Raw genomic sequence first — 53,758 nt, 5'->3', positions numbered from 1 at the left:
AGCAACATGGCCAGGTGACACCAGTCGGTGTAAGCCTTTTGCCATAGCCTGGGGAACATGGCGATCGCCGCCTCGACTAATGCTGACCCCGCCGAAGATCCGCCATGGCCCTCTCGACCTCCTTCGCTATCGTGCAACAGCAGATGCGCCGCGCCGCCGGCCTGGTCTGGAGTACCTCACCCGCGCTGATGATCAGCCTGATCCTGGCGACCCTGGTCGCCGGCCTGCTGCCGGCGCTGGCCGCCTGGCTGGGGCAGCGCATCGTCGATGCCGTGGTGGCGGCCATGCGGCTGCATGCCGACCAGGGCCAGGCACCGCTATGGCCGGTGCTGAAGTTCGTGCTGGCCGAAGCCGGGGTACTGGCGGCCCTGGCGGGCGCCCAGCGGCTGCTGTCGGTGCAGCAATCGCTGCTGCGGGTACGCCTTGGGCAGACCGTGAATCTATTGATCCTGGAAAAGGCCCAGACCCTGTCGCTGGCGCAATTCGAGGACGCCGAGTTCTACGACAAGCTGGTGCGAGCCCGGCGCGAGGCTTCGATACGACCGCTGGCCCTGGTGACCAAGTCCCTCACCTTGCTGCAGAACCTCATCTCCCTGGTCAGCTTCGCCGTGCTGCTGGTGCATTTCTCGCCCTGGGCGCTGCTGTTGCTGGTGGTGGGCGCCCTGCCGGTGTTCCTCGCCGAGGCGCGCTTTTCCGGCGATGCCTTTCGGCTGTTCAGCCGGCGTGCGCCCGAGACCCGCCGCCAGACCTATCTGGAAACGCTGCTTTCCCACGAGGCCTACATCAAGGAGGTCAAGCTGTTCGGCCTGGCGCCGCTGCTGCTGGAGCGCTATCGCACCACCTTCGCCAAGCTCTATGCCGAGGACCGCCGCCTGACCCTGAGACGTGACGGCTGGGGTTTCGTCTTTGGCCTGCTGGGCACCCTCGCCTTCTATGCCGCCTATGCCTGGGTGGTGCTCGATACTGTGCGCGGCCGCCTGAGCCTGGGCCAGATGACCCTCTACCTCACCCTGTTCCGCCAGGGTCAGGCCGCGGTCAGCGCCAGCCTGACCGCCCTGGGCGGCCTCTACGAGGACAGTCTCTACCTGAGCAATCTCTATGACTACCTGGGCCAGCCGACCAGCGCCGAGGGCGGCAGCCTCACGGCGGGCAGCCAGCCTGGCGACGGCCTGAGATTCGAAGGGGTCGGCTTCACCTATCCGGGTGCGACCGCGCCGACGCTCAAGGACATAAGCTTTCACCTGGCGCCGGGCCAGAGCCTGGCCCTGGTGGGCGCCAACGGTTCGGGCAAGACCACCCTGATCAAGCTGCTGACCCGCCTGCACAGCCCGACGCGTGGCCGTATCCTGCTCGATGGCAGCGATCTGCAGGAGTGGCAGCCGGCGGCGCTGCACAGGCGCATCGGCGTCATCTTCCAGGACTTCATCCGCTACCAGCTCACCGCCGGCGAGAACCTGGGGGTCGGCGATACCGCGGCCTTCCACGACGAGACGCGCTGGCGCAAGGCAGCCGAGCAGGGCCTGGCCGACGAGGTCATCGCTGGTTTGCGCGAAGGCTACGAGACGCAACTGGGGCGCTGGTTCCTGGGCGGTCAGGAGCTGTCCGGCGGGCAGTGGCAAAAGATCGCCCTGTCGCGCGCCTACATGCGCGAAGACGCCGACATCCTGGTGCTGGACGAACCCACCGCCGCCCTGGACGCCGCGGCCGAGGCGGTGATCTTCGAGCGCTTTCGGGCCCAGGCGCAACAACGCATGACCCTGCTGATCTCCCATCGCTTCTCCAGCGTGCGCAACGCCGATCAGATCCTGGTGCTGGAAGACGGAGAGATCCGCGAGCGTGGCGATCATGAGGAATTGCTGGCCAGCGGCGGCCGCTATGCTCAGCTGTTCGATCTGCAGGCCCGGGGTTATCGCTGATCGCCGGTGGCGAACTTCGCGCAGGGCGCTCTGCCCAACCTTAACAACCACTCGCGGAGGCCGCATGAACGATCAGATCAAGGAAAACCCCGACGACCTGGACATCGATCCGGACATCGCGCCCGACCCCGAAGAGCCCGTAGGCGATAATCCGGATGACAAGCCGGTTGAGGAACGCCTGCCGCAGAAGAATCCGCGCAATCCGGAGTACAGCTGATGAAAGCCATCCTGCCGCTGCCCGAGGATGAAGATCCGGAAGGGCTGCATCCTGCGGAGCTGCCCGCGGACGAAGACGATGCGCCGCCGGTGGATCCGCTGTGACGGGTCAGGCGTAGGGTTTGCCCTCACCCCAGCCCTCTCCCGGAGGGAGAGGGGGAAATAGCGGCCCGTAGGTTGGGTTGAGTGCAGCGAAGCCCAACGTTTTTCAGGTCGGCACAGGTTTGTTGGGCTTCGACGATGGAGCTGTCTCAGCCCAACCTACGGGTATTCCGCATCATGAAAAGGTCCGCCATGGCGGACCTTTTCTTTGGCCTTATTTCGTGCCGGGTTGCGGTTGGTAGAGTTCGAGCAGCTTGAGCGTGACGCCGTTGGTCCAGCCGAAGCCGTCCTGCAGCTCGTACTCGCCGCCGCCGCCGCCCTGGCCACCGGTGAGGTCGTATTTTTCCACCAGCTTCTGCTCCCGGGCGTAGAGATTCTGCACCTGGGTCAGGAAGCGGGTGCCGATGTCCGCCGCCAGCTTGTCCTGCTGATAGCGGCGCAGGCCATCCACGGCCACCCACTGCAGCGGTGCCCAGCCATTGGGCTCATCCCATTGCTGGCCGGTCTTGACCGTGGTGGTGGCGATGCCGCCCGGACGCAGCAGCTGGTTGGCCACGGTCGCGGCGGTCTGGTCGGCGCTGCTCTGGCTGGCCGCACCCACGAACAATGGGAACAACGTCGCCGCGGTGACCTTGTCGGTGCGGCGCTTGGCCTGCCAGTCGAAGTCGGTGTAGTAGCCGGCGGGATTCCACAGGTAGCGATCGATGGCCTGCTGGCGGGTCTTGGCCTTCTGGCTGTAGGCCTGGACGCAACTGGCCTCGCCGGTCTTCTCGCAGGCCTTGGCGATGGTCTGTTCCAGGTGATAGAGCAGGCTGTTCAGATCCACCGGGGCGATGGCGGTGGTGCGGATGGTCGCCAGGGTCTTGCCATCGCCGAGCCAGCGCGAGGAAAAGTCCCAGCCACTCTCGGCACCCGCGCGCAGGTCTCGATAGACCTCGCCGGCCGGTCGACCCTTGGCCTGGGCGGCGGTGGCCAGATCTTCCATATAGGACTCCTGGCGCGGGGTATCGCGGGCGTCCCAGTAGCGATTTAGCAGGGTGCCGTCGGCCAGCTTGACCACATGGGCGTTGGCCTGGCCTGCCTGCAGCCCTTCGGCGCCGGCCATCCAGTAGGCGTATTCCTTCTGCAGCTGCGGGAGATAGCGACGATAGGCGGAATCGCCTTCCAGGCTGGCCTGCAGGTCGACCATGTAGGCGAAGAACGGCGGCTGCGAGCGACTCAGGTAGTAGCTGCGATTGCCGTTGGGGATGTGGCCGTAGACGTCGATCTCATGGGCGAAGTTGTCCACCATGTCGCGGACCAGGTCGGTGCGCCCATCCTTGGCCAGGCCCAGCATGGTGAAGTAGGAATCCCAGTAGTACACCTCACGGAAGCGACCGCCCGGTACCACATAGGGCTTGGGCAGCGGCAACAGGCTGCTGTAGGCCGGGACCTGTTCGTAATGGCGGGTCAGTACCGGCCAGAGGTCCTTGACGTGGGTGGGCAGGTCGGCGCCCGCCTTGGGCGGCTCGGCCTTGATCGGAGCGGATTCTTCGAAGTTGGCGCTGACGAAGGCCTTGAGATCGAAGCCCGGCTTGTCGCGCTGAGCCAGGTAGTCCTGGCGGATGTCGGCCGGATTGCGCTTGGGCAGGGCATCGACGAAATGCTTCTGGTCGGTGAACAGCTTGCCCTGCTGCACCGCGGCGAACAGCTCGGGATAGGCCTGGTCCGGCGGCACGGCGCGGGCGTTGCTGGCGTCACGCCAACTCCAGGTCGGGGTTTCCGGCTTGCTGCCCTCATGGGCGCAGGCGGCGAGAAAGGCGATGGACAGGGACAGGACGAGCATCCGCGCGGGTGGCGCAGGTGGCAGGCGTTTCATGAAGCGCTCCTTTTCTTGTCGACACGACAGCAGCCGCAACAGACGTTGCGACACGAAAGGATCGACCCTGAAGCGCCGCGACAGTTCGCCGCGACGGGCTCAGCTACCCGGGCGCAGACGCCTCACGCTGCGCGCCAGTTCCTCCAGGCCGAAGGGCTTGCCGATGAGTTCGACGCCCTCCTCGGCCAGCTCCGGCAAGGACGCGGGATCGGCCTGGCCGGACAGATAGAGCACCGGCAGTCCGGGGCTGGTGGCCCTGGCCTGCTCGGCCAGTTGCCGGCCATCCAGCCCGGAGAGGCCGAGACTGGTCACCAGCAGATCGATGCGCAGGGTGCCCGAGGCGATGAGGGCAACCGCGGTGGCGCTGTCGGCCACCGCCAGCGGGGTGTAGCCCAGTTCCGCCAGCACCTCGCCGATGATGACGCGAACCTCGCGCTCTTCCTCGACGATCAGCGCGCAGTCACCGGAGACTTCCGGCAGCACCGGGCCTTCGGCTTCGCTGGGGGTGGGCTGCACCTCGGGCTGGGCCAGCAACCGCGGCAGATAGAGACTGATGCAGGTGCCCTCGCCCACCACCGAGTGGATTTCCACCTGGCCGCCGGATTGGCGGACGAAACCATAGATCATCGACAGGCCGAGACCGGTGCCACGACCGCTGGGCTTGGTGGTGAAGAAGGGCTCGCAGGCACGCTTGAGGGTATCGGCGTCCATGCCGGTGCCGGTATCGCAGACCTGGATACGGACGAAATCACCGGCCACCGTCTCGATCGGCAAGCCGATGCTGAGGGGGCCGCTGACGTTTTCTACCCGGATGCTCAGGTTGCCGCCTTCGGGCATGGCGTCGCGGGCGTTGATGGCCAGGTTGAGGATGGCGTTTTCCAACTGGTGCGGATCGCAATGCAGCAGCCAGAGGTCGGCGTCCAGCTGGACGTCCTTGCGGATCTTCTTGCCCAGGCTGTGGCGCAGCAACTCGTGCATGCCCTGCACCAGCTGACCGGCATCCACCGGGCGCGGTTCGAGCACCTGACGGCGGGCGAAGGCCAGCAGGCGCTGGGTCAGGGCAGCAGCGTTCTCGGCCGAGCGGGTAGCGGTGTCCAGATAGCGCTCCAGCTCCTGGATGCGTCCCTGCTGCACCCGCCGACGCATCAGGTCGAGCGAGCCGACGATGCCGGTCAGCAGGTTGTTGAAGTCGTGGGCGATGCCGCCGGTGAGTTGGCCGATGGCTTCCATCTTCTGCGCCTGGCGCAGTTCCTCTTCCAGGGCCACCAGCTCCTGGCTGCGCACCTCGATGCGCTCTTCCAGGTTGCGGTTGAGTTCGTCTAGGGCCTCGCGGGCCCGCACGGTTTCGCTGACGTCGCGAGAGATGGAGAGGAATTTCAGGGGGGTGCCGTCATCGCCCAGGATCGGCGTGACCACCACGTCCCACCAGCGCCGGGTGCCCTTGGCGGTGGGCGCGAGCCCGGTGAAGCGGCCGATGCCGCCGTGGCGCGCCGCCTCGATCGCGGCCAGCACCTCGTGACGCTGCCCCTCGGGCCAGAGTTCGGCCCAGAGGCGCCCCTGGAAGGGAATGAAGTCATCGATCTCCATGACCATCAGGCCGCCCGGATTCATGTATTCCAGGCGCCCTTCCAGATCAATCAGCTTGATGCAGTCGACGCTGCAGACCATGACGCTGCGCTTGAAGGCCTCGCCCTGCCAGAGTTCCGCCTCATGGCGGCGCTGCGCGGTGACGTCCAGCAGTACGCCGCCGGCCTCGCGCCGCTGGAACTGCAGGCAGCGCAACTGGCCATCGGCACCCTGGTGCCAGGCCTCCCAGACCTGCCCTGGCGCGGGCAGCAGTCCCTCGGGCGGCGTACTGCGACTCTGTAGGCCGCTCAGCACCTCGGCGGGTGGAAGGCCCCGGGCCAGCGCCTCGGCGTCCCGTTCCAGCATGGCCGCACAGGCGGCATCCGCGCGCCATTCGGCGCGGCTGGGATCGTATTCGAACAGGCCGACGGCAAGGAATTGGGACATGGTGGGTAGGTGGCCGGTAGGAAAAGGAGATGTCATAACGCCATCAAAGACGGCGAACCTGTCTACGTTAACAGTTTCATCGTTTCGCTTCGCGCTGCGCTTCGACCACTGCGCCGGAAAAATTACTCACTCGGTCGCGTTTTTCTCCACGGCATAGCGCCGCTCCAGACCGCTATGGCCCAGACCGACGCCCTTGCGCACCTTGAGCTGCACCGGGATGCGTTCCTTGAGCGCCTCCACATGGCTGATGATGCCGATGGTCTTGCCGCTGGCATTGAGCTGATCGAGGGCATCCAGGGCGACCTCCAGGGTTTCGCCATCGAGGGTGCCAAAGCCCTCGTCGAGAAACAGCGAATCGATGCCGGTGCGCTGACTGACCAGATCCGACAGGGCCAGCGCCAGAGCCAGACTCACCAGGAAGCTCTCGCCACCGGAGAGGGTGCGGATGTCGCGCAGAGCATCGGCCTGCCAGGTGTCGAGGATCTGCAGTTCCAGTTCCGCCGCCTGGCGCCGGATCAGCCGATAGCGGCCATGCAGACGCATGAGCTGACCATTGGCCAGGTGCACCAGGTGATCCAGGGTCAGGCCCTGGGCGAACTTGCGGAATTTGGCGCCGTCGGCCGAGCCGATCAGGCCATTGAGGTGCTGCCAGAGATCGTGATCGCGCTCCTGGGCGGCGATCTCGCCGAGCAGGGCCTGCAGGCCGTCCCGGCGCCGTTCGTCTTCGCGCAGGGCGGCGTTGACCTCGCCCTGGCGCTGGCCCAGCGCACGCAATTCGGCGTTGGCGGCGGCCAGTTCGGCATCCAGCTCGGCGGCGCTGCGCTCGGTCTGCGGCGCGGCGTTTAAGGTTGCCAGGCGTTCCTGCGCCGCACCGGCCAGGGCGCGAGCCTCGGTCAGGGCGGTCTCCAGGCGGCTGCGCTCCGCGGTCAGGGCGGCGTGCTCGCCGTCGTCCAGTTGCGCGGCGCGCCAGGCGTCGGCATCGGCGAAGGCACTGGCGGCCAGGGCGGCCTGCCAGCGCTCGTCGGCCTCGCGGGCCTGGCGTGTTTCACCCGCCAGCCGCTCGTGCAGCGCCTGGTGGGTCCCCTGCAGCGCCGCGCCCTGCTCGCGGCAGTCCTCCCAGGTCGTGGTGGCCTCAACGAGGACGGCGGCGGCGTCTTGCGGCGCTACCGTGGCAGGCGCGACCTCGCCAGCGCGCTGGCGCCAGGTCACCACCAGCGGGGCAAGCGTGGCCAGGCGCTGGGCGCTGTCCTTCAAGCGCTGCTGCAACGCCTGCGCCCGTTGGCAATCGGCCTGCCAGACTCGCCATTCCTGGTCGCGCTGGGCCAGCCATTCTGCCGCGCGACGGGGTACCTCATGGCCCCAGCCGGCCAGCTCCTCGCCCAGTCGACGCTCGGCACTGGTCTGTTGCGCCTGGGCTTCGCGCTGCTCGTCGGCCCCCTCGGCCAGCGCCTGGCGAGCCCGCTCCCAGGCCGCCTCGGCCAGGGCCAGGCGCTGTTCGGCATCGGCCTGCTGGCGCGCCAGGCGCAAGGCCTCCTGGCGACTTTCCTCGCGCTGCTGGCGCAGACCATCCAGGGTGGCGAGCACCTGCTGGATGCGCGCCAGTTCCTGATCCTGACGCCGGCGTAATTCGGCCACCGCGCCGGGCGCCTCGGGATCGGCGCCCAGGGCCGTGCAACGCTGGCGCCAGAGTTCGCCCAACTGCTCCAGTTGTTGACTGGCCTCGGTCTGCTGCTCGTTGGCCTGATCGAGTTGCGCCTTGAGCGCGGCCAGGGCCTCGCTGAGCTCCTTGCCCTCCTGGGTCAGGCGCTCCAGCTCGGCCTTGGCGTCCTGCAGGGCGGTCTGGGTGGCGGAGACGTCCAGAGCGGCATAGTCGGCCACCGCGGGATGCTCGCGAGAGCCGCACAGCGGACAGGGTTCGTCGGGCTGCAATGCAGCGCGCTGGGCCTCCAGACTGCGGATGACCCGCTCCTGTTCGAGCAGCTTCTCGCGCTCGCGCACCTGCTGGGCCACTTCGCGATAGCGTCCGCGCAGGGCATCCAGGCGCACCTGATGATCGCCATGCTGGCGCTGGCGCTCGCCCTGGCTGCGGGCCAGGCGCTCCAGCTGGGTCTGCAGCTGGCGCCGACGCTCGACCAGCTGATCCAGCTGGTCCACCTCATTGACCCGGCCCAGCGCAGCCTGCCAGAGGGCGCGCCAGGCCTTTTCGTCGCGCCCGTCCAGCGCCGCCTGCCAGCGTTCGGTCTGGGCGTGCTCCGCCGCCTGGGCCTGGGTGGCTTGCTCGCGGGCGCGGGTCAGCGCCCCCTGCTGGGCCTCGCGCTCCTCGGCCAGCAACTGCAGCTGGCGGGTCTGCTCCTCCTGACGCCGCGTCAGGCGCGCCAGGGCCTCGGCTCTTTCGTCGCGTAGCGCCAGTTGGCTGCGCCAATCGCCCAGGCGTTCGCCGAGTTCGGCATGGCGGCTACGCTCGGCCAGGCTCTCGGTCAGGTGGTGCTGCTCCTCGAGCGTACGCGCCTGCTCCGCTTCGGCCTGGCGCAGCTGTTCGCCACTGGCGCCCAGGGCCTGGGCCAGGGCAACGTCACGGCGACTGGCCAGAATCTGGATGCGTTGATCGAGCTGTTCCAGCTCTTCCCGGCTGCGCTGTTCGCGGGTTTGGGCCTCGCGCCAGGCCTGTTCGATGGGCAGCAATCGCGCCGCCGGTTCGGCCGCCGCCAATCGCTGGCGCTGCGGCTCGGCGGCCTCCCAGGCCTGCTGCGCCGCGGCCAGGCGCGCCTCGGCCTGCTGCTCGCCCGCCACCGCCTGCTCCAGGGCGGTCAGCCACTGGCGTTGGGTCTGCCAGGTCTTGAGGTCGGCGCCCAGCTGCTCTTCGCGCTGCGCCAGACCGAGACCCTCGGCGGCCAGTGCCTGACGGCGTTCATCGTCCAGTACCTCGACCCCCGCGACGCGCTGGCGCAGGCCGTCCAGCACGCCCTTGGCCTCCCGCGCCCGCTCGTATACCCGCTGGGAGATCTGGCCGTACACAGCGGTCCCGGTCAGCTCTTCCAGGAGTTCGGCGCGCTGGCTGGCACTGGCCTCCAGGAAGGCGGCGAAGCCCCCCTGGGCCAGCAGCATGGAGCGGGTGAAGCGCTCGAAGTCGAGGCCGGTGAGCTCTTCGGTGAGCCTGAGCTTGTCACCGGTCTTTTCGGCGAGGATGGTCCCATCGAGCCGGGCCAGTTCAACCTTGGGTGGCTGCAGGGCGCCATCGGCCCGATCCCGCGCGCGCCTCTGACTCCAGAAGGCCCGGTAGCGCTCGCCACGCACGGCGAATTCCACCTCGGCGAGGCAGTCGCCGGTGTGGCGGGTCATGAGTTCGTTGCTCTCCCCGCCCACCTTGCTCATGCGTGGGGTGCGGTGATAGAGCGCCAGGCAGATGGCGTCCAGCAGGGTGGTCTTGCCCGCCCCGGTCGGTCCGGTGATGGCGAACAGGCCACTGCTGGCGAAGGGTTCGGCGGTGAAGTCGATCTTCCACTCACCCTTGAGGGAATTGAGGTTCTTCAGACGCAGGGTGAGGATCTTCATCGGGCTTTTCCAGGACGACTCGGCGAACCGCCGATTCTGGCATTGTTGGGCGCGCGCGCCCATGCCAACCGACCATTCGACCTATGGTCATGCCCGCTGCTGAACTTGCCTCCCGCTCCGTTCTCAACAGAAAGGTACCGCCTTGCAACAACGTTTCCCGGGAGGATCCGTCGTGCGCTCACCTCTGTCTCCCTTCGATTTTCTTGGCATGCCGCTGCTGATCGGCCTGGGCATCCTGGCACTGGTCAGTTGCGGTGGTGATGACAAGACCGCTGCGCTCTGGCAGCCGCTGACAACCTGGCTGGTCTAGCGGATAAAAAGCCCGACGATCCTGGGATCGCCGGGCGGCCCCTCAAGGCATGAACACCGCCCTCATGCAGTTCTTGTCCTCGGACTTGAACAGCTCGTAGCCATAGGGCGATTCCTCCAGACTCATCGGGTGGGTGAGCAGGTAGGACGGATCCAGCTCGCCTTTCTGGATGTGCTCGAACAGCCGCTCCACATAGCGCTGCCCCGGCTGCTGACCCGACCTCAGGGTCAAGGCCTTGTTGACGATGGCGCCCATGGGAAACTTGTCGATCAAGCCGCCATAGACCCCGATCACCGACACCGTACCGCCCTTGCGACAGGCGCGGATGGCCTGGCGTAGCGCCGACCCACGCTCGGTGTGCAGGCGCAGCATCTGCTTGGTCTTGTCGTAGGCGTAATCCAACTGGGTGCCATGGGCCTCCATGCCGACGCAATCGATGCAGCGATCCGGGCCGCGCCCGCCAGTCAGTTCCAGCAAGGCTTCATGGATGTTGGTGGTCTCGTAGTCGAGGACGATGGCACCGGCCTTCTCGGCCGCCAGCTGCAGGCGATCACTGAAGCGGTCGATGGCGATGACCCGCTCGGCGCCCAGCAGGTAGGCGCTGCGAATGGCCATCTGGCCAACGCCACCACAACCCCAGACCGCCACGGTATCACCGGGCTGGATGTCGGCGATGTCGGCGGCGTAGTAGCCGGTGGGCACGGCGTCGGACACGAACACCGCCTGGGCATCGCTGACGCCGTCGGGCACCTTGAACAGGTTGACGTCGGCATAGGGCACCCGCACGTAGGTCGCGTGGCTGCCGGCATAGCCGCCGAAAGCGTGGCTGTAGCCAAAGATGCCGGAACAGGGCTGCCCGTAGGCCAGTTCGGTCATTTCAGGCTTGGGATTGCTGTTGTCGCAGCAGTTATAATCCTCGCGCTGGCAGTGCTCGCAGTCCCCACAGCCGATGATGGAGACGGTCACCACCCGATCGCCCACGGCCAGGCCCTGGTTGCGCAGGCTGCTGCCCAGCTCGACGATCTCGCCGAGGAATTCGTGGCCGATGATGTCGCCGGGTTTCATCGCCGGGACATAGCCACCCAGCAGGTGCAGGTCCGAGCCACACACCGAGGACATGATGATGCGCACGATGGCATCGCGCGGATTGAGGATCTCCGGATCCGGGACGGTTTCCACCTGCAGACGGTTGGGGGCTTGCCAGGTCAGGGCACGCATCAGTTCGCCCTCCCCGGAGTACCAAGGCCCGCGTCGATGTCAGCCGAGGGCTCATCGGCCGGGCGAGTCACCGGCGGATGGGGCGGCGCCAGCGGGCGACCGCTGCGCGAGACCTCGGGGGTGGCGATCTCGCCGGTCTCCATTTGCTGCTTGAGGCGGCGCAGGCCGAGGTTGACCGCCTTGCCGGTGAAGCGGCTGATGCCTTCGGTGACGGCATGACCGAGCAGGCCGGCCGGGGCTTCGCAGGCCAGCACGACCTGCACCAGGGTGCCACGGCCCTGGGGGGCGTCACTGAAGGTCAGACTGGCCTTGTGCGCCATGAAGGTGCCGGGCACGGTGCTCCACAGCAGGAACTCGTTCTCGCGGCGCTCGCTCTGCTCCAGGGTCCAGCTCAGGGTGCGTCCCAGGGGACCGGAGGCATGCCAGTGGCTGTCGCCATCGGCGCCCAGCTCGATGCGATCAACGAACGGCAGCAGCTCGCGCAGGTGCTGCAGATCGGCGCAGTAGGCGAACACCTCTTCACGCGGCTTGGCGATGGTCACGCTGCGCTGGATGGCGGTGGGATTGCGCCAGCCCCAGCGTTCGCCCAAGGCTTGCTCGAAGGGCGACGGCTGCAGTGCGGCCTTGAGTTCGCAGCGCTGGCGTACCCCGCGGCTGAGGGCCATGGCGCCCAGGGCCATCTTCACGCAGCCGGTCAGGCCACCGCGGCGCAGGCCGCCAAGGATCAGCAGACCGCCGCCGAGCAGGGAAACCACACGTTCGGTGCCCTGGACGTTGGGGACCTGGTTGTCGGAACGCTCATGGCGCGTGGCGGCGAGGGGTTGGGAAAGGTCGTGCATGGGGTCTCCTCCGGTATGGGCTACATAGAGAGGGTGACCCCAGCGCGCGGGACGTTGTTCCGAAGGGGAAAAGCGGTCCGATGGACGCGTTTCGCTGCGATCAGGCAGGCAACTCGCCAAGAACCTCGCGGTAAAGCCCTTCCAGGCGGGTGCGCAGCTCGTCGTCCAGGGACTCTTCAGCCAGGCGCTGGCTGAAGACGTCCAGGGGACTGAGTTCTTCCAATGTTTCGCGCTGGGTGCCCTGCAGGGTGGGCGCCATCGCGCTGCGTGCGCGCCTGACGCGCAGTACCTCCAGCGGCAACTCGGCGACCAGGGCGGCGATGCGTGGCTGCAGATCGGCCAGGTAGTCGTCTCCGGTCACCACCACCTCGGCCCACACCGGGCACCCGGGGCGACCATCGGCAGCGGCCTCGATCAGCGCCGCACCCAGGGTATCGAGGCTGCCCTGCACCACGGCCAGGGGCTGGAAACAGGGTACCGCCACGGGCGTCACCCGCTCCAGGGCGGTACCGAACTCCACCAGCAGGACCTGCTTGGCGCGCTCTTCGTCGAAACTCAGGCACAGTGGCGAGCCGCTGTAGCGCACCTGCTCCAGGCCGCCGACGCGCTGGGGTCGATGGATATGGCCGAGGGCGATATAGTCCGCCGGCGGAAAGGTGCTGGTGGGAAAGGCGTCGAGGCTGCCGACATAGATCTCGCGCACCGACTCGCTGGCGCTGGCGCCCACGGTGGTCAGGTGGCCGGTGGCGATGATCGGCAGAGCCATGCCCAACTCGGCGCGGCGCGCTTCGGCCAGACCATGCAACTCGGCATAGTGCCCCTGGATGGCCTGTTGCAGCGCCTGGCGCTTTTCATCGGCGCTTTGCCCGGCCTGGCTCTGCACCACGTCCCGTGGGCGGACGAAGGGAATGCCGCAGAGCAGCGCGCCGATCTCACCATCGCGGCGACGCAACTCCAGCAACTGATCGGCCGGCGTCTCGCTGACGCAGGGGATCACCCGGGTGTCCAGGCAGGCCAGCAACTCGCGGGACTCGGCCAGCACCGCGGCGGAATCATGGTTGCCGCCCAGCACCACCAGGCTGGCACCGGTACCACGCAGGGCGACGATGAAACCGTTGTACAGCTCGCGGGCATAGCTCGGCGGCGTGGCGGTATCGAAGATATCTCCCGCCACCAGCACCACGTCCACCCCCTGCTCCTCCACCTGGGTGACCAGCCAGGCGAGAAAGGCGCGATGCTCGGCCTCGCGGGTGCGCCCGAGAAAGTGCTGCCCCAGGTGCCAGTCGGAGGTGTGCAGCAGGCGCAGGCCGCCTTGAGCAGTGGCCTTGCGGGCGCGCCTGGGCTTGGATTTTTCCTCGGGGGCAGCGGCGGGCAGATCGAACAGCGGGAGGTTTTCCATGGGTATCGGCGGTCAGAGCGGCAAAGAGGCGCAGTATCCTCCTCCTGCTGCACCGAGGGAAATCCGCGCCGGTACGCACGGCCGAGCGGTCACTCCGCGCAGGGCCGTGCCGCGATTGCCGCATCCCTTCGCAAGCCCAGGGGAAGCAGACTCAGCAGCCCCAGCAGCGCCATCCCCAGGCCGACCCACAGCGGCGCGCGCAGGCCCTGACCGGCATCGATGGCCGCACCACCGGCCCAGGCACCTACCGCCAGGCCCGCGGTGATCACCGAGGTGTGCAGGGTATTGACCAGGGGGCCTGGCGTGGCCGCGGCCATGACCCGAGCGACCATGGCCGGGTTGAGCGCCACCCCGGTCAGGCCGATCAGGGTCAGGGCCAGGAGGCTGGGCGCGGCGCTGTCGGCGCAGCCGACGAACAAGGCGAAGCCCAGCGCCAGCACGGCCAGGCCGACGCCCTGTACCCTCAGGGTATGGCGATCAGCCAGCCGACCCACCAGCAGATTGCCCAGCACATTGGCCAGGCCATAGCCCATCAGCAACCAGGGAATGGTGGTGGGCGCGAAACCCGTCACCTGGATGAGGATGGGCGAGAAGTAGCTGAAGCCGGCGAAGGTCGCACCGATGATCAGGCCGCTGGTGAGGTAGGCCGCCCAGAGCCGGGCACTGACCAGGGTATCCAGTTCTCCGCGCAACTGTCCGGCCGCGCGCGCCGGTGAGCGGGGCACGCACAGACCGACCAGCAGGGTGCAGCAGGCCGCCAGCAGGGCGACCGCCCAGAAGCTGGCGCGCCAGCCGGCCTGTTGCTCGATCAATACCGTACCCGGCACGCCAAACACCGGCGCCAGCATGAGGCCGGACAGGATCAGCGAGGCGGCCCGACCGCGACGATCCGGCGTGACCAGGTTGGCGCCCAGGGTCAGGCACAGCCCTATGCTGGCGGAGCTGGCGACGCCCATGAGCACCCTGCCTGCCGCCATCACCGGATAACTGGCCGCCAGCGCGGCCACCACGGCGCCCACCAGATAGAGCGACAGCAGCCATAGCAGCGCCGACTTTTCCGCCAGGCGCAGGGCCAGCAACAGCAGGGTCAGGGGTGGGCCGCCCAAGGCCATGCCCAGGGCATACCAGGAGATCAGATAGCCGATCTGGCCGATGGAGACGCCGAGATCAGCGGCCAATGTCGGCATCATGCCGGCGACCATGAATTCGGCGGTGGTCAGCGCGAAGATGGTGAGGGCCAGCAGATAGATGAGACGAGGGATGGCGGGTGGGGCATTCATGACAGGCGGAGGATTCCAGAAAAGCGGACAGGAGCGGCTGTAGCGGGCCGGACGGGCGGACTGATCCCGCGTGTCTCGGGGGTGGGGCTGGGTTTGATAGGCGCCGGAGGTCGTGCGCCAAGGCGGGCACCTTAGTGGCTGCGCCGCCGTCCGGTCAAACGTGGGGCCGCCGGGCTAGAGGCGGAAATCCTCGGCGATCAGCCCGGCCAGAGAGGCGCAGGCGGGGCTGCGTTCGCCCGGTGGCGAGGCCAACCGCAGTTCGTGCACCGGCAGTTGTACAAAGCCCTCCTCCGGCGTCAATTCGCGCATCGGCGGGGTCATGCGCGCCCGGTCGGTGATGGCCACGGCCTGGCCCAGTTCGACCGCCGCTTCCAGCGCCGACGAGGCGGCGCTGGTCACCACCGCGTGCCAGCGCCGGCCCTGGCGGATCAGCAGATCGATGCCCAACTCGCGATAGCTGCAGCCTTCGCCGTGCAGCGCCAGAGGCACGCTAGCGTCCGGGCTCAGTTGCAGACCGGGACCGGCGACCCACACCGGCTGGGTATGGCCGAACAGCTGGCCATCCGCCCGGTCGGTGCGCGGCGGCCCCACCAGCAGCGCCAGGTCCAGCAGCCCTTGGCCAAGCCAGCGGCGGAGCTGGCCGCTATTGCCGGTAAGCACTTCGAGAACGATGCCAGGATGCTCGCCTTGCAGGCGCGGGAAGACAGCCTTGAGCAGGCGCGCGGCATAGTCCTCGGCCACACCCAGGCGCACCTCGCCCACCACCGGCTGCCCCGTGAGACCGGCGAGGATGCGGTCGTGGGCCTGCAGCAGCTCGGCGGTCTCCAGCAGTACGCGACGTCCGAGCGGGGTCAGGGTCACGGCCTGGTTGTCGCGTTCGAACAGCCGGCCGCCGGTCTGCTCTTCCAGCCGGCGGATCTGGCTACTCACCGCCGAGGGGCTGCGGTTGAGCTGCAGCGAGGCGGCGCGAAACTGCCCCAGCCGGACGATGGTGTGGAAGGTGCGCAGGACGTCGATATCGAGAGGAGCAGGCATGATGCACCTTTATCGAAGCATAGCTACGGATAATGTCGTTTGAGTGTATTAGCATCCCGATTCAGGCTCAAGGCATCCCGTCATCTGGAGCTTGGCCATGCCTTCGACTCTTTCCTCTACGCTGTTCCGCCAGCTCGCCCTGGTGCTGTGCTGGAGCGCCGGTTTCGTCGGTTATCGCTATGCAGCGGACCAGGCCCCTACCCTGCTGGTGACCTTTTGGCGCCTGCTGCTGGCCGCCCTGCTGTTGCTGCCGTTCGCCTGGACCGAGGTGCGGCGATTACCCCTGAAGATCATCGGCCAGCAGGCGGGTATTGGCGTCCTGGCCTTCGCCGGAGTGGTAGGGCCGGCGGCCAAGGCCATCGAACTGGGCGTCTCGCCCGGGCTGGCGGCACTGCTCTCGGATCTGTCGCCGCTGCTGGTGGCCCTGGGCTGCTGCCTGCTGCCGGGCCAGCGTACCAACGGGCGTCAGTGGCTCGGCCTGGGGCTGGGCCTGGCCGGGGTCCTGCTCGCGACCGGCGCCGGACTGGGGCTGGGCGTGGCGCCTGCCTGGGCCTATGCCCTGCCCTTGGGCAGCGCCCTGGCCCTGGCGCTGGCGACCCTGGTGCAGAGTCGCCTGCCACCCAGCCGCCTGGCCCTGCGGACCCAGCTGTTCATCCAGCTCGCAGCCAGTAGCCTGATGATGCTGGGAGTGGCTGGGGTGGAAGGCCCGCTGACTCCACCGCTGACCCTTGGCTTCGCCCTGGCGGTTCTGTGGCTGCTGATCCCGACCCTGCTCGGCTTCGGCCTCTACTGGCTGTGCCTGCGTCAGGGCAGCCCCCAGGCGGTGAGTGGCGCTCTCTATCTCAGTCCGCCGGTGGCGCTGCTGTGGGCCTGGGCCTGCTTCGACGAACCCTTGGCCCCGGGCATGCTACTGGGCCTGCTGTTCGCCCTGGCGGGGCTGCTGTGCCTGAATGCCGCGGAGCGGAGCGGCCGCCTGGAGCCGACACTGGGCAGATGAGGGTCTCCAGAACGCGATGCTGACGGCTGTCAGCATCGTCATGCGCCTCGTTCGATACGAGGCGCGCCCATGCTCACTCCTTTTCGTCAGCCTGCTCGTCGTGATCCTTGAGCGCAGGCTTCTTACCTGGTTGCGGCGCGTGCTCGGCGTCGGGGGCGATGTCCTCGCCATGATGCTTTTTCTCTTGCTGCACTTTCTTGTCGTGGGCGACGTTGCGTGGATCGGTCATGGGATTTCCTTGGCTTGGTAGGTCATTCGGATCCCCATCGACGCATCATGCGGGCGGTGTTGCACCGGGGGTAATGTTTCGAGCGGGACGGCGCGCAGCCGTTCCAGCGCACCGACGAAACACTCTGAAGTAGGCCATGCAGGCGTTTTCTTGACGATTGTCATTGCCTGGCGGCGTACCGGCAGGCTAGTACTTCAACCGCCGCTCCTTGGACGGCGGATAGCCGAAGTAGGCCGAGTATCTCTTGCTGAAGTGGGTGACCGAGGTGAAGCCGCAGGCCACCGCCACCTCCAGCACCGACAGGGTGGAATGCTGCAGCAGGCGCCGCCCTTCGGTGATGCGCAACTCCAGGTAGTAGCGCATGGGCGCGGTGTCGAGCTGCTCGCGGAACAGCCGCTCGACCTGCCGCCGCGAGCGGCCAGCGTAGTCGCACAGCTGCTCGATGGTCAGGGGCTCCTCGATGTTGGCCTCCATCAGGGTCACCACCTCGCGCAGCGGCGGGGTCATCTGCACCTTGAGCGTCGGATTGACCTGGCGGAAGCGCGATTCCTCGAAGGCCAGGATATTGACCAGGCCATCGGCCAGGGCGCTGCCGCACTGGGCGCCGATCCATTCGAGAAAGAGGTGGAAGGCGCCGCTGGGGCTGGCGGCGGTGAGGCGGTCGCGATCCAGCACATGGCTTTCCGCCGAGGTCTTGCAGCCACGTATCCGCTCGCTGAAGGCGCCGCGGTGCTCGGGATGGATGGCGCAGCGATAGCCGTCCAGTACCCCGGCCTGACCCAGTTGCCAGGCGCCATTCCACAGGCCGCACAAGGTCACCTGCTGCTTGGCGGCGCGCAGCAGCAGCGCCTTGAGTCGCGGATCCAGCTCCAGCGGTGTCCGCAGCCCGCCGCAGACCACCAGCAGGTCGAAGCGGGCCTGCTCCACGGCGCGGTAGTCGCCATCCGGACGGATGACGATGCCGAGGTCGCTGAGCACCTCGGCGCCGGTCGGGCTGTAGGTCTGGGTGGCGAAGGTGCCGGCGGCCAGCAGGTTGGCGGTCACCAGGGTATCCAGCGCCTGGGTGAAGGACGGCAGGGAGAAGTGATCGAGCAGGATGAAGCCGACCAGCCGGGAAAATTCCGGTCGCGGCCGCGTCGACTGCAACTGCAGGTAGTTCTTGCCCTGGATACCGCTACCAAAGGTTCTTGAATCGATCACGCTGTGCTGCCTTCTCCGACCTTGGGCTCATGCTAGCCGAAGCTCAGCCTGGCGATGATCGGACTGCGACAGCTTCGCACCGACGACCGCCATCCCACCTGACGCCCTTAGCCTGCTAAGCTTCGCCGCTTTTTTGCCACCTGCCTGTGCAGGTCGCCGCAGGCGGTGGGTGCACCGCCCTGCACCCCATGACCGAGAATGGCCGCCAGAGCCAACGTCCGGCCCCTTCAACTGCCAGCTGGAAATTCCATGTCCACCGCCTCTCCGAGTCTGCAGCGCCGGCTCAAGCCCCGCCACCTCAACATGATCGCCATCGGCGGCTCCATCGGTACCGGCCTGTTCGTCGCCTCCGGCGCCACCGTGGCCACCGCTGGCCCGGGCGGCGCCCTGGCGGCCTATGCGCTGATCGGCCTGATGGTCTACTTCCTCATGACCAGCCTCGGCGAAATGGCCGCCTACCAGCCGGTGTCGGGCTCCTTTTCCATCTACGGCAGTCGCTTCGTCGAGGACGGCTTCGGCTTCGCCCTGGGCTGGAACTACTGGTACAACTGGGCGGTGACCATCGCCGCCGAACTGGTGGCGGCGCAGCTGGTAATGGGCTTCTGGTTTCCCGAGGTACCGGGGCTGATCTGGAGCGCGCTGTTTCTCGCGCTGATGTTCCTGCTCAATGCGGTGTCGGTGCGCGGCTTCGGCGAGAGCGAATTCTGGTTCGCGCTGATCAAGGTGGCCACCGTGGTGGTCTTCATCGGCCTGGGCCTGGCCGCCATTCTCGGCATCTTCAGCGGCATCGAGCCGCCGGGCCTGTCCGTGTTCACCCAGGGCGAGGCGCCCTTCGTCGGCGGCCTGCAGGCCATGGTCGGGGTGGCCATGATCGCCGGCTTTTCCTTCCAGGGCACCGAGCTGATCGGCATCGCCGCCGGTGAATCGGAGAATCCGCGCAAGAACGTGCCCATCGCCATCCGCCAGGTGTTCTGGCGCATCCTGATGTTCTATGTGCTGGCGATCTTCGTCATCGGCATGCTGATCCCCTACACCGATCCGCGCCTCTTGCAGAACGATGCCACCGACGTCTCCGTCTCGCCTTTCACGCTCTTGTTCGAGCGCGCCGGCCTGGCCTTCGCCGCCAGCCTGATGAACGCGGTGATCCTCTCGGCGGTGCTCTCCGCCGGCACCTCGGGCATGTACGCCTCGACCCGGATGCTGCACAGCCTGGCCGAACAGGGCAAGGCGCCGCGGCTGTTCGCCCGCGTCGCGCGCAATGGCGTACCGCGCAACGCCCTGCTGGCCACCACCGCGGTGGGCGCCCTGTGCTTCTTTACCTCGCTGGTGGGCGACAAGGCCCTCTATGGCTGGCTGCTCAACACCTCGGGCATGTGCGGCTTCATCGCCTGGCTGGGCATCGCCGTCTCCCACTATCGCTTCCGCCAGGGCTACCTGGCCCAGGGTCGCCGCCTGGAAGACCTGCCCTACCGCGCCAAGCTGTTTCCCTTCGGGCCGCTGCTGGCCTTCGCCCTCTGCCTGGTGATCACCCTGGGGCAGAACTATGCCGCCCTGTTCGGGCCGAACGGCGTCGACTGGCTGGGCCTGGCCGCCACCTACATCAGCCTGCCGCTGTTTCTCGCCGTCTGGCTGGGCTACCGCTTCAAGCATCGGAGCCGCCTGGTGAAGCTCAAGGACATGGACGTCAGTCCGAGCGGGGACTGAGCGACCGCCAGCGGGACCCACCGGCTGCGCCCGGCGGGTCCCGTGCTAGCATCCCGGATCTTTCCGATCGACTCGCCAGCGCTGCCATGGGCACCACCCTCGCCTCCCAACTGATCCCCGACATCCTCACCTACATCGCCTCGCACCAGCTGGCGGTCGGCACCCGGCTGCCCGAGCGCGCCCTGGCCGAGCGGCTGCGGGTGTCGCGCTCGCCGGTGCGCAGCGCCCTGCAGCAGATGGCCGACCAGAGCCTGCTGGCGCGGCATCCCGAGGGTGGTTTCGCCGTGGCCGCCGCGGCCCTGGACGCCACGCCCCAGGCGCGCGAAGAGGTATCCGCCAGCGAACGCCTGTACCTGACCATCGCCCGCGACCGCATCGAGGGCGAATTGCCGCTCAAGGTCACGGAAAACGAGCTGATCCGCCGCTACCAGGTCACCCGTGGGCAACTGGCTGACATTCTCAGACGCATCGTCCAGGAAGGCTGGGCCGAGCGCCTGCCGGGCTATGGCTGGAGTTTCGTCGAAGGCCTCACCTCGCCCGACGCCTACGCCCAGAGCTATGCCTTCCGCCTGCTGATCGAACCCGCCGGCATCCGCGACGCCGGCTTCACCCTGGATGCCGGCGAATTGCGCCGCTGCCGCGACGAGCAGGCGCTGCTGGCCGCGGGCCGGGTGTTCGAGGCCTCGCCCGCGGAAATCTTCGACGCCAACACCCGCCTGCATGAGACCATCGCCCGCTGCTCGGGCAATGCCTTCATCCTCGATGCGCTGCGCCGGCTCAATCGCCTGCGCCGTTTGATCGAATACCAGAAGTCGGTGGATCGCCAGCAGGCCCAGCGCCGCTGCCAGGAGCACCTGGAGCTGATCGACCTGCTGCTCGAGGATCGCCGTGAAGAAGCCGCGACCTTCATGACCCGGCATCTCGGCAACGCGCTGCAGGAAAAGCAGGCCACGGCGGCGCGCTGAGCCTGCGGCGCCAAGGGCCTGCCCGCCAGGGCGCGGGGGCGTTAGACTGGTGGACTTTTCCCGTCACCCGAGTCCGCCATGCCGATCCGTCACGCCATCGTCCATCTGATCGACAAGAAGCCCGACGGCCAGCCCGCGACCCTGCACGCGCGGGACGCCGAACTGGCCGACTCCCAGGCCATCGAGAATCTGCTGGCCGATCTCAATGACAGCTACAACGCCAAGCCCAACAAGGCCTGGGGCCTGTTCCACGAGGAATCCGGCGCCTATCCCTTGAGCGGCTGGCTCCATGCCTACCTGGAAGGCGAGCAGGACTTCGTCGCCTTCAGTCGCCAGGCGGTGGAGCATCTCAAGGGGCTGATGGAGAGCAGCAACCTTTCCACCGGCGGCCATGTGCTGTTCGCCCAGTACCAGCAGGGCATGACCGACTACCTGAGCATCGCCCTGCTGCACCACAGCGAGGGGGTGACCGTCACCGAGAGCCTGGAGGTGGCCCCCGCCAAGCACCTGGACCTGGGCCAGCTGCACCTGGCCGCGCGGATCAACCTCTCGGAGTGGCGCAACAACAAGCAGTCGCGCCAGTACATCTCCTTCATTCGCGGCAAGGGCGGCAAGAAGGTCTCGGATTACTTTCGCGACTTCATCGGCTGCCAGGAAGGCGTCGACGCCAAGGGCGAGACCCGCACCCTGCTCAAGGCCTTCAGCGACTACGTGGAAAGCGAAGACCTGCCCGAGGAAGCCGCCAAGGAAAAGACCGACACCCTGGTGGACTACGCCAGCAGCCAGGCCAAGCGCGGCGAACCTATGGCCCTGGACGCCCTGTCCGAGTTGATGGACGACCAGGCCCCGCGTGCCTTCTACGACTACATCCGCAACAAGGATTACGGCCTGGCGCCGGAGATCCCGGCGGACAAACGCACCCTCAATCAATTCCGCCGCTTCACCGGTCGCGCCGAAGGCCTGTCGATCAGCTTCGAAGCGCACCTGCTGGGTTCGCGCATCGAATACGACGAAGGCCAGGATCTGCTGATCATTCGCGAGGTGCCGACCCAGCTCAAGGACCAGCTCAAGCGGCGTAATGACTAGCCTGAGCGCAGCGAGCACGGTCATCCGCGAATGACCGTCGAGCCTCCTGGACACCTGGGGTTGCAAACGCGATCACCGATCGGGCGCCCCCGGCTGGACAGTGGCCGGCCAAAGGGGGCACAAGATGTCCCTTCTTTTCCTTATCTGCCGAAAAAGTCGAAACCATGAGCCAGTACCCCTTCGAACGCCGCATCGTCATCACCCTGCAATCGAACAATGAACTGACGCTCGACGCCGCCCTCGACCAGGCCGTGTCGCGCATCAAGCAGGGTGAGACCCACGGTGGCGACGAAGGCCTGGCCACCGCCTACAGCTTCCATGTGGACACCGTGGCCGAAGGCCCCTCCGGTCCGGTGGACCTGGGCGAATACCTGGGCCGTCCGGCGACCAAGGCCGAGCAGAGCGTGGTGGACGCCGGCGTGGTCCCGCGCTTCCGCCTCGGCCAGACGGTGGCCGTGCAGGTCGGCAATGGCGAACCCAAGCCCAGCAGCATCCAGGAAGTGCGCCTCTTTCCCCAGGTGGAAGGCCCCTGCTGGTTGTACCTGGTGGAAGAACGCGTCCATCGCGACTACCTACCGGCGAAGAAACTGCGGGCGATCTGAGGTCAGCTTGGCGTTGGGCTTCGCTGCGCTCAGCGCCAACCTACCGCGCCGTAGGTTGGGTTGAGACGGTTTCATCGTCGAAGTCCCATGGGCAACCCGGATGCCACGATGTTGGGCTTCGCTGCGCTCAGCGCCAACCTACTGCGCCGTAGGTTGGGTTGAGACGGCTCCATCGTCGAAGCCCAACAGATAGACCTAAGCACCACGATGTTGGGCTTCGCTGCGCTCAGCGCCAACCTACCGCACCGTAGGTTGGGCTGAGACGGCTCCATCGTCGAAGCCCAACAAGCAGGCCCTAGCCCAACAGCCCTACTCAACCGAACGCGGCGATCTGCCGATAGAGCGACAGCGCCGGCGCGGCGGTCGTGCCGGTCATCTGGGTGAGGATACTGCCATCCAGCGCGGTGTTTGCCCCTGCGCCCTGTTCGTCCACCGGCAGCACCGTCCACTGGGGTGCACCATCGGCACCGGTGCTGACGTTGAAGGTCGGCGCCGACAACTGGGCGGTTTCCTGGGCGGCAGCGGTCGCCACGCCGCCAGGACTCAGGCCGTCGATGAGCTGGCTGCTCAACTGATTGGGTTGCCAATCCGGCATACCGGGATTCAGCGTACCGAGGATACTGGCGTCTTCCGTGGCGGCGGGAGCCCAGTTCCAGGACGCGGCACCCTGATCCTGCGGGGAGAGCCCGGAGAAGGCCACGTTGGCCGCATCGGTGCCACGCTGCGCGCCTTCGAAATAGGCGAGCTGACGTTCAGCCGAAGTGAAGGTGCCCGAATCGTCGCTGGCGATACGCGTCAGGCTGTCGCTGTCCAGGTTGGCGAAAGGATCCTGGGTGGAGGCGTCGGCATAGCGACTGTCGTCATGGTAATAGCTCACCAACAGGTGATTGGCCGCCTGCTTCGCCAACTGGATACGGTCGGGACTGGCCCCCTCGGGCAGCTCGCCGAGCACGGCGGCGTCGGTACCCTGGCTGCGGATCTGTTGCTGGAGGATCTGCATGAAGCTGTCGAGATCGCTGTTACCGTTCGACTGGCCCGGCAACAGCCTGGCAATGAGCTGGGCGGCGGGCGACAGGTCCACCGCGACATCGGTGCCGGCTTGGGTTCCCCCCGCGCTGGCGGAATCGGCGGCGGGTGCGCCCTGATTGCCGGTAGCGCTCGTATTGGCAGGCTGAGTCCCTGCCATTGCCGTCGAAGTCTGGCTGTCGATCGCCCTCATGGTCGTGCCCTCCGGCCGCCCAGGCGGCCTGCCTCAGCGTCTTTATGCCACACCCGTCTTAGGTTTTACTTAAGGTCGGAACAATGACCAGAGCTAGGCGGGAAGGCTGCAGGCGACCGCCCCTAGGCCCGGCGCTCCCAGACCTCGCAGGCATAGGCCGGACGGTCGTCCTCGGCCGCGTGTTCCTGGCGCGAGACAAGCTGCCAGTCGCTCTCCTGCCATGGGGGAAAGAAGACATCGCCTTGCGGCGCCAGGGCAACTCGGGTCAGGTAGAGGCGCTGCGCCTGGGGCAGGGCGTCGGCGAACAGCTGGGCGCCGCCGATCAGCATGATCTCGGCTGCCTGGTGCTCAAGGGCCCAGGCCTCGGCGCGCTCGACCGCAGCGGCCAGCGACGTCCGCACCTCGGCACCTTCGGCCACCAGATCAGTCTGACGGGAGACCACCAGATTCAGCCGACCCGGCAACGGGCGGCCCAGGGAATCCCAGGTCTTGCGACCCATGACCAGCGGCTTGCCGAGGGTCACGGCCTTGAAATACTTGAGCTCCGCCGGCAGGTGCCAGGGGAGACGATTGTCGATGCCGATGACGCCGTTGTCGGCCACGGCGACGATCAGGCTCAGGGGAAGAGAGGTTTTCATGGTGACAGAGCATAACAGAGGCGTTAACAGCCGGGGCGCCAGGGACTATCCTCGGCGTTTTTGCCGCAAGGGCACCGACGCGTGACCGCAACCCCCTCCCCCGCCTTCGAAGACCTCTGGCTGACCGAAGCCCTGCGCCTGACCGAGGAAGACAGCGGCCCGCTGGACGACGCCGAAGCCAATCGCCAGGCGCGGGCGGCCGGCGGCGCCTTCGAGACACGCCTGGTGACCCGTGCCCGGCTGCTCGGCCAGCGCGATGGCCTGCTGGCCGCGCGGCGTCGCTGGCGCCAGGGTGCGGTGCTGGCCGCCTGGCTGCTGGGCATCGTGGCGCTGTTCTGCGGCGCTGGCCTCGCCGCTGGCGCCCTGGGTGACGGCAGTCGTCCGGTCAATGTGTTCTGGGCGCTGGGCAGTCTGCTCGGCCTCAATCTGCTCAGCCTGCTGGTCTGGGCCCTTGGCCTGCTGGGCGGTGGACGGCAACTGGCCTCACCGCTGGCGCGACTCTGGTTGTGGCTCTCCGGCCGCCTGGCGCGGGATGCCCGAGCCCTGCACCTGGGGCCGGCACTGGTCGGGCTGCTGGGTCGCGCGCGGCTGCTGCCCTGGGCCCTGGGCGGCCTGGTGCACGGCCTCTGGCTGCTGATCCTCGGCAGTGCCCTGGCAACCCTGCTGGCACTGCTCTCCGGACGCAGCTATCTGTTCGTCTGGGAGACCACCCTGCTCGGCAGCGACACCTTCGTGCTGCTGACCCAGGTGCTGGGCGCCCTGCCCCAGCTGCTGGGCTTTCCCCTGCCCGACCCGGCCAGCATCGCCGCCAGCGGCGATGCCGCCAGCCCCCTGGCCACAGCGCGCCAGGCCTGGGCCGGCTGGCTGCTGGGCGTGGTGCTGGTCTATGGCCTGCTGCCACGGCTGCTGCTGACCCTGCTCTGCCTGTGGCGCTGGCGGCGCGGGCGCGGGCGCCTGCGGCTGGACGTGGAACGCCCCGGCTATCTGCACCTGCGCGAACGCCTGCTGCCGACCAGCGAACGCCTGGGCGTGAATGACGCCGCTCCCGCCCACCTGCCCCAGCAGGACGCCGGTGGCCTCGCCCGCACCGGCGACGAGGCGCTGCTGGTGGGTCTCGAACTCACCGACCACACCTGGCCGCCGCCACTGCCCGAGGGCGTGCGTGACGCCGGCGTGCTCGACGACGGCCAGGGCCGCCGTCATCTGCTCGAACAGCTGACCCGCTATCCGGCGCGCCGCCTGCTGATCGCCTGCGATCCCCGCCGCTCGCCGGATCGCGGTACCCTGACGCTGTTGGCGGAATTGTCGCGCTGCGCCACGGCGACCCGCGTCTGGCTATTGCCCGCGCCCCTGGGTGGCAAGCTCGATCCGGTCCGCCTGGACGACTGGCGCCAGGCACTGGACGCCCTGCGTCTGGCACACTGCGAGGGCGATCTCGAAGAACTGGCCTGGCTGGAGACGAATCCATGAGCGGCCCCCTGCGCCTGGCGCTGGTCGGCCATACCAATGTCGGCAAGACCTCGCTACTGCGCACCCTGACCCGCGACGTCGACTTCGGCGAGGTCTCCCATCGCCCCAGCACCACCCGTCATGTCGAGGGCGCACGCCTGTCGGTGGATGGCGAGGCCCTGCTGGAGCTCTACGACACGCCCGGCCTGGAAGACGCCATCGCCCTGCGCGACTACCTGGAGCAGCTGGAAAGACCCGGCGAACGCCTGGACGCCGCCACCCTGCTCGATCGCTTTCTCGACAGCGTGGAAGCCCGCCAGAGATTCGAGCAGGAGGCCAAGGTGATCCGCCAGCTGCGCGCCTCCGATGCCGGGCTCTATGTGATCGACGCCCGCGAGCCGGTGCTGGCCAAGTACCGCGACGAACTGGCGGTGCTGGCTGGTTGCGGGCGGCCGCTGGTGCCGGTGCTCAACTTCGTCGCCGCCGACGGTCACCGCGCCGACGACTGGCGCGCCACCCTGGCCCGTCTCGGCCTGCACGCCCTGGTGCGCTTCGACAGCGTCGCCCCGCCGGCGGATGGCGAGGCGCGTCTCTATGAAAGCCTGGCGACCCTGCTGGAAAGCGGCCGCCCGGCGCTGCAACGGCTGATCGCCGACCATGCCGAACAGGCCCGCCGGCGCCATCAGCAAGGCGTGCGGCTGATCGCTGAATTGCTGGTGGACGCCGCCGCTGCCCGGCGCAGCGTGGCGCCCGGCGAAGCCGAGGTGAGCAACGCGACCGCCGACTTGCGCGACGCCCTGCGCACCCGTGAACAACGCTGCGTGGAAGAACTCCTGCGGCTGTTCGGCTTTCGCCCGGGCGACGCCCATGCCAGCGACCTGCCACTGCTGGACGGCCGCTGGGGCGATGACCTGTTCAATCCGGAAACCCTGCGCCTGCTGGGCATTCGGCTGGGCGGCGGGGTGGCGGCCGGTGCCGCGGCGGGGGTCGGTCTCGACCTGCTCGCCGGTGGCCTGACCCTGGGCGCCGCCACGGTACTGGGCGCCCTGGCCGGCGGCCTGGCACAGACCGGCGGCCACTATGGCCGACGACTGTTCGGCAAGTTGCGCGGCGGGCGGGAGCTGTCCATCGACGATGCCGTGCTGCGCCTGCTGGCGCTACGGCAGCGTCAGCTATTGGCGGCGCTGGAAATTCGCGGCCACGCCGCCCAGGGCGCCGTCGAAGTGGCCGCGCCTGACGAGCAGCGCTGGCGCGAAGGCAAGCTGCCCGCCGCCGTGCAGGTGGCCCGGGCCCACCCGGAATGGTCGGCGCTCAATCCGCGTGCGCGCCTGCAAGCCGACGACCGCCAGACCCGTATCGACGAGATCGCCGCGGCCCTGGACGCGGACGCCTAGCCGCGCTCCACCTCGGCGAGAAAGTCCGCCACCAGGGCCATGCAGGCCTCGCGCTCTTCCACGTGAGGCATGTGGCTGGAGTCCTCGAAGATGCGCCAGCGCACGTTCGGGATGAACTGGGCGAAGGGCTCCACGCAGGCCGGTGTGGCTTCGTCATGGCGCCCGGAAATCAGCAGCGTCGGCATCTGGATCCGCGCCAGCCGCTCGATCACGCTCCAGTCCCTGAGACTGCCGATGACATGGAATTCGGTGGGGCCGTTCATGGCGTGATAGACGGTGGGATCGGCGTCGATGGCGGCGAAGGTCCGCGCCACCTCGGCCGGCAGCGGCTGCACCCGGCAGACATGGCGGTCATAGAAGACCTGGCTGGCGGCGCGGTACTCCGGCGAGTCGGTCGTGCCGGCGGCCTCGTGTCGCGCCAGGGTGGCCTGCACCTCGAGCGGCAATTCGGCCCGCAGCCCAGCCGCCGCCTCGCGCCAGAGCGCCATGGACGCAGGCGAATTGGCGATGATCAGCCCCCGCAGCCCTGCCGGCTGACGCACCCCGTGCTCGGCAGCCAGCATCCCGCCCCAGGATTGGCCGAGCAGCGCGTACTGGCCGATACCCAGATGGCGCAGGAGGTTGTTCAGCTCGTCGAGAAACAACGCTACCGTCCAGAACCCCGGATCGATGCCGCGCAGGTGGGTGGAACGGCCATTGCCCAGCTGGTCGTAATGCACCACCGGCCAGCCGTGCTCGGCCAGGTCCTTGAAGCTGTCGACATAGTCATGGGTGCAACCGGGACCGCCATGGGCCACCACCAGCGGCAACCGTCCACTGGCCAGGTCGCCGGTGACCCGGTACCAAGTCTGATGGCCTTGGAAATCGGCGTAGCCTTCTCGAACCTGCATGGGTGCCTTCCTCGTCTGGATGGGAACGGGGTCAGGCTAGCGGGTAGGTGGGCGGGGGATAACTGGGAAAAGTTGTAGGTTTGGGGAGTTTGGCTGATTCGCGGAACCAGTGGATTCCCTGTGCTGATGGTCCCTGTACTCCGGATGCCTCCTCCACGCTAGACCGCCCCCTCTCCCGCTTGCGGGGGAGGGCTGGGGTGGGGGGCTCTCGCCAAGCTGATTCTCGGTGTATTAGGAAGCTTCTTATTCCGCCCCCGCCGGGCGGGTCACTTTTGCCAGACGCGGCAAAAGTGACCAAAAACGCTTGCCCTGGTCATCCGGCCCGGCGCTGCGCGCCGCGTTCCCTCGCTGCGCCGTCCTTCCGGCGGGCCGTCGTCGAAGGGCCGTCCTGGCCCTCGACGCCTTTCGCGGCATCCTTGCCGCTCACCCACCTACAGAACGGCTGTGCTCGGCCTACTGAACAGGGCGCTGGGTGCCGGCTGAAGGTCCCTTTGAAAACTGGTCAGCTCTTCGCGTTTTTCGGTATGGCATTAAGCAATAGTGCCAAAAAGCCGTACTACGACGGGCCAACACAGACCGAATAACTCCGAAGTATCAGCCGGCACCCCAGTGCCCCGTCTGGCCGGCCGAACGGCAGTGTCGCGGAATCGGGTGAGCGGCATGGATGCCGCGAAAGGGGCCAAGGGCCAGGACGGCCCTTCGGCCCCGGCCCGCTGGAGCGGCGCTGACGTGAGGACATCCTGCGCAAGGCGCAGGACCGGCCAGTCGGGGCAAGCGTTTTTGGTACTTTTTTGGCGACTGCAAAAAGTAACCCGCCCGGCGGGGGCGGAACAAAAGCTTACCGAGTACACCGTAAATCAGCTGAGCGATCCGAGCAGATATAAGCGTACTCCCCCACCCCAACCCTCCCCTGCAAGCAGGAGAGGGGGTAATCCGGTGTGCGGGATAAGTTTCCTACGCAAGTACAAGCTCCTGCGTAGGGTGGATGACGGCGCAGCCTCATCCACCGACACATGGAAGGGTCAGTGCGACTTGAGCCCCGCCGCCGTCAGCACCAATCTCAGCACCCAGGCCACCACGCCCAGCGCCACCAGGCTGCAGGCCCAGATGCCGGCCATCCAGGCCAGCCGCTGCCAGAGCGGCTTGTTGTCCGCGGGGTTGGGTTCGCGCGAGCGGCCGACCATCAGTGATAGCCCTCCCCCGCGCGTACCTTGCCGCGGAACACGTAGTAGCCCCAGAAGGTGTACATCAGGGTGATGGGGATGATGAACAGGGTGCCGATGAGCAGGAACAGCTGGCTCTGCGGCGGCGACGAGGCCTCCCAGATGGAAACGCCCGGCGGGATGATGTTCGGCCAGAGGCTGATACCCAGGCCACTGTAGCCAAGGAAGATCAACGCCAGGGTCAGCAGGAAGGGCGCATGGTGCGAGTCTTCGCGCAGGATGGCGCGCAGCAGGGCCAGGGTCACCACGCCCACCAGGATCGGTACCGGCAGGAACCAGACCAGATTGGGCATGCTGAACCAGCGGGCGGAGATGGCCGCCTGGCTCAGCGGGGTCCAGATACTCACCACCGCGGTGAAGGCCAGCAGCAGGAACAGCAACGGCTTGGTCAGGCGGCGCATGGTCGCCTGCAGCGGGCCCTCGGTCTTCATGATCAGCCAGGTGCTGCCCAGCAGCGCATAGGCGGCGATGACGCCCAGGCCGCAGAACATCGAGAAGGGCGTCAGCCAGTCCAGCGGCCCGCCGACGTACTGGCGATTCTCCACCGGGAAGCCTTCGATGAAGGCGCCCAGGGCCACGCCCTGGCAGAAACTGGCCAGCAGCGAGCCGAAGATGAAGGACTTGTCCCACAGGGCTTCCTTGCCTTCCTGGACCTTGAAGCGGAATTCGAAGGCCACGCCGCGGAAGATCAGGCCGATCAGCATGAAGATCAGCGGCAGGTACAGGGCCGGCAGGATCACCGAGTAGGCCAGCGGGAAGGCGCCATAGAGCCCCGCCCCGCCGAGCACCAGCCAGGTCTCGTTGCCATCCCAGATGGGCGCCACGGTGTTCATCATGACGTCGCGATCTTCCTTGCCCTTGACGAAGGGGAAGAGGATGCCGATGCCCAGGTCGAAGCCGTCCATGACCACGTACATCATGAGACCGAAGATGATGATGATCGCCCAGATCAGCGGGAGGTCGATGCCAGGGATGCCGTTCATGTGCGGTCTCCGGTCAGCTGGTCATTGGGATTGTCTTCTTCCAGGCCGCCATCGGCGCCGGACAGCGGACGCTTGGGATGACGATCGGTGCCCGGGCCGCCGGAGGTGGGCAGGTCGCCTTCACCGGTGTGCGGACCCTTGCCGATCATGCGCAGCGCATAGAGGGTGCCGATGCCGAACACGGCGAAGTAAACCACCACGAAGGCCACCAGAGTGATGCTCAACTGGGTGACGCTGTGGTTGGATACCCCGTCCTTGGTACGCAACAGGCCGTAGACGATCCACGGCTGGCGGCCCACCTCGGTGGTGAACCAGCCGGCCAGCAGGGCGATGAGGCCGACCGGGCCCATGCAGGTGACCAGGCGCAGGAAGCCGCGGGTCTCGTACAGCTTGCCGCGCCAGCGCAGCCAGGCGCTCCACAGACCGGCAGCGATCATCAGCATGCCCAGGGCGACCATGATGCGGAACGACCAGAACACCACATAGGCCGGCGGCCGGTCTTCCTTGGGGAAGTCCTTGAGCGCCGGGATCGGCTCGGTGAGGCTGTGCTTGAGGATCAGGCTGCCGAGCACCGGGATCTCCAGCTTGAAGCGGGTTTCCTCGCGCTCCATGTCCGGCCAGCCGAACAGGATCAGCGGAGTCGCTTCGCCCGGAGGATTCTCCCAGTGGCCCTCCATCGCGGCGATCTTGGCCGGCTGGTGCTCCAGGGTGTTGAGGCCATGGGCGTCGCCAACGAACGCCTGGATGGGCGCTACCAGCAGCGCCATCCACATGGCCATGGAGAACATCTTGCGCACCGCCGGGTTGTCGTTGCCGCGCAGCAGGTGCCAAGCCGCCGAGGCGCCGACCAGGAAGGCCACCGACAGGTAGGCGGCGATGGTCATGTGCGCCCAGCGGAAGGGGAACGACGGGTTGAAGATCACCGCCAGCCAGTCCACCGGGACGATGCGACCATCGACGATCTCGTAGCCACTCGGGGTGTGCATCCAGCTGTTGGACGACAGGATCCAGAAGGTTGACATCAGGGTGCCGATGGCGACCATGACCGTCGAGAAGAAGTGCAGGCCGCGGCCCACGCGATTCCAGCCGAACAGCATGACGCCGAGGAAGCCGGCTTCGATGAAGAAGGCGGTGAGCACCTCGTAGGTCAGCAGCGGACCGGTCACGGCGCCGGCATAGTCGGCGAAACCGCTCCAGTTGGTGCCGAACTCATAGGCCATCACCAGACCGGACACCACGCCCATGCCGAAGAAGATCGCGAAGATCTTTAGCCAGAAGTGATACAGATCCTTGTAGACGTGGTTGTCGGTCTTCAGCCAGAGCCCTTCGAGCACGGCGAGAAAGCTCGCGGTACCGATGGACAGCGCCGGGAAGACGATGTGGAAGGACACGGTGAAGGCGAACTGGATCCGGGCGAGATCCAGGGCTTCGAGGCCGAACATAGCTATTCCTCTCAGGCACGCCGGCTGTCGAGGGCAGCCGGTCGAGATGACGCTGACCGAGGTTCGAACCTCCGGCGTCGCCTGGGGTTCTAGCGGGACGCTAAAAAGGCGGCGCCGCTGCTAGCCCAAAGGACCAGGTCGGAAGCTGACGTGGATCAACGTCAGGCTTTAGAATAGTCCTCCTGGATACATTTGCTTACGTGGTTCGATGTCGCATCGGGCAGGCTGTCGCACCCCAAGGACGGTGTTTCGGCAGTCACCTACTCCATTGGACGGCGCTTTTTGCTTCTGGACGTCGTGGCCACGCCTCGCCATACCTCTGCCATGCCGCGTCGTCGCGCCTGGCCCCATGGACGCGCCGAACCGCAAGAATCACTCGCCACCCCTCAAGTGAACTGCTGAACCACCACGGCAAGTTGTCTGACGATTAGCCTTGAGGTGGCCTAAGATGCCGCCTCTGTCCCTGCGAGCCCCCCTCATGTCCGGCGATACCCTGCAGCTGCGTCACCACCGCCCCTTCGTCGCCTTCTGGTTCGCCCGCATCTGCACCGCCGGCAGTTTCCAGATGCTCACCGTCGCCATCGGCTGGCACCTCTATTCCCTCACCGGCAACGTGCTCGATCTCGGCCTGGTGGGGCTGGTGGAATTCCTGCCACGGGTGCTGTTCATGCTGCACACCGGGCATGTCGCCGATCGCTACGACCGCCGCCGGGTCGCCGCCCTCTGCCAGACCGGCCAGGGCCTGATCGCCCTGGTGCTGCTGGTGGGCAGCCTCAATCACGCGGTGACTCGCGAACTGATCTTCATCCTGGCCTTCTGCCTGGGCACCGCGCGCGCCTTCGAGCAGCCCACCACCCAGGCGCTGCTGCCCAACATCGTGCCACCTTCGATCTTTCCGCGCGCCATCGCCGCCGCGGCCTCGGCCATGCAGGGCGCCACCATCATCGCCCCCGCCCTGGGCGGCCTGCTCTATGCCCTGGGCGCCGCCTGGGTCTATGGCCCGGCGCTGGTGCTCTATGGCATCGCCATCCTGCTGGTCTCCAGCCTGCCGGCGCGGCAGACGCCCAGCCAGAAGGAAAAGCCGACCCTGGACAACCTGCTGGCCGGCATCCGCTTCATCAAGAGTCGCCCGGACGTGCTCGGCGCCATCTCCCTGGATCTCTTCGCCGTGCTCCTGGGCGGTGCCACCGCCCTGCTCCCGGTGTTCGCCGCCGACATCCTGCTCACCGGTCCCTGGGGCCTGGGCCTGTTGCGCTCGGCGCCGGCCGTGGGCGCCCTGGGCATGTCCTTTCTGCTCGCCTACGTCAGCCTCAATCGCCACGTGGGCCGCATCATGTTCGGTTCGGTCGCGTTGTTCGGCGTCGCCACCATCGCCTTCGGGCTGTCCACCTCGCTGTGGTTCTCACTGGCCACCCTGGTGGTGCTGGGCGCCGCCGACATGGTCAGCGTGGTGATCCGCAGTTCCTTCGTCCAGCTGGAAACCCCCGATGCCATGCGCGGTCGGGTCAGTGCGGTCAACGGCCTGTTCATCGGTGCCTCCAACCAGCTCGGCGAATTCGAATCGGGGGTCACCGCGCACTTCTTCGGCACGGTGCCCGCGGTGGTGCTGGGTGGCGTCGGCACTCTGGTGATCACCGGGGTCTGGATGAAGCTGTTCCCGGGCCTGGCCAGGCGCGACCGGCTGACGGAGCCGCGCCAGGACGGCTGAATCCAGCCCTGTCACCCGAATTGCCACTCATACCCAGGGGATGACCGCTCGCTCCGGAATAACCTTATCGCGCAAACCTTTGTCGCAAAATGTGATCCATGTCACATCCTTTCAAGCGTTGAGGTCTGCATGCGTACCCCTCTTTCCATGGCCGCCCGCCTGGGCCTGGGCTTCGGCCTGATCCTGGTGCTGATGCTGCTGATCACCCTCGTCGGCGTCCAGCGCGTCGGCGTCATCGACGACACCCTGACCGCTGTCAGCCAGGGCGCCAGCGTCAAGCAGCGCTATGCCATCAACTTCCGCGGCAGCGTGCACGACCGCGCCATCGCCATTCGCGATACGGTGCTGATCCACGACGCCGCGCCCCTGGCCAGTCGCCTGGCCGACATCGACCGGCTCAAGGCCTTCTATCGCCAGTCCGCCGAGCCCATGGATCAGCTGTTCGTCAGCCAGGGCGCCACCGCCAAGGAACAGCGCCTGCTGGCGGCCATCAAGGACATCGAAGGCACCGCCCTGCCCCTGACCGACCGCCTGCTGCAACTGCGCCAGGTCGGTGATCTGGAAGGCGCCCGGGTGTTCCTGCTGGAGCGCGTCTCGCCGGCCTATGTCGAGTGGCTCAAGCGCATCAATGCGCTCATCGATCACGAGGAGGCCATCGCCAGCGGCCATCTGGCCGAGGTCCGCGGCATCGCCGGTGGCTTCCGCTGGCTGATGCTGGTGACCTGTGCCCTCGCCCTGCTGCTGAGCGTGGCCGTTTCCGTGCTGATCATCCGTCAGATGGGCGCGACCCTGGGCGGCGAACCCCACGCCGTGGCCGCCGCCATCCGCCGGCTGGCCGAGGGCCGGCTGGACGAGCGCCCTGCCACCCGTCACCCGGACAGCGTCATGGGCACCCTGGGCAGCGCCACCGCACACCTGGGCGAGACCATCGTCCAGGTGCGCCATACCGCTAGCTCGGTCGCCACGGCGGCGGCCCAGCTGCAAGGCACCGCCCAGACCAACCAACGCCACACCGATGTGCAGTCCAACCAGGCCCAGCACATGGCCGCGGCGGTCACCGAGCTGGCCGCCACCATCGGCGAGGTCGCCGGCTACGCAGCCCAGGCCGCCCAGGCCACCGGCAATGCCAGCGCCCAGGTGGACACTGGCAATCAGTTGGTGACCCGTTCCGGCCAGGCCATCGGCCAGCTGGTGCAGGCGCTGGAGCAGGCCAGCGTCACCGTGCAACAGGTATCCAGCGACAGCGCCAGCATCGAGAACATCGTCGCCGTCATCAACGGCATCGCCGAGCAGACCAATCTGCTGGCGCTGAATGCCGCCATCGAGGCCGCTCGCGCCGGTGAGCAGGGTCGCGGCTTCGCCGTGGTCGCCGACGAGGTGCGCAACCTGGCCACCCGCACCCAGGAATCGACCCGCGAGATCCGCGCCATGATCGCCACCCTGCAGGAAGGCGCCGGGCGCGCTTCGGCGCAAATGGAAGAGAGCCGCGGCCAGGCCCACGAGACCGCCGCGCTGACCCAGCGCGCCGTCGCGGCGCTGGCGGCCATCCAGGCGGACGTCGGCTCGGTGAACGCCATGAATGCGCAGATCGCTACCGCCGCGGCCCAGCAGACCGCCGTGGCCGAGGAGGTCAACGAGAACATCAACCGCATCCATGCCGCCACCCTGGAAACCGCCAGCGGTTCGCAGCAGATCGCCGGCGCCAGTCGCCAGCTGGCGGAACTGGCCGAGGATCTGGAGCGGCGCATGAGCCTGTTCCGCACGGCCTCGGCCTGAACATCCGGCAACGCCTGCGGGCTGAACCTAGACGCGCGCGTGACGGTCAGCAGTCAGACACCTTTTCCCGTGCAGGAGTCTGGACATGCAGCTTTCCCTCAACGGCCAGGTCGCCCTGGTCACCGGCGGCAGCTCCGGGATCGGCGCCGCCGTCGCCGAGGCCCTGGCCAAGGCCGGTGCCGCCGTCGCCATCAACTACCATTCCAGCGCCGAACCGGCCGAGGAATTGGCCAAGCGCATCCAGGACGCCGGTGGTCGCGCCATCGCCGTGGGCGGTGACGTCGGCGACGAGGCCGAGGTCCAGGCGCTGTTCGACCGCACCCTGGAAGCCTTCGGCCGCCTGGACATCCTGGTCGCCAATTCCGGCCTGCAAAAGGACGCACCGGTCGCCGACCTGTCGCTCGAGGACTGGAACACGGTGATCAACACCAACCTCACCGGCCAGTTCCTCTGCGCCCGGGCGGCGATCCGCCAGTTCCGCCAGCAGGGCCGCGACGAAAACATCTCCCGCGCCCTCGGCAAGATCATCCACATGAGTTCGGTGCACGAGGTCATTCCCTGGGCCGGGCACGTCAACTACGCCGCCTCCAAGGGCGGGGTCAACCTGCTGATGCGCAGCCTGGCCCAGGAAGTCGCCGCCGAGGGCATCCGCGTCAACAGCATTGCCCCGGGCGCCATCGCCACCGCCATCAACGAAGAGGTGACCGGTGACGAGGCCAAGGCACGCGAACTGCTCAAGCTGATCCCCTACAAGCGCGTCGGCCATGTCGACGACGTGGGCAACGTGGCGGTCTTTCTCGCCAGCGACCTGGCCGACTACATCGTCGGCACCACCCTGTTCGTCGACGGCGGCATGTGCCTCTATCCGGGATTCGAAGACAATGGCTGATTCCTCCTCCGTGCACGCCCGCCGCAGTATCGGCGCCCACGGTGTCATCGGCGACCTGCGCACCTGCGCCCTGGTCGCCACCGACGGCACCATCGACCACTTCTGCTGGCCGAATCTGGACAGCCCCTCGGTATTCGCCGCCCTGCTCGATTCGGAAAAGGCCGGCTACTTCAGCCTGGCCCCGGTCTGGGAAGACGCCCGCGAGCAGCAGCTCTACCTACCCGATACCAACATCCTGCAGACCCGCTGGCTGTCGGCGGACGGCGTCGCCGAGGTCACCGACCTGATGCCGGTGTGCAGCAGCGACGACACCAAGCCGCGTATCGTCCGCCGCGTGCAGGTGGTGGCCGGACGCTGCCGCTTCCGCCTGGTCTGCGCCCCGGCCCACGACTATGCCCGCGCCGAGACCCGCGCGCGCCTGGTGGAGGGTGGCGCGCTGTTCGAGGCCAAGGGCCAGCCGACCCTGCGCCTGGCCTCGAGCGTCACCCTGCAGGTGGACGGCAACGCCGCCCTGGCCGAATTCGAACTGGAGCAGGGGCAGCAGCTGGATTTCGTCTTTGGCTGCGAGGAAGACGACAAGGTCGTCGCCGGCCAGAGCGATCTCTGCTTCGAGGATACCCTCTCCTACTGGACCTCCTGGGCGGCCAAGAGTCACTACCAGGGCCGCTGGCGCGAGATGGTCACCCGCTCGGCCCTGGCGCTGAAGCTGCTGACCTCCTGCAAGCACGGTTCCATCGCCGCGGCCGCCACCTTCAGCCTGCCCGAAGCCCTGGGCGGTGAACGCAACTGGGACTATCGCGCCTCCTGGATCCGCGACGCCTCCTTTACCGTCTACGCCTTCATGCGCCTGGGCTACACCCAGGAAGCCAAGGATTTCACCCACTGGGTCGGCCAGTGCGTGGAAAACAGCCACAACGCTCCGGAAAAGCTGCAGATCATGTATCGCCTGGACGGCGGCCTGGACCTGCCCGAGGAAACCCTCGACCACCTGGCGGGCTATGCCAATTCGAGTCCGGTGCGCATCGGCAACGAGGCCTATCAGCAGATTCAGCTGGACATCTATGGCGAGCTGATGGATGCCATCTACCTGTCCAACAAGTATGGCGAAGCCATCTCCCACCATGGCTGGAAGGACGTGGTGCGGATGATCGACCACGTCTGCGAGAACTGGAACCAACCCGATGCCGGTATCTGGGAGATGCGCGGCGATCCCGAGCACTTCCTGCATTCACGGCTGATGTGCTGGGTGGCCATCGACCGCGCCATGCGCCTGTCGGTCAAGCGTTCGCTGCCGATGCCCTATGAACGCTGGTACGCCGCGCGCGCCGCCATCCAGGAAGACATCTGGGACAACTTCTGGAACGCCGAACTGGGGCACTTCACCTCGACCCGCCACGGCAAGAGCCTGGACGCCGCCCTGCTGTTGATGCCCCTGGTGCGCTTCGTCAGCGCCACCGATCCCATGTGGCTGTCCACCCTGGACGCCATCAAGACCAACCTGGCCTATGACGGCATGATCCGTCGCTACAACCCGGCCGATACGCCAGCGGACAACCTCAAGGGCGAAGAAGGCGCTTTCGTAGCCTGCTCCTTCTGGTACGTCGAATGCCTGGCCCGCGCCGGTCGTGTCGACGAAGCCCACCTGGAGTTCGAAAAACTGCTGGGCTATGCCAACCCCCTGGGCCTCTACGCCGAGGAACTGGACAAGCGCGGCTACCCGCTGGGCAACCTGCCCCAGGCCCTGTCACACCTGGCCCTGATCAGCACCGCCTTCTTCCTGGATCGCAAGCTGAGCGGCAAGGATCCGCAATGGCAGCCGTAGGGTGAGTCGATGCGGCCGCCCCTGCGGGTGCAGCCCGATAGCTGATCGCGATCCTGCTGGAGCGGATAAAGCCAGAAACCCACTCGGGCAGCCCCCTCTTCCCCTGGGAGAGGGTTGGGGTGAGGGCACAGCGCGGTACGTAGCTACTGTGGAAAAGGCTGCGCCGTTTTCCACGCTACGGTGCCAAACGAAGGTAGCCAAACGCCTGCCCGGGCAGCCCCCTCTCCCCCTGGGAGAGGGTTGGGGTGAGGGGCCGCAGCCGCAAGGTTACCCTTGAGTAATTCAGGGTTTAGACCGAGCCGCCTGCATAGCTGCAATCGCGGCCATGGGCCGCTCCTACCGGTCAACTTCGAGCAGTGATGGTGATGCCGCTGGGAAGCCAGCCTCCTCACGCCACCCGACTCTGCCCCAGCGCCTCGTTGACGCAATTGGCCATGTCGTCGATATGCCAGGGTTTGGGCATGAAGCGGGTGCGACCGGCGCCGCGGGGTACGGTCAGACGGTCGCCGGAGGTGAGGATCACCGGGATATGCGGCCAACGCTGGGAGACCAACTGGGCCAGGGCCTCGCCGTCCAGCCGTCCCGGCATGCGCACATCGGTAAAGAGGATATCGATGCGGGCACCGGTCTGTTCCAGATAGCTCAAGGCCGCATCGGCGGTCGATACGGCCACCACCTGCAGATCCACCAGGGACTCCAGCGCCTCGGTGGCCAACTCCCGCAGCAACGGCTCGTCCTCTACCAGCAACAGTAGTGGACGATAGGAGCCGAGTGGAGAAGATGCTTGAGTCATAACCTACAGACTTTGCCAAGGGGTCACGGTTCTGACCATTCGGCTTGGGCTCGACCAAAGTCGACCACCGGCATAAGCAAGGTTTCTAGACGGCAACTTTCAGCGCTTCGCTGACTCGAAGCGTTCACCTCAGGGGCCTCCTGTGGTATTCTTTTTTAATCGAACGATCAATAAAAAAAGAATTCTCTCCCTTTGGCAGTTCGCAAGGAGTCCCCATGAGTGCGACGCCCTCATCCGGCACCGTAAAGCTGAATCCCCCCGCCTTCTATTGCGCGGCTGCAGTGATCCTGCTGTTTTCCCTGGCCGTCATCGGTCGTCCCGAGCAGGCCGGTGCCTGGCTGCTGCAGGCCCAGACCTGGGCCGCCAACACAGTTGGCTGGTACTACCTGCTGGCCATGTCGCTTTATCTGGTGTTCGTGGTGGTCACCGCCCTGTCCGGCTACGGCAAGATCAAGCTCGGTGCCGACCACGACCAACCCGAGTTCAGCTACCTGTCCTGGGCCGGCATGCTGTTCGCCGCGGGCATCAGCATCACCCTGTTCTTCTTCTGCGTCTCCGAACCCCTGACCCACTTCGCCCAGCCCCCCGCCGGCGAAGGGGGTAATCCGGCGGCGGCGCGCCAGGCCATGCAGATCCTCTTCCTGCACTGGGGCCTGCACGGCTGGGGGGTCTTCGCCCTGGTAGCCATGGCGCTGGCCTACTTCGCCTATCGCCACAACCTGCCACTGGCCCTGCGTTCGGCGCTCTATCCGCTGATCGGCAAGCGCATCAACGGTCCCATCGGCCATGCCGTGGACGCCTTCGGCATCATCGCCACCATCTTCGGCCTCGGCGCCGACCTGGGTTTCGGCGTGCTGCACCTCAATGCCGGACTGGACTACCTGTTCGGCATCAGCCACAGCCACTGGGTGCAACTGATCCTCATCGTGCTGATGATGGGCGCGGCCATCGCCGTGGCCGTGTCCGGCGTCGACAAGGGCGTGCGCATCATGTCCGACATCAACATGGTGCTGGCCGTCGCCCTGTTGCTGTTCGTGCTGTTCGCCGGTCCGACCCAGCACCTGCTCAACACCCTGATCCAGAACATCGGTGACTACCTCTCGGCCTTGCCAGGCAAGAGCTTCGACCTCTACGCCTATGACGAGCCCTCCGACTGGCTCGGTGGCTGGACGGTGTTCTACTGGGCCTGGTGGATCGCCTGGGCGCCCTTCGTCGGGCTGTTCATCGCCCGTATCTCCCGCGGTCGCACCATTCGCGAATTCGTCTTTGGCGTCTTGTTCATCCCCCTGGGCTTCACCCTGGCCTGGCTGTCGATCTTCGGCAACAGCGCCCTGGAACTGGTGCTTGGCCAGGGCATGACCGGTCTGGCGCAGACCGCCCTCACCGATCCGGCCATGGCCTTCTACCAGGTGCTGGAAACCTATCCGGCCAGCCGCGCGGTGATCAGCGTCGCCGTGCTGGTGAGTTTCGTCTTCTTCGTCACCTCGGCCGACTCCGGCACCGTGGTGCTGTCCACCCTGTCGTCCAAGGGCGGTGAAGCCAACGAAGACGGTCCCAAGTGGTTGCGGGTGTTCTGGGGCGCGGCCGTGGCCCTGGTCACCGGCGGGCTGTTGTTCGCCGGCAGCATGGATGCGCTGAAATCGGCGGTGGTGCTGACCTCGCTGCCCTTCTCGGTGGTGGTGCTGCTGATGATGTGGGGCCTGCACAAGGCGCTGCACCTGGAATCCCAGCGCCAGCGCGCGCGGCTGCACTCCCTGGCGCCGGTGGCGACCAACGGCAAGGCACGGCACGGCGGCTGGCGCCAGCGGCTGTCCCAGGCGGTGTACTTCCCCTCGCGGGACGAGGTCTATCGCTTCATGGACAGCACCGTGCGTCCGGCCATGGAAGAGATGGTCGAGGTCTCGCGGGAGAAAGGTCTGGTGGTGGAGACCCAGTTCGACGCCACCAACGCCAACCTGCAACTCATCATCGGCCACGGCGAGGAGCATCCCTTCATCTACCAGGTGATCATGCAGGGCTATTTCACCCCCTCCTTCGCCCGCGCCGGCATCGGTGGCCTGCACCTGAAGAATCGTCGCTACTACCGCGCCGAGGTGCATCTCACCGAGGGCAGCCAGGACTACGACTTGGTGGGCTACAACCGCGAGCAGATCCTCAACGACATGCTCGACCAGTACGAACGCCACCTGCAGTTCCTGCACCTGGTCCGTTAACCAGTGGTTTTTTCAATGACTGAAAGGCCACTGAAAGCCATAAAGGTCGTATAATCGCCCCAGGGTCGGCCCCGTGCCGGCCCCGGGGTCGGTACGCCTCGCCGGTCCCCCGCCGTTCGGAGACCGCTTTGCCCACCCCACCTGCACCCTCGCCCTATCCTCCCCTGCTGCAATGGCTGGCCCTGATCCTCTGCTCCGCTCTGGTCGGGGGCGGACTAAGCTGGCTGCAGGTGCCCGCGGCCCTCTTTCTCGGCCCCATGCTGGTGGCCATCGCCTTCGGCGTCTGCGGCGCCACCATCCGTCTGCCCCGTCGGCTGTTCCAGACTGGCCAGGGCGTGGTGGGCTGCCTGATCGCCCACGCCATGACCGCCGCGGTCCTGCTCACCGTTGCCGAGCACTGGCCGGTGATGCTGCTGGCCACCGCCCTGACCGTGCTGCTCAGCCTGCTCACTGGCGCCCTGCTGGTGCGCTTCGGCGGCCTGCCTGGCAGCACCGCCGCCTGGGGCACCACGCCCGGCGCGGCCGCCGCCATGGTGGCCATGGCCGAGGAGTACGGCGCCGATCCACGGATCGTCGCCACCATGCAATACGTGCGGGTGGTCTGCGTGGTGCTGATCAGTGCCCTGGTCGGCCGGCTGCTGGGGGCCGAGGGCAGCGGCACCGGCCATCAGGCCGCGGTGGTCAGCCTGGACGGCCATTTCGCCTTCAATCTCATGCTGACCCTGGCAGTGGCCCTGGCCGGCAGCTGGCTGGGCGGCCGCCTGTTCCCCGCCGGCGCCCTGCTGCTGCCCATCGCCCTGGGTACGCTCCTGCAACTCAATGGCTGGCTGGACATCACCCTGCCCCATCTGCTGCTCGCGGTGGCCTATGGCGCCATGGGTTGCTATGTGGGACTGAGATTCGATCGGGCCACGGTCGCCTATGTCTGGCGCGCCCTGCCCAAGATGATCTTTGCCTCCCTGCTGCTGATCGCCCTCTGCGCCCTGTCGGCGCTGCTGATGGCGAAGCTGATGCACGTGGACTTTCTCACGGCCTACCTGGCGACCAGTCCGGGCGGACTGGATTCCATGGCCATCATCGCCGTGGATGCCCATGCCGATGTCGGCCTGGTACTGGCCATGCAGGCGTTGCGCCTGATCGGAGTGGTGCTGACCGGACCGCTACTGGCCCGGCAACTGGTCAAGCTGGCCCGCACCTGACGGAGGATGCGGGCGGCGCGCTCAGGCCGAGCGGCGGCGCTCGACCTGGGCGGTGATGTTGTAGCCCTCGGCGGCATGGCCGCGGACCACCACCCGTGCATCCGGATAGAAGCCCTTGAGGCGTTGTTCGAAGAGAAAGTAGATCTCCGCGCCAACCCGGATCTCCGCGGGATCGGTCAGGGTCAGGGAGAAATTGCGTACGGGATCGGCAGCATGCTGCGACTCGTTCTCCTCGATGCGCTGCATGGCGTCTTCGACGATCTGTTCGGCGATCTGCGACATCTGTGACCTCCTGGTCGGGCATTGACAGGGCGCCGTCCCAGCGACGGCCGTATCGCTAATGACCACGGGCCCGCCACGACGATTCGTTCTCTCTGCAAGATTCCGACGAAACTGTAGACTTGTCTGACTTTTATCCCCGTGTAGTGGCGTGAATCGGCCGGCTAGCGGTCTCCTGCACACCGAGGACGAGGAAGCAGCCCCGCCATGGTCGACGCTGACGATACCCCCCTCCCGCCACGCAATCCGGCCACCCAGCGCCGGGCGCTGTGGCTGCTCGTCTGCGCCGTGGCGGTGATCCTGGCGCTGGAATCCTGGCAGGTGTGGCGCAATTACCAGAACGCCTTCGCCAGTGCGCGCAGTGATGTCGGCAACATCGCCCTGGCGGCGGCCCAACATGCCGATGACGCCATCAAGGAAGCGGATTCGCTGCTGGTCAGTATCCGTGACCGGCTGGAAGATCAACCCCTCGACCAGCTGGACCGCCCTCGGGTGCATCGCCTGCTGGCGCGCCAGGCCGCCCTGTTGCCGCAACTGCACGGGCTGTTCATCTATGATCGCGACGGCGGCTGGCGGGTGACCGACAAGAGCAGTGACCCGCCCCGGGCCAGCAACGCCGATCGCGAGTACTTCCAGTTTCACCGCCAGCATGCCGCCGATGTGCTGCACGTCGGCACGGTGATCGAGAGTCGCAGCACCCAGGAGCTGATCATTCCGGTATCACGCCGCCTGGAGGACCGCGACGGTCGCTTTGCTGGCGTGCTGCTCGCCACCATCCGCCTGCAGTACTTCGTCGACTACTACGAGCGGTTCAAGCTGGATGCCCGGGGTGCCATCACCCTGGCGCAGGATGACGGTACCCTAATGGTCCGCCGTCCCTATGTACCCGCGCACGTCGGTACCCCGCTCGCCAGCAGCGAGCTGTTTCGCCAGTACGTGACCCAGGCGCCCAACGGTACCGCCCTGGTGCGGGCCATGATCGACGGCCGTGAACGCCTCTATGCCTTCCAGCATCTGGAAGGCTATCCCCTGGTGGCCCTGGCCGGTATCTCCAGGAGCGATATCCTCGCCAGCTGGCGCCAGGACATGCTGAGATCGGTGACGGTGGTCGGCCTCATCATCGTCGGCATGCTGATCTTCGGCTTCAGCCTGCTGCGCGAGATCCGCGCCGGCGAACGCAGCGCGGCGGCCCTGCGTCTGGCCCACGACGAGCTGCACCTGCTGACCCTCAAGGACAGCCTGACCGGGCTGGGCAATCGTCGCCAGTTCGACAACCTGCTGCCGGTGGAGCTGGCCCGGGCGCAGCGCAACGCTCAGTCGCTCAGCCTGCTGATGATCGACATCGATCACTTCAAGGCCTACAACGACCACTATGGCCATCCAGCGGGCGATCGCTGCCTGCAGGCCGTGGCCGGCGTGGTGGCCTCGGCGGCGCGACGCCCGGGCGATCTGGCGGCACGCTACGGCGGCGAGGAGATGGTCCTACTGCTGCCCAATTGCGACGAGATCGGCGCCCAGCGGGTAGCCGCCACGGTCCAGGAACGCCTGCAGGTGCTGGAGGTGGCCCATGCCACCAGTCCTTTCGGCCGCATCACCGTCAGCCTTGGCATCGCCGTCCAGCCGCCTGGTCAATCGCCACCGCCGCAGCCCGCCGACCTGCTGGCCAGCGCCGATGCCGCCCTCTATCGCGCCAAGCACCTGGGCCGCAATCGCACCCATCCACCGCCGGAGACGGACGCCGTCCAGGACCGGTCAGGCCTGCCTTAACCGCAGATCATGCCGCCGCGATAGTGCACCCGGTCCTTGCCCGCGCGCTTGGCCTGGTAGAGCTCGCTGTCGGCCTGCTTGAGCAGGTCCGAGGGCTGGTAACCCGGCGCGAAGCGCGCCACGCCCGCACTGAAGGAAAAGCAGGTGCCGGTGCGGGTGTTGCTGCGGATGTCGTCCAGCAGCGCCTGCAGCCGCTGCGCCAGGTGGCGCTCGTCGTCGGGCTTGAGCAGTACCCCGAATTCCTCGCCGCCCAGGCGTCCGAAATGGCCGTCGGGGAAATGCCGGCCAAGGATCAGCGCGGTTTCCTTGAGCACCTGGTCGCCCACGTCGTGGCCGAATCTGTCGTTGATCCGCTTGAAGTCATCGATGTCGAGCATGACGAAATACCAGGACGGGGAGCCCTCACGGCAGACCTGCTCCGCGTCCAGCATCAGCGCACGGCGGTTGCTGATCCCGGTGAGGGCATCGGTTTCCGCCTGCAGGCGATAGCGCTCCTTGAGCTCTAGGGTGGTGGCGACGATACGCACGAAGGTGGCGTTGAGCAGCAGCCCCAGCGCCAGGCTGGCGCCCAGCATCACCGCGAACAGCGGCAGGGCCGCCGCCGTGACGGTGTCCAGCTCGCCATAGAAGAGCAGCAGCCAGACCGCACCGGCGGCGATGCCGTAATCGAGCACATGGGAAAAGAGAATGGTCGAGCCGAGGATGATGACGATGGCCGTGGGGATCATCCAGGCATGGCCAGCCTCGCCCATGCCGAGGATCTGAAAGCGGAAGGCCAGGGCCTCGAACAGCACGAACACCAGGGCGAACAGGCGCCAGATGGCAAAGCGGCGCGCAGTGGTCATCGCCAGGCAAGAGCCGATCATGCCGGCAAAGGCCAGCCAGCCCCACACCGGCACCCCGGCGGTCAGAAAGGGGTTGATCAGCACGCTGATCAACCAGCCCAGGATGCCGGTGCTCTGCGCCAGCACATTGGGCAACTGCAGCATCTGGCGGATATGAGCCTGATAAGTCATTGCACAACTCGAACGCCAAATTTAGTGGCCAACCGATATCACCGGATGCTATCCCATTCGTGGCCCGTCGTCGGCGGGAAGCGGACTCAAGCAAGACAATAGACGTCTGAACAGCGCACTGCTGGTGACGAGACCGCATAGGACCACGCCTGCGAGCAGACTGACCAAACGGACGGCGGCGAAATGACGCCATCGGTCAGCTCACTCTGCGGACCGGCGCGCCCGTCCCGCTAAGCTCTTCGCTTCGGGAGTTTCGACTAGGCTTGGCAGTGCCCAGGCCGTCGTTCATGCTTCCAAGGCTTTATCAGCTTCCACTACCGGTATAGAACAAACCAGGCGCCATCATGGAAATCGATGCTCTGTTCGATCACCTGCATACCCTTCCCAGCATTCCCAAGGTGGCTCAGGAGCTGATCCAGCAATTCGACGATCCGGACAGCAGTATCGAAGACGTGGCCCGCAATCTGGCCCTGGATCCGGTGCTGTCGGCGAAGGTCCTGCGCCTGGCCAATTCGGTGCGCTTTCGTGGCGTCCGTCCCTCCACCAGCATCGAAGGGGCGGCCATCCGTCTGGGTTTCGACGCCCTGCGCACCCTGGTGCTGGCCTCGGCAGTGACCGCGGCCTTCCGCCACAATCCCAGCTTCGATCCGCGGGATTTCTGGCAGCACAGTTTCGATGTGGCCAGCATCTGCCGCGTTCTCGCCCGCCAGGCCGGCGCCGATCCCGAGACCGCCTTTACCTGCGGCATGCTGCACAGCATCGGCGAGTTGCTGATCAAGACGGCGGCGCCCGACATCGCCGCGCGCATCGACGCCGAGCAACGCGCGCCGGTGCCCGCCGACCAGGCCATCGGCTTCGGCTACCCCGAGGTGGGCGCGGAGCTGGCCCGCCGCTGGCAACTGCCGGTGGTGATCCAGCATGCCATCGCCTACCAGCTGCATCCCCAGGATGCACCCGAGGATTCCACCCAGGCGCAGATGGTCGCTCAGGCCCGGCTGGTGTCCTTTGTCCTGCGCCGCCACGGTGGCATCAATGACCAGGCCAAGGCCGCCCTGGCCAATCCACTGCTGGAAGGGGTGGATCTGGATCACCTGCTGGGCGAGTTGCCCGAAGTCATAGAGGCGGACAAGGCCTTTGGTACGCTGATCAACTGACCGGCTGTCCCGTGCTCAGGCAAGGCCATTGCCTGCATCACAAATCTGCCAGTCGGTCATGGCGAAAATCGAACGGGCACCGCAAGAATCGGTCGAAGCGTTATAGCTGACAGGAGTGATTGCGATGGCCGAGCCGCTGAAGTTCACGGATGCGAACACCATTATCAAGGGCGCTTTTCAACCGATGCTGTGCGCCATGACCGCCCAGGATCCTGCGACCTTCAACGTCGAGGTCTATGCACCCAATGGCACGGCCCTCTTGCAACGCCGCATCGCCCGGGTCGATCTGCTGGATAATTCGCTGCTGGAAGCCTTCATCTGCGACAGCCGCGCCCGTATCGAGCGGGCGACCCATGAGCGACTCGACTGGCAGGTGCGTTACACCCGTGCCTCCTGAGATCGCATCGAGCGGTCGAACAAAGGCGCCCCGCGAGGCGCCTTTCGTTTGTCCATCAATCGTTGAGCACACGCTTCTGCTGACTGCCCTGGGCCTTGGTGGCAGGCGTCTTGTCGGCCTTCTTCTGGGTGGACGGCTTGGCGCTGGACGTGTCGTCGGCGCTGTCTCTGTTGCTGGTGTTGGAGCTGCCTGGCGCGCCGATGCCGTTGCCGGTCACTCCGGCGTCGTTGCTGCTGGCGGCCAGACTGGGACCGGCCACCAGGGCCAGGGTAGCGCTCAGGGCGAGGATCAGCGGGGTCTTGCGCATCTTGGTGTCCTCCGGCCGCGAAAGGAAGGGTGTCGCGGGCTGCACCCTGCCTGATTAGGCCAAAGGCCGGGCCAAGCGTTCCCACCTTCCTATAGACTAACGGCCATCCCGCCGCCCCTCGAAAGGTCCGGCCGTCGTATTCAGGAGTTGCCGTGAAGCACCGTTACCTCATCGTCGATCGCACCGCGCTCGATAGCCCTGCGCTGTTCGACTATCTGGCCGAGGCGCCGCAGCACCGCGTCATCGTCTCCGGCGGCACGGCCGAGCAGCTGTTCGCGGCGGAGCTCTGGCCGCGCCTGCGCGAGCGCCTGGCGCCCCATGCCGAACGCTTCTTCTTCGCCGACTCCAGCGGCCCGCTGCTGCAGGCCGAACTGGAGGGCCGCAAACCCGGTCTGCTGGATCGCGAACTGACCCTGGCCTTCAAGCAGGCGGTGACCGCCGATGCCGAGGACGATCGCGTCCTGACCCGTATCCGCCGCGAACTGCTCGATACCGATGACGACTACCAGGCCAATCGCCGCATCTTCCTCAACAGCCTGCTGGGCCAGATGCGCCGCGCCCTGCCGGCAGGGGCGGTGACCGCCGGCAACTGGCAGGACGCCGTCCGCCAGGCCATCGCCGCGGCCCAGCAGGGGCTGGCCAAGGGCTTCGCGCCGGGTCTGGCCGATGCGCCCTTCAAGGTCTTCCTCAAGGCCTATCCGCTGGCCGCACGCTATGTCGCCCAGCTCGCCGTGCTGCTGATCACCGCCGGGCGCCAGGACAACGACGTCCTCATCGATCGCTTCGTCGCCCAGGATCCGGCCCTGGTCGCCACCCTGTTCGATGGCCTGCTCACCGAAGACGACGACCAGCGCCAGGCCTACACCGCGCTCAAACGCACCCTGGATGCCCTGGGGACCGGCGGTCAGGCGTTGCACTAGGTCTCTAGAGACGCTCCAACAGCGCCGGCAGGATTACCCCGGCGGCGCCCAGCAGTTGCCAGTCGCCACTGAAATCCACTGCCGGTTGCGGATCGATGCGCACCACCGTGGCGCCCTGCTGGCGCGCCACTTCCGGCAGACTGGCCGCCGGCTGCACCAGTCCCGACGTGCCGACCACCAGGCAGAGGTCGCAACGCTCGGCCAGCGCCCAGGCGTTGGCCAGGGCCGCCTCGGGCAGGGACTCGCCAAACCAGACCACCCCAGGCCGGGCCAGACCGCCACAGTAGGCACAACGTGGTGGCGCCACGAGCTGATCCTCGGCTTCCGGTAACGCCGGCGCTGCCAAGGGCCGCGCGCATTCGAAGCAGCGCGGCGCATGCAGGCTGCCGTGCAGATGAATCACGTCGCCACTGCCCGCGCGCTCGTGCAAGTCGTCGACATTCTGGGTGACCAGGCGCAGCCGCCCGTGCCGGCTACCCTAGTCCGCCAGGGCGCGATGCGCGGGATTGGGCTGGGCCGCCAGCACCTGGGCACGGCGCCACTCGTACCAGCTCCAAACCCGGACCGGGTCCTCGACGAAGGCTGCGGCCGTCGCCAGTTGCGCCGGATCGAAGCGCGCCCACAAGCCGGTCAGGGCTTCGCGAAAGGTGGCGATACCGCTTTCCGCCGACACGCCGGCACCGGTCAGCACCAGCACCTCGTCGGCCTGGCGCAGGCGGTCGAGCAGCACCGGCGGTAAGGCGGCGAGGCCGTCTCGGCAATCGATGGGATCGGGCATGAAGGCGTTGGCTCCTGACATCTGCGGCAAAACAACAGGGTCTTGCGGACCGCGGAAAAGGGCGAAAGTGTGACGCTACTCGACGGATGGTGAGTCCACTCATCGTTTTCCGGGGAACTGAGGTTCACCCTTTTCGCCACAGGCCGATAATCCGGGAGTCCGCGTCCGATGTCGCTCCTACCCTAACGGTATGTGAATGAAGAAGTCCGTCGTTTCCAAGTATCCGCGCCTGCTGATCGCCGGCGTTCTCGCCCTCGTCACCCTGGTCAGCCTGGCCTGCTGGTGGTGGCTCAAGCCTTCCACTCCGGCTCCGACCGCCACGGCCATGCTCGCCAGTGTGCAGCAGGCCCCCGAACACTGGACCCAGGAGCCCCGCGATTTCTCCGTGCTGCTGGCCGATCTGCGCGCCGGCGTCATCAGTGGCGCCGTGATCGGTGACCGTACCCTCTACGTCGACACCACCCGCGGCGAGCACTACGCGGTGACCGATAATGGCGGTCGCCTGACCGACCGGTTGCTGGCCGATTACGCCACCCAGGCCGAGCCGCTGTTTCCGATCGCCACCTGGAGCGAGTCCGGCCAGCGCCACCCCTGGCTGGATGCCCTGCTGTTCAACCTGCCGGGCTATCTGCTCCTGCTGTTGCTGGCCGTGCCCCTGGCGCTGCGCTTCGCCAGCCCCTTCAAGCTGCACCGCAAGGGCACCGGCATCTCCTTCAAGGACGTGGTCGGCGCCGCCGAAGCCAAGCGCGCCCTGGAAGACGTCACCACCTGTCTGCGCAATCCCAAGGCCTTCGCCGCCCTGGGTGCCCGTCCGCCCAAGGGCGTGCTGCTGACCGGCGAACCCGGCACCGGCAAGACCCAGCTGGCCAAGGCCCTGGCGACCGAGTGCAACGCCCACTTCATCCAGGTGACCGGCAGCGACTTCTCCTCGATGTTCTTCGGCGTAGGCATCCAGAAGGTCAAGTCGCTGTTCCGCACGGCGCGCAAGAAGGCGCCCTGCATCATCTTCATCGACGAGATCGACGGCATCGGTCGTCGCGCCGAGCAGTCGCGCTCCAGCGATGCCGAAGCCAACCGCATCATCAACCAGTTCCTCACCGAGCTGGACGGCTTCGATGGCACCAGCGGCGTACTCGTCCTGGGCGCCACCAACTTCGCCGACTCCCTGGATCCGGCGCTGCGCCGCGAAGGCCGCTTCGACCGCACCATCGCCGTGCCGCTGCCGAGTCTGGAAGACCGTCGCGCACTGTTCGAACTCTATGCCGGCAAGCTGCCCTGCCAGGGCGAGCTGGATCTGGCCGCCCTCTCCCGCGGCACCGTGGGCCTGACCCCGGCGGCCATCGCCTACATCAGCAACCACGCCGCCCTGCTGGCCGCCCGCGAGAACGCCAGCGCCGTGACCATGGCCCACTTCGTCGAGGCCATCGAGACCTGCCGCATCGGCGAGCAACCGGTCGGTGTCACCCCGCTGGGTTCGGCCGAGCGTACCCGCATCGCCGTGCACGAAGCCGGTCATGCCCTGGTCGCCGCCGTGCTCAATGTCGGTCGGGTGGAAAAGGTCACCCTGCTGCCCCGTGGCCAGGCCCTGGGCGTGACCCTGATCACCCCCACCGAAGACAAGCGCCTGCACCTGAAGTCGGAACTCGAAGGTCGCATCCAGATGCTGCTGGCCGGTCGCTGCGCCGAGCAGCTGTACTTCAACGAGGTCTCCTCGGGTGCCGCCCAGGATCTGCAGGAAGCCTCCAAGCTGGCGCTGTCCATGGTCGCCTCCCTGGGCATGGGCCCGAGCGGCTCGCTGCTCAGCCTGCAGGCCCTGCGCGACGCCGGCATCGACTTCGACGCCGCGCCCAGCATCGCCGCTGCCGACCAGTTGCTGCACAGCCTGGATCATCGCTGCCTGGCGCTGATCACCGAACTCAAGCCGGCGCTGGACGACATCACCGACCAGTTGCTGCGCGACGAGACCATTCCCGGCAGTGCCGTGGCCGAAGCCATCGCCCGCGCCAGCGGCCTGGAAGCCTGCGGCGCCCTCAACCGTGCCCTGGCCTTCGTGCCGGAACGTTCGACTGACCCGCGCGCGGGTGACGGCGAACGCAGCATCGCGGCGGCCTTCAAGGGCGAGTGATACCCGCGACGCCCTGAAACGCAAAAGCCCCGGTCCGCCGGGCTTTTTCATGTCAGCGCCTGAACAGGCTCCTAGAGGATATTGGCGTAATCCGCCTCTATCCGATCCAGGCTCAGGTGGTTGAGGAAGTTGGAGAAACACATCCAGGCCGCCAGGGCGTTGAGGTCCTGAAATTGCGCCGGCAGGTACTTGGGTGGTACCACCACGCCCTCGTCCACCAGCTGGCGCAGGATGCGCATGTCCTCCAGGGTGGTCTTGCCGCAGAACAGCAGCGGGATCTGCTCCAGCTTGCCCTTGCGCACCGCCAGCTGGATGTAGTTGTAGATCAGGATGAAGCCCTTGAGATAGGACAGGTCCTTGGTGAAGGGCAGCCCGGTCGGCGTCGAGCCGCGAAACACCCGGCTGGCGTTCTGGTAGCCCGACTCCAGGTCGTAGCCCTGCTCCTGGAAGAAGCGGAAGACCTCGAGGAAATCGGCGCCGTCCTCGGCCAGGTGGATGGCGCGGGTGCGATTGGTCAGCTTGCGCAGGCGGGTCGGATAGGAGGCGAAGGCGATCACCTCCATGAGGATCGCCAGGCCTTCCTGGGTCACGGTGGACGACGGCGGGCCCTTGGCCAGGAAGGTGCAGATCGGCTGGTTCTGGCCATTGAGGGTGGTGCCGACGTGCACCAGGCCCTCGTGGACCTCCAGGGCGCGCACGTCACGCTCGTTGAACAGGGCGTCGGCGCGCACCTTGATGTAGTCGGCGCCGGCCGCGGCGTCGGCGACGATACCGTCGGACTCGAACACCCGGATGGTGCCTTCCGTCTCGCCAAAGACCCGATTCAGCCGTTCCTGCAGGATGGGCACGGCGTCCTTGGCGGTCAGGGTCTTGGGCTCGTCTTCCAGGGCGCCGCGATGGGCGATGTTGTCCAGGTAGCTGGACAACATCATGCCCAGGTCGGCCAGGGTCGGATCGCCGGCATGGAAGGCATCCGAGGCGGCGCCATAGAGCTCCTGGGAAATCAGGCCGAAGTCCGGGGTGCCGCGCGCCTGCAGCATGCGGATCACCATGCGGTACTCGCGGCACATGCGCCTCATGATCTGGCCGACCGGATTGAACTGGCCGAGCTGGCGGGTGACCTCCCGCTCGATGCTCTGGAATTCGCCCTTGAGCGCATCGCCGTCGAAGCCCAACGGGCGCCCTTCGTAGAAGGCGCGATCCACCGCCGGCAGGCGCTTGCCCTTGCCGTCCAGGAAGCCCTGGCGCACCCCGTCGTCCCACTTCACCGCATCGAGGATGCGGATCGGCGCCTGGGCCGCGACGATGCGATCGGACAGCTGGCGGATGGTCTGGTGATAGGGATCGAGAAAGGGCTGGCGGGCATTCATGACGGCGACCGGGCGACGGGCAAGACCTCAAGGATGGCCGTTGCCGCGTCTTTTGCCTAGGTTTCGTGACGGCAGACCGGCCGAGCCGCGCTATTTGGCGAACAGCTGGCTCATGTCCTTGAAGGCCTTGAACTCCAGGGCGTTGCCGCAGGGGTCGAAGAGAAACATGGTGGCCTGCTCGCCGACCTGGCCCTGGAAGCGGATATAGGGCTCGATGACGAATTGGGTCTCGCGGGCGCGCAGACGGTCGGCCAGGGCTTCCCACTCGTCCCAGCCGAGCACGATACCGAAGTGCGGCACCGGCACGTTGTGGCCGTCCACGGCGTTGGTGTGAGCCTCGTCCTGGGACGCGGTCTTGGGGTGCTCGTGGATCACCAGCTGGTGGCCATAGAAGTCGAAGTCGACCCAGTGGTCGCTGGAGCGGCCTTCGGCGAGGCCGAAGACATCCCCGTAGAAGTGCCGGGCGGCGGCCAGGTCGTAGACGGGGATGGCGAGATGGAAGGGCGACAAGGCCATGCTGGGAAATCCTGCTGAGGGGGAATGCAGCCATTCTCACCCCAGGTTTTCCTGTGCATAAAGCGTATTTTACTGCCCCCGAGCGACAAAAATTTTGTGGCTCGCTACAGTGGCCTCTCCTGACTTCAGGCAACCGCCATGCTTCGCGAACTCAAGACCCTGCTCGCCGTCGCGCGCCACGGCAGTTTCGCCGCGGCCGGTCTGCACGTGGGCCTCACGCCCTCGGCGGTGAGCGCCCAGATCCGCACCCTGGAACAGAATCTGGGCGTGAGCCTGTTCGACCGCAATGGTCGCAGCGCCCTGCTCAATGCCGCCGGTCGCCGGGCCCTGCCGCTGGCCGAAGAGATCCTCGCCACCTATGCGCGCATGGCCGGCGCCGGTGACGAGATCCAGGGCGAATTGCGCATCGGCGCCATCGCCAGCGTCCAGACTGGCCTGCTGCCCGGCACCCTGGTACGGCTGCGCCAGCAGGCGCCACGTCTGGAACCGCGGCTGGTGCCGGGCGTATCCCTGGCGCTGCTCAGCCAGGTGGACGCCGGCGAGCTGGACCTGGCCATCCTCATCCGCCCGCCCTTCGAGCTGCCCAAGGAGTTGCACGCCACCACCTTGTTGCAGGAACCCTTCGTGCTGATCGTCCCGCCAGGGCTGACAGGTGACGATCCCCGGCTGTTGCTGGAGACCCAGCCCTTCATCCGCTACGACCGCCACTCCTTCGGCGGACGCCGAGTCAGTGCCTTTCTCCGTGAGCAGCGCCTGGCGGTACGCCAGGTGCTCGAACTCGACGAACTCGACGCCATCGTCAAGATGGTGGAGCACGGCCTGGGGGTGGCCCTGGTGCCCTGCGCCGGCCTCTGGCTGGAGCATGCGCGGGTGCGCCGGCTATCGCTCGGCGCCCTCACCTTCCATCGCGAACTGCAGGTCATCGCCCGCCACGCCGGGCGCGACCTGCCGGCCGTGGCGCTATTCCGCC

General features: G+C 67.0%; 43 protein-coding genes and 3 pseudogenes. 23 read left to right on the top strand and 23 right to left on the bottom strand.

The window, feature by feature from the left end:
- The first annotated feature begins 104 nt into the window (after nt 1–104).
- On the top strand, nt 105–1,916 hold the full coding sequence (locus C722_RS0113255) for an ABC transporter ATP-binding protein (protein WP_017640960.1): 1,812 nt from the start codon (nt 105–107) through the stop codon (nt 1,914–1,916).
- A gap of 64 nt (nt 1,917–1,980) precedes the next feature.
- Nucleotides 1,981–2,133, top strand: coding sequence for a hypothetical protein (locus tag C722_RS26445; RefSeq protein WP_017640959.1), 153 nt, complete (start codon nt 1,981–1,983; stop codon nt 2,131–2,133).
- 315 nt (nt 2,134–2,448) lie between these two features.
- Here the strand turns inward: C722_RS26445 and treA are convergent, their stop codons facing one another.
- The 3 genes from treA to sbcC all read right to left on the bottom strand — a co-directional run bounded on the left by treA (nt 2,449) and on the right by sbcC (nt 9,657).
- The gene (treA, locus tag C722_RS0113240) at nt 2,449–4,092 is read right to left on the bottom strand and encodes an alpha,alpha-trehalase TreA (RefSeq protein ID WP_017640957.1); all 1,644 of its coding nucleotides are present in this window, start codon (nt 4,090–4,092) and stop codon (nt 2,449–2,451) included.
- Nucleotides 4,093–4,191: 99 nt separating this feature from the next.
- Nucleotides 4,192–6,105 (bottom strand): PAS domain-containing sensor histidine kinase, encoded by a 1,914-nt coding sequence (locus C722_RS0113235; protein WP_017640956.1) that lies wholly within the window; start codon nt 6,103–6,105, stop codon nt 4,192–4,194.
- A gap of 126 nt (nt 6,106–6,231) precedes the next feature.
- Nucleotides 6,232–9,657 (bottom strand): exonuclease subunit SbcC, encoded by a 3,426-nt coding sequence (gene sbcC, locus C722_RS0113230; RefSeq protein ID WP_017640955.1) that lies wholly within the window; start codon nt 9,655–9,657, stop codon nt 6,232–6,234.
- A gap of 172 nt (nt 9,658–9,829) precedes the next feature.
- Between sbcC and C722_RS26225 the strand changes: the two genes are divergently transcribed.
- On the top strand, nt 9,830–9,967 hold the full coding sequence (locus tag C722_RS26225; protein WP_156522344.1) for a hypothetical protein: 138 nt from the start codon (nt 9,830–9,832) through the stop codon (nt 9,965–9,967).
- A gap of 42 nt (nt 9,968–10,009) precedes the next feature.
- On the opposite strand, the gene C722_RS0113220 is transcribed toward C722_RS26225, so the two are convergent.
- The 5 genes from C722_RS0113220 to C722_RS0113200 all read right to left on the bottom strand — a co-directional run bounded on the left by C722_RS0113220 (nt 10,010) and on the right by C722_RS0113200 (nt 15,738).
- Nucleotides 10,010–11,185 carry a zinc-dependent alcohol dehydrogenase gene (locus C722_RS0113220; RefSeq protein ID WP_017640953.1) on the bottom strand — a complete coding sequence of 392 codons (1,176 nt, stop codon included), beginning with the start codon at nt 11,183–11,185 and terminating at the stop codon, nt 10,010–10,012.
- Complete coding sequence (locus tag C722_RS0113215; protein WP_017640952.1) at nt 11,185–12,024, bottom strand: SRPBCC family protein; 840 nt, start codon at nt 12,022–12,024, stop codon at nt 11,185–11,187. Before C722_RS0113215 ends, C722_RS0113220 begins: the two co-directional genes overlap by 1 nt.
- Before the next feature lie 100 nt (nt 12,025–12,124).
- Nucleotides 12,125–13,330 carry an exonuclease subunit SbcD gene (gene sbcD, locus C722_RS0113210; protein WP_026083829.1) on the bottom strand — a complete coding sequence of 402 codons (1,206 nt, stop codon included), beginning with the start codon at nt 13,328–13,330 and terminating at the stop codon, nt 12,125–12,127.
- A gap of 182 nt (nt 13,331–13,512) precedes the next feature.
- Nucleotides 13,513–14,703 carry an MFS transporter gene (locus tag C722_RS0113205; protein ID WP_017640950.1) on the bottom strand — a complete coding sequence of 397 codons (1,191 nt, stop codon included), beginning with the start codon at nt 14,701–14,703 and terminating at the stop codon, nt 13,513–13,515.
- A 174-nt stretch (nt 14,704–14,877) separates the two neighbouring features.
- Complete coding sequence (locus C722_RS0113200; RefSeq protein ID WP_017640949.1) at nt 14,878–15,738, bottom strand: LysR family transcriptional regulator; 861 nt, start codon at nt 15,736–15,738, stop codon at nt 14,878–14,880.
- Between the two features lie 97 nt (nt 15,739–15,835).
- Between C722_RS0113200 and C722_RS0113195 the strand changes: the two genes are divergently transcribed.
- A complete protein-coding gene (locus C722_RS0113195) occupies nt 15,836–16,735 on the top strand; it encodes a DMT family transporter (protein WP_017640948.1) in 900 nt (299 codons plus the stop codon).
- A 73-nt stretch (nt 16,736–16,808) separates the two neighbouring features.
- On the opposite strand, the gene C722_RS26030 is transcribed toward C722_RS0113195, so the two are convergent.
- Nucleotides 16,809–16,964: a hypothetical protein gene (locus C722_RS26030; RefSeq protein WP_085984310.1), complete on the bottom strand. Its 156-nt coding sequence runs from the start codon at nt 16,962–16,964 to the stop codon at nt 16,809–16,811.
- Between the two features lie 186 nt (nt 16,965–17,150).
- Nucleotides 17,151–18,164 (bottom strand): GlxA family transcriptional regulator, encoded by a 1,014-nt coding sequence (locus C722_RS0113185; RefSeq protein ID WP_017640946.1) that lies wholly within the window; start codon nt 18,162–18,164, stop codon nt 17,151–17,153.
- Nucleotides 18,165–18,413: 249 nt separating this feature from the next.
- Here C722_RS0113185 and C722_RS0113180 point away from each other — a divergent pair, with 249 nt between their 5' ends.
- The 4 genes from C722_RS0113180 to C722_RS0113165 all read left to right on the top strand — a co-directional run bounded on the left by C722_RS0113180 (nt 18,414) and on the right by C722_RS0113165 (nt 22,521).
- Nucleotides 18,414–19,868 (top strand): amino acid permease, encoded by a 1,455-nt coding sequence (locus tag C722_RS0113180; RefSeq protein ID WP_017640945.1) that lies wholly within the window; start codon nt 18,414–18,416, stop codon nt 19,866–19,868.
- 86 nt (nt 19,869–19,954) lie between these two features.
- On the top strand, nt 19,955–20,833 hold the full coding sequence (locus C722_RS0113175; protein ID WP_017640944.1) for a GntR family transcriptional regulator: 879 nt from the start codon (nt 19,955–19,957) through the stop codon (nt 20,831–20,833).
- A 78-nt stretch (nt 20,834–20,911) separates the two neighbouring features.
- Entirely contained in the window at nt 20,912–21,919 is a 1,008-nt protein-coding gene (gene yejK, locus C722_RS0113170; RefSeq protein WP_017640943.1) for a nucleoid-associated protein YejK, read from the top strand.
- A gap of 164 nt (nt 21,920–22,083) precedes the next feature.
- Nucleotides 22,084–22,521 carry a hypothetical protein gene (locus tag C722_RS0113165; RefSeq protein ID WP_017640942.1) on the top strand — a complete coding sequence of 146 codons (438 nt, stop codon included), beginning with the start codon at nt 22,084–22,086 and terminating at the stop codon, nt 22,519–22,521.
- 313 nt (nt 22,522–22,834) lie between these two features.
- Here C722_RS0113165 and C722_RS0113160 read toward each other — a convergent pair whose 3' ends face one another.
- Both C722_RS0113160 and C722_RS0113155 read right to left on the bottom strand, forming a co-directional pair.
- Nucleotides 22,835–23,707, bottom strand: coding sequence for a hypothetical protein (locus C722_RS0113160; protein ID WP_017640941.1), 873 nt, complete (start codon nt 23,705–23,707; stop codon nt 22,835–22,837).
- A 155-nt stretch (nt 23,708–23,862) separates the two neighbouring features.
- Complete coding sequence (locus C722_RS0113155; protein WP_017640940.1) at nt 23,863–24,378, bottom strand: dihydrofolate reductase; 516 nt, start codon at nt 24,376–24,378, stop codon at nt 23,863–23,865.
- A gap of 81 nt (nt 24,379–24,459) precedes the next feature.
- Between C722_RS0113155 and C722_RS0113150 the strand changes: the two genes are divergently transcribed.
- Nucleotides 24,460–25,848 carry a DUF2868 domain-containing protein gene (locus tag C722_RS0113150; RefSeq protein WP_017640939.1) on the top strand — a complete coding sequence of 463 codons (1,389 nt, stop codon included), beginning with the start codon at nt 24,460–24,462 and terminating at the stop codon, nt 25,846–25,848.
- Entirely contained in the window at nt 25,845–27,221 is a 1,377-nt protein-coding gene (locus C722_RS0113145; protein ID WP_017640938.1) for a GTPase/DUF3482 domain-containing protein, read from the top strand. The genes C722_RS0113150 and C722_RS0113145 overlap by 4 nt, the downstream gene beginning before the upstream one ends.
- Here C722_RS0113145 and C722_RS0113140 read toward each other — a convergent pair.
- From C722_RS0113140 to C722_RS0113125, 4 genes are all read right to left on the bottom strand, one after another.
- Nucleotides 27,218–28,111, bottom strand: coding sequence for a proline iminopeptidase-family hydrolase (locus tag C722_RS0113140; RefSeq protein ID WP_017640937.1), 894 nt, complete (start codon nt 28,109–28,111; stop codon nt 27,218–27,220). The genes C722_RS0113145 and C722_RS0113140 overlap by 4 nt on opposite strands.
- A 1,022-nt stretch (nt 28,112–29,133) precedes the next feature.
- Nucleotides 29,134–29,295, bottom strand: a complete 162-nt coding sequence (locus C722_RS25810) for a DUF2474 domain-containing protein (protein WP_017640936.1) — start codon at nt 29,293–29,295, stop codon at nt 29,134–29,136.
- Nucleotides 29,295–30,317 (bottom strand): cytochrome d ubiquinol oxidase subunit II, encoded by a 1,023-nt coding sequence (gene cydB / locus C722_RS0113130; RefSeq protein ID WP_017640935.1) that lies wholly within the window; start codon nt 30,315–30,317, stop codon nt 29,295–29,297. The genes C722_RS25810 and cydB overlap by 1 nt, the downstream gene beginning before the upstream one ends.
- Nucleotides 30,314–31,759 carry a cytochrome ubiquinol oxidase subunit I gene (locus C722_RS0113125; protein WP_017640934.1) on the bottom strand — a complete coding sequence of 482 codons (1,446 nt, stop codon included), beginning with the start codon at nt 31,757–31,759 and terminating at the stop codon, nt 30,314–30,316. Before C722_RS0113125 ends, cydB begins: the two co-directional genes overlap by 4 nt.
- A 478-nt stretch (nt 31,760–32,237) precedes the next feature.
- Here C722_RS0113125 and C722_RS0113120 point away from each other — a divergent pair, with 478 nt between their 5' ends.
- The 5 genes and pseudogenes from C722_RS0113120 (at nt 32,238) to C722_RS0113105 (ending at nt 37,954) form a co-directional block, all read left to right on the top strand.
- Nucleotides 32,238–33,467 (top strand): MFS transporter, encoded by a 1,230-nt coding sequence (locus tag C722_RS0113120; RefSeq protein ID WP_026083828.1) that lies wholly within the window; start codon nt 32,238–32,240, stop codon nt 33,465–33,467.
- A 129-nt stretch (nt 33,468–33,596) separates the two neighbouring features.
- Nucleotides 33,597–34,118, top strand: a pseudogene (locus C722_RS27060) (MCP four helix bundle domain-containing protein); the annotation flags it as partial.
- Between the two features lie 597 nt (nt 34,119–34,715).
- Nucleotides 34,716–35,243, top strand: a pseudogene (locus C722_RS27055) (methyl-accepting chemotaxis protein); the annotation flags it as partial.
- Nucleotides 35,244–35,328: 85 nt separating this feature from the next.
- A complete protein-coding gene (locus C722_RS0113110; RefSeq protein ID WP_017640931.1) occupies nt 35,329–36,132 on the top strand; it encodes a glucose 1-dehydrogenase in 804 nt (267 codons plus the stop codon).
- Entirely contained in the window at nt 36,125–37,954 is a 1,830-nt protein-coding gene (locus tag C722_RS0113105; RefSeq protein WP_017640930.1) for a glycoside hydrolase family 15 protein, read from the top strand. Before C722_RS0113110 ends, C722_RS0113105 begins: the two co-directional genes overlap by 8 nt.
- Before the next feature lie 388 nt (nt 37,955–38,342).
- Here C722_RS0113105 and C722_RS0113100 read toward each other — a convergent pair whose 3' ends face one another.
- Nucleotides 38,343–38,747 (bottom strand): response regulator, encoded by a 405-nt coding sequence (locus C722_RS0113100; protein WP_231893081.1) that lies wholly within the window; start codon nt 38,745–38,747, stop codon nt 38,343–38,345.
- Nucleotides 38,748–38,995: 248 nt separating this feature from the next.
- On the opposite strand from C722_RS0113100, the gene betT reads away from it, so the two are divergent.
- Together betT and C722_RS0113090 are read left to right on the top strand one after the other, a co-directional pair.
- Nucleotides 38,996–40,960: a choline BCCT transporter BetT gene (gene betT, locus C722_RS0113095; RefSeq protein WP_085984311.1), complete on the top strand. Its 1,965-nt coding sequence runs from the start codon at nt 38,996–38,998 to the stop codon at nt 40,958–40,960.
- A 128-nt stretch (nt 40,961–41,088) separates the two neighbouring features.
- Nucleotides 41,089–42,159 (top strand): AbrB family transcriptional regulator, encoded by a 1,071-nt coding sequence (locus tag C722_RS0113090; protein WP_017640927.1) that lies wholly within the window; start codon nt 41,089–41,091, stop codon nt 42,157–42,159.
- Nucleotides 42,160–42,180: 21 nt separating this feature from the next.
- Here the strand turns inward: C722_RS0113090 and C722_RS0113085 are convergent, their stop codons facing one another.
- Nucleotides 42,181–42,441: a hypothetical protein gene (locus tag C722_RS0113085; protein ID WP_007162574.1), complete on the bottom strand. Its 261-nt coding sequence runs from the start codon at nt 42,439–42,441 to the stop codon at nt 42,181–42,183.
- 204 nt (nt 42,442–42,645) lie between these two features.
- Between C722_RS0113085 and C722_RS0113080 the strand changes: the two genes are divergently transcribed.
- Nucleotides 42,646–44,205, top strand: coding sequence for a sensor domain-containing diguanylate cyclase (locus C722_RS0113080; RefSeq protein WP_017640926.1), 1,560 nt, complete (start codon nt 42,646–42,648; stop codon nt 44,203–44,205).
- On the opposite strand, the gene C722_RS0113075 is transcribed toward C722_RS0113080, so the two are convergent.
- Nucleotides 44,202–45,221, bottom strand: a complete 1,020-nt coding sequence (locus tag C722_RS0113075) for a GGDEF domain-containing protein (RefSeq protein ID WP_017640925.1) — start codon at nt 45,219–45,221, stop codon at nt 44,202–44,204. The genes C722_RS0113080 and C722_RS0113075 overlap by 4 nt on opposite strands.
- 341 nt (nt 45,222–45,562) lie before the next feature.
- Between C722_RS0113075 and C722_RS0113070 the strand changes: the two genes are divergently transcribed.
- A complete protein-coding gene (locus tag C722_RS0113070; protein ID WP_218186737.1) occupies nt 45,563–46,375 on the top strand; it encodes an HDOD domain-containing protein in 813 nt (270 codons plus the stop codon).
- 124 nt (nt 46,376–46,499) lie between these two features.
- Nucleotides 46,500–46,772 carry a hypothetical protein gene (locus C722_RS0113065; protein ID WP_007162578.1) on the top strand — a complete coding sequence of 91 codons (273 nt, stop codon included), beginning with the start codon at nt 46,500–46,502 and terminating at the stop codon, nt 46,770–46,772.
- 55 nt (nt 46,773–46,827) lie between these two features.
- Here the strand turns inward: C722_RS0113065 and C722_RS0113060 are convergent, their stop codons facing one another.
- Nucleotides 46,828–47,079 (bottom strand): hypothetical protein, encoded by a 252-nt coding sequence (locus C722_RS0113060; RefSeq protein ID WP_017640923.1) that lies wholly within the window; start codon nt 47,077–47,079, stop codon nt 46,828–46,830.
- 152 nt (nt 47,080–47,231) lie between these two features.
- On the opposite strand from C722_RS0113060, the gene C722_RS0113055 reads away from it, so the two are divergent.
- The gene (locus tag C722_RS0113055; protein ID WP_017640922.1) at nt 47,232–47,999 is read left to right on the top strand and encodes a hypothetical protein; all 768 of its coding nucleotides are present in this window, start codon (nt 47,232–47,234) and stop codon (nt 47,997–47,999) included.
- Between the two features lie 4 nt (nt 48,000–48,003).
- On the opposite strand, the pseudogene C722_RS24915 reads toward C722_RS0113055, so the two are convergent.
- Nucleotides 48,004–48,777: pseudogene (locus C722_RS24915) on the bottom strand (NAD-dependent deacetylase).
- Between the two features lie 196 nt (nt 48,778–48,973).
- Between C722_RS24915 and C722_RS0113045 the strand changes: the two are divergent.
- Entirely contained in the window at nt 48,974–50,902 is a 1,929-nt protein-coding gene (locus C722_RS0113045; protein ID WP_017640919.1) for an AAA family ATPase, read from the top strand.
- Between the two features lie 71 nt (nt 50,903–50,973).
- On the opposite strand, the gene C722_RS0113040 is transcribed toward C722_RS0113045, so the two are convergent.
- Both C722_RS0113040 and C722_RS0113035 read right to left on the bottom strand, forming a co-directional pair.
- Nucleotides 50,974–52,272 (bottom strand): flavohemoglobin expression-modulating QEGLA motif protein, encoded by a 1,299-nt coding sequence (locus C722_RS0113040; RefSeq protein WP_017640918.1) that lies wholly within the window; start codon nt 52,270–52,272, stop codon nt 50,974–50,976.
- A gap of 90 nt (nt 52,273–52,362) precedes the next feature.
- Nucleotides 52,363–52,788 (bottom strand): VOC family protein, encoded by a 426-nt coding sequence (locus tag C722_RS0113035; protein WP_017640917.1) that lies wholly within the window; start codon nt 52,786–52,788, stop codon nt 52,363–52,365.
- A 138-nt stretch (nt 52,789–52,926) separates the two neighbouring features.
- Here C722_RS0113035 and C722_RS0113030 point away from each other — a divergent pair.
- A partial coding sequence (locus C722_RS0113030) for a LysR family transcriptional regulator (protein ID WP_017640916.1) occupies nt 52,927–53,758 on the top strand: 832 nt, incomplete at its 3' end.

The organism is Pseudomonas sp. 313, assembly GCF_000316965.1.
GTDB classification, from domain to species: Bacteria; Pseudomonadota; Gammaproteobacteria; order Pseudomonadales; family Pseudomonadaceae; genus Chryseomonas; species Chryseomonas benzopyrenica.
This window is presented reverse-complemented; position numbering and strand designations above follow the sequence as displayed.

Excerpts from the sequence above, each read along its gene's own strand:
- C722_RS0113255 (WP_017640960.1), top strand. The coding sequence starts at position 105 with ATGGCCCTCTCGACCTCCTTCGCTATCGTGCAACAGCAGATGCGCCGC.
- C722_RS26445 (WP_017640959.1), top strand. The coding sequence starts at position 1,981 with ATGAACGATCAGATCAAGGAAAACCCCGACGACCTGGACATCGATCCG.
- treA (WP_017640957.1), bottom strand. The coding sequence starts at position 4,092 with ATGAAACGCCTGCCACCTGCGCCACCCGCGCGGATGCTCGTCCTGTCC.
- C722_RS0113235 (WP_017640956.1), bottom strand. The coding sequence starts at position 6,105 with ATGTCCCAATTCCTTGCCGTCGGCCTGTTCGAATACGATCCCAGCCGC.
- sbcC (WP_017640955.1), bottom strand. The coding sequence starts at position 9,657 with ATGAAGATCCTCACCCTGCGTCTGAAGAACCTCAATTCCCTCAAGGGT.
- C722_RS0113220 (WP_017640953.1), bottom strand. The coding sequence starts at position 11,185 with ATGCGTGCCCTGACCTGGCAAGCCCCCAACCGTCTGCAGGTGGAAACC.
- C722_RS0113215 (WP_017640952.1), bottom strand. The coding sequence starts at position 12,024 with ATGCACGACCTTTCCCAACCCCTCGCCGCCACGCGCCATGAGCGTTCC.
- C722_RS0113205 (WP_017640950.1), bottom strand. The coding sequence starts at position 14,703 with ATGAATGCCCCACCCGCCATCCCTCGTCTCATCTATCTGCTGGCCCTC.
- C722_RS0113200 (WP_017640949.1), bottom strand. The coding sequence starts at position 15,738 with ATGCCTGCTCCTCTCGATATCGACGTCCTGCGCACCTTCCACACCATC.
- C722_RS0113195 (WP_017640948.1), top strand. The coding sequence starts at position 15,836 with ATGCCTTCGACTCTTTCCTCTACGCTGTTCCGCCAGCTCGCCCTGGTG.
- C722_RS26030 (WP_085984310.1), bottom strand. The coding sequence starts at position 16,964 with ATGACCGATCCACGCAACGTCGCCCACGACAAGAAAGTGCAGCAAGAG.
- C722_RS0113180 (WP_017640945.1), top strand. The coding sequence starts at position 18,414 with ATGTCCACCGCCTCTCCGAGTCTGCAGCGCCGGCTCAAGCCCCGCCAC.
- C722_RS0113175 (WP_017640944.1), top strand. The coding sequence starts at position 19,955 with ATGGGCACCACCCTCGCCTCCCAACTGATCCCCGACATCCTCACCTAC.
- yejK (WP_017640943.1), top strand. The coding sequence starts at position 20,912 with ATGCCGATCCGTCACGCCATCGTCCATCTGATCGACAAGAAGCCCGAC.
- C722_RS0113165 (WP_017640942.1), top strand. The coding sequence starts at position 22,084 with ATGAGCCAGTACCCCTTCGAACGCCGCATCGTCATCACCCTGCAATCG.
- C722_RS0113160 (WP_017640941.1), bottom strand. The coding sequence starts at position 23,707 with ATGGCAGGGACTCAGCCTGCCAATACGAGCGCTACCGGCAATCAGGGC.
- C722_RS0113155 (WP_017640940.1), bottom strand. The coding sequence starts at position 24,378 with ATGAAAACCTCTCTTCCCCTGAGCCTGATCGTCGCCGTGGCCGACAAC.
- C722_RS0113145 (WP_017640938.1), top strand. The coding sequence starts at position 25,845 with ATGAGCGGCCCCCTGCGCCTGGCGCTGGTCGGCCATACCAATGTCGGC.
- C722_RS0113140 (WP_017640937.1), bottom strand. The coding sequence starts at position 28,111 with ATGCAGGTTCGAGAAGGCTACGCCGATTTCCAAGGCCATCAGACTTGG.
- C722_RS25810 (WP_017640936.1), bottom strand. The coding sequence starts at position 29,295 with ATGGTCGGCCGCTCGCGCGAACCCAACCCCGCGGACAACAAGCCGCTC.
- cydB (WP_017640935.1), bottom strand. The coding sequence starts at position 30,317 with ATGAACGGCATCCCTGGCATCGACCTCCCGCTGATCTGGGCGATCATC.
- C722_RS0113125 (WP_017640934.1), bottom strand. The coding sequence starts at position 31,759 with ATGTTCGGCCTCGAAGCCCTGGATCTCGCCCGGATCCAGTTCGCCTTC.
- C722_RS0113120 (WP_026083828.1), top strand. The coding sequence starts at position 32,238 with ATGTCCGGCGATACCCTGCAGCTGCGTCACCACCGCCCCTTCGTCGCC.
- C722_RS0113110 (WP_017640931.1), top strand. The coding sequence starts at position 35,329 with ATGCAGCTTTCCCTCAACGGCCAGGTCGCCCTGGTCACCGGCGGCAGC.
- C722_RS0113105 (WP_017640930.1), top strand. The coding sequence starts at position 36,125 with ATGGCTGATTCCTCCTCCGTGCACGCCCGCCGCAGTATCGGCGCCCAC.
- C722_RS0113100 (WP_231893081.1), bottom strand. The coding sequence starts at position 38,747 with ATGACTCAAGCATCTTCTCCACTCGGCTCCTATCGTCCACTACTGTTG.
- C722_RS0113085 (WP_007162574.1), bottom strand. The coding sequence starts at position 42,441 with ATGTCGCAGATCGCCGAACAGATCGTCGAAGACGCCATGCAGCGCATC.
- C722_RS0113080 (WP_017640926.1), top strand. The coding sequence starts at position 42,646 with ATGGTCGACGCTGACGATACCCCCCTCCCGCCACGCAATCCGGCCACC.
- C722_RS0113075 (WP_017640925.1), bottom strand. The coding sequence starts at position 45,221 with ATGACTTATCAGGCTCATATCCGCCAGATGCTGCAGTTGCCCAATGTG.
- C722_RS0113065 (WP_007162578.1), top strand. The coding sequence starts at position 46,500 with ATGGCCGAGCCGCTGAAGTTCACGGATGCGAACACCATTATCAAGGGC.
- C722_RS0113060 (WP_017640923.1), bottom strand. The coding sequence starts at position 47,079 with ATGCGCAAGACCCCGCTGATCCTCGCCCTGAGCGCTACCCTGGCCCTG.
- C722_RS0113045 (WP_017640919.1), top strand. The coding sequence starts at position 48,974 with ATGAAGAAGTCCGTCGTTTCCAAGTATCCGCGCCTGCTGATCGCCGGC.
- C722_RS0113040 (WP_017640918.1), bottom strand. The coding sequence starts at position 52,272 with ATGAATGCCCGCCAGCCCTTTCTCGATCCCTATCACCAGACCATCCGC.
- C722_RS0113035 (WP_017640917.1), bottom strand. The coding sequence starts at position 52,788 with ATGGCCTTGTCGCCCTTCCATCTCGCCATCCCCGTCTACGACCTGGCC.